41 protein-coding genes and 2 pseudogenes (1 of these 43 running past the window's edge) are annotated in these 41,860 nt (G+C 45.8%); 27 read left to right on the top strand and 16 right to left on the bottom strand.

The genetic code is table 11. The features are described 5' to 3' along the window. A protein-coding gene (gene abc-f / locus BTR1S_RS16040) for a ribosomal protection-like ABC-F family protein (protein ID WP_006636594.1) crosses the window boundary here: on the top strand, window positions 1-402 show its final stretch. It extends 1,236 nt beyond the left edge of the window; the window shows 402 of its 1,638 coding nt (coding positions 1,237-1,638); its start codon lies beyond the left edge, outside the window; it ends in the stop codon at window positions 400-402. Window positions 403-459: 57 nt separating this feature from the next. Here the strand turns inward: abc-f and BTR1S_RS16045 are convergent. Further along, window positions 460-1,004: pseudogene (locus BTR1S_RS16045) on the bottom strand (GNAT family N-acetyltransferase). A 140-nt stretch (window positions 1,005-1,144) separates the two neighbouring features. Here BTR1S_RS16045 and BTR1S_RS16050 point away from each other — a divergent pair. Next, a complete protein-coding gene (locus BTR1S_RS16050) occupies window positions 1,145-2,056 on the top strand; it encodes an AEC family transporter (RefSeq protein ID WP_029419075.1) in 912 nt (303 codons plus the stop codon). A 120-nt stretch (window positions 2,057-2,176) separates the two neighbouring features. Further along, window positions 2,177-3,529 (top strand): aspartate aminotransferase family protein, encoded by a 1,353-nt coding sequence (locus BTR1S_RS16055; protein ID WP_411802887.1) that lies wholly within the window; start codon window positions 2,177-2,179, stop codon window positions 3,527-3,529. A 42-nt stretch (window positions 3,530-3,571) separates the two neighbouring features. Here the strand turns inward: BTR1S_RS16055 and BTR1S_RS16060 are convergent, their stop codons facing one another. Beyond that, on the bottom strand, window positions 3,572-4,564 hold the full coding sequence (locus BTR1S_RS16060) for a quinone oxidoreductase family protein (protein WP_006636597.1): 993 nt from the start codon (window positions 4,562-4,564) through the stop codon (window positions 3,572-3,574). A gap of 185 nt (window positions 4,565-4,749) precedes the next feature. Here BTR1S_RS16060 and BTR1S_RS16065 point away from each other — a divergent pair, with 185 nt between their 5' ends. From BTR1S_RS16065 to BTR1S_RS16115, 11 genes are all read left to right on the top strand, one after another. Beyond that, complete coding sequence (locus BTR1S_RS16065; RefSeq protein WP_006636598.1) at window positions 4,750-5,307, top strand: glycerol-3-phosphate responsive antiterminator; 558 nt, start codon at window positions 4,750-4,752, stop codon at window positions 5,305-5,307. Between the two features lie 202 nt (window positions 5,308-5,509). Beyond that, the gene (locus BTR1S_RS16070) at window positions 5,510-6,325 is read left to right on the top strand and encodes an MIP/aquaporin family protein (RefSeq protein WP_006636599.1); all 816 of its coding nucleotides are present in this window, start codon (window positions 5,510-5,512) and stop codon (window positions 6,323-6,325) included. Between the two features lie 39 nt (window positions 6,326-6,364). Next, the gene (glpK, locus tag BTR1S_RS16075) at window positions 6,365-7,855 is read left to right on the top strand and encodes a glycerol kinase GlpK (protein WP_006636600.1); all 1,491 of its coding nucleotides are present in this window, start codon (window positions 6,365-6,367) and stop codon (window positions 7,853-7,855) included. Window positions 7,856-7,999: 144 nt separating this feature from the next. Beyond that, window positions 8,000-9,667: a glycerol-3-phosphate dehydrogenase gene (gene glpD, locus BTR1S_RS16080; RefSeq protein ID WP_006636601.1), complete on the top strand. Its 1,668-nt coding sequence runs from the start codon at window positions 8,000-8,002 to the stop codon at window positions 9,665-9,667. 190 nt (window positions 9,668-9,857) lie between these two features. Next, a complete protein-coding gene (locus BTR1S_RS16085; RefSeq protein WP_029419073.1) occupies window positions 9,858-11,600 on the top strand; it encodes a phospho-sugar mutase in 1,743 nt (580 codons plus the stop codon). Between the two features lie 137 nt (window positions 11,601-11,737). Beyond that, the gene (locus BTR1S_RS16090; protein ID WP_006636603.1) at window positions 11,738-12,196 is read left to right on the top strand and encodes a DUF6773 family protein; all 459 of its coding nucleotides are present in this window, start codon (window positions 11,738-11,740) and stop codon (window positions 12,194-12,196) included. A gap of 45 nt (window positions 12,197-12,241) precedes the next feature. After that, window positions 12,242-12,442 (top strand): helix-turn-helix transcriptional regulator, encoded by a 201-nt coding sequence (locus tag BTR1S_RS16095; protein WP_006636604.1) that lies wholly within the window; start codon window positions 12,242-12,244, stop codon window positions 12,440-12,442. After that, on the top strand, window positions 12,439-12,900 hold the full coding sequence (locus tag BTR1S_RS16100) for a DUF6773 family protein (RefSeq protein ID WP_061781682.1): 462 nt from the start codon (window positions 12,439-12,441) through the stop codon (window positions 12,898-12,900). Before BTR1S_RS16095 ends, BTR1S_RS16100 begins: the two co-directional genes overlap by 4 nt. A gap of 144 nt (window positions 12,901-13,044) precedes the next feature. Continuing rightward, on the top strand, window positions 13,045-14,193 hold the full coding sequence (locus BTR1S_RS16105) for a GAF domain-containing sensor histidine kinase (protein ID WP_029419071.1): 1,149 nt from the start codon (window positions 13,045-13,047) through the stop codon (window positions 14,191-14,193). Beyond that, window positions 14,181-14,831, top strand: coding sequence for a response regulator (locus BTR1S_RS16110; protein ID WP_006636607.1), 651 nt, complete (start codon window positions 14,181-14,183; stop codon window positions 14,829-14,831). The genes BTR1S_RS16105 and BTR1S_RS16110 overlap by 13 nt, the downstream gene beginning before the upstream one ends. A gap of 4 nt (window positions 14,832-14,835) precedes the next feature. After that, a complete protein-coding gene (locus BTR1S_RS16115) occupies window positions 14,836-15,354 on the top strand; it encodes an NADPH-dependent FMN reductase (protein ID WP_006636608.1) in 519 nt (172 codons plus the stop codon). 24 nt (window positions 15,355-15,378) lie between these two features. On the opposite strand, the gene BTR1S_RS16120 is transcribed toward BTR1S_RS16115, so the two are convergent. After that, entirely contained in the window at window positions 15,379-15,627 is a 249-nt protein-coding gene (locus tag BTR1S_RS16120; RefSeq protein ID WP_006636609.1) for a YhdB family protein, read from the bottom strand. 206 nt (window positions 15,628-15,833) lie between these two features. Here BTR1S_RS16120 and BTR1S_RS16125 point away from each other — a divergent pair, with 206 nt between their 5' ends. After that, window positions 15,834-16,154 carry a YqzG/YhdC family protein gene (locus BTR1S_RS16125; protein ID WP_029419069.1) on the top strand — a complete coding sequence of 107 codons (321 nt, stop codon included), beginning with the start codon at window positions 15,834-15,836 and terminating at the stop codon, window positions 16,152-16,154. A gap of 34 nt (window positions 16,155-16,188) precedes the next feature. Here the strand turns inward: BTR1S_RS16125 and nsrR are convergent, their stop codons facing one another. Continuing rightward, window positions 16,189-16,620 carry a nitric oxide-sensing transcriptional repressor NsrR gene (gene nsrR, locus BTR1S_RS16130; RefSeq protein ID WP_006636611.1) on the bottom strand — a complete coding sequence of 144 codons (432 nt, stop codon included), beginning with the start codon at window positions 16,618-16,620 and terminating at the stop codon, window positions 16,189-16,191. Window positions 16,621-16,884: 264 nt separating this feature from the next. Between nsrR and hmpA the strand changes: the two genes are divergently transcribed. Beyond that, a complete protein-coding gene (hmpA, locus tag BTR1S_RS16135; RefSeq protein ID WP_006636612.1) occupies window positions 16,885-18,096 on the top strand; it encodes an NO-inducible flavohemoprotein in 1,212 nt (403 codons plus the stop codon). 115 nt (window positions 18,097-18,211) lie between these two features. After that, the gene (locus BTR1S_RS16140; protein ID WP_029419068.1) at window positions 18,212-19,621 is read left to right on the top strand and encodes a SpoVR family protein; all 1,410 of its coding nucleotides are present in this window, start codon (window positions 18,212-18,214) and stop codon (window positions 19,619-19,621) included. 29 nt (window positions 19,622-19,650) lie between these two features. Here BTR1S_RS16140 and BTR1S_RS16145 read toward each other — a convergent pair. After that, window positions 19,651-19,802 (bottom strand): annotated as a pseudogene (locus tag BTR1S_RS16145) (alkaline phosphatase); the annotation flags it as partial. 137 nt (window positions 19,803-19,939) lie between these two features. On the opposite strand from BTR1S_RS16145, the gene BTR1S_RS16150 reads away from it, so the two are divergent. After that, a complete protein-coding gene (locus tag BTR1S_RS16150; protein WP_029419067.1) occupies window positions 19,940-20,509 on the top strand; it encodes a serine O-acetyltransferase in 570 nt (189 codons plus the stop codon). Between the two features lie 465 nt (window positions 20,510-20,974). Further along, window positions 20,975-21,799, top strand: coding sequence for a C40 family peptidase (locus tag BTR1S_RS16155; RefSeq protein WP_029419066.1), 825 nt, complete (start codon window positions 20,975-20,977; stop codon window positions 21,797-21,799). A 50-nt stretch (window positions 21,800-21,849) separates the two neighbouring features. Here the strand turns inward: BTR1S_RS16155 and BTR1S_RS16160 are convergent, their stop codons facing one another. Beyond that, complete coding sequence (locus BTR1S_RS16160) at window positions 21,850-22,728, bottom strand: LysR family transcriptional regulator (protein WP_006636617.1); 879 nt, start codon at window positions 22,726-22,728, stop codon at window positions 21,850-21,852. Window positions 22,729-22,837: 109 nt separating this feature from the next. Between BTR1S_RS16160 and BTR1S_RS16165 the strand changes: the two genes are divergently transcribed. Then, a complete protein-coding gene (locus tag BTR1S_RS16165) occupies window positions 22,838-23,938 on the top strand; it encodes a citrate synthase/methylcitrate synthase (protein WP_006636618.1) in 1,101 nt (366 codons plus the stop codon). Window positions 23,939-24,313: 375 nt separating this feature from the next. Here the strand turns inward: BTR1S_RS16165 and BTR1S_RS16175 are convergent, their stop codons facing one another. Then, complete coding sequence (locus BTR1S_RS16175; protein WP_051397532.1) at window positions 24,314-24,772, bottom strand: MarR family winged helix-turn-helix transcriptional regulator; 459 nt, start codon at window positions 24,770-24,772, stop codon at window positions 24,314-24,316. A gap of 468 nt (window positions 24,773-25,240) precedes the next feature. On the opposite strand from BTR1S_RS16175, the gene bcaP reads away from it, so the two are divergent. The 3 genes from bcaP to BTR1S_RS16190 all read left to right on the top strand — a co-directional run bounded on the left by bcaP (window position 25,241) and on the right by BTR1S_RS16190 (window position 29,798). Continuing rightward, the gene (gene bcaP / locus BTR1S_RS16180) at window positions 25,241-26,653 is read left to right on the top strand and encodes a branched-chain amino acid transporter BcaP (RefSeq protein WP_029419064.1); all 1,413 of its coding nucleotides are present in this window, start codon (window positions 25,241-25,243) and stop codon (window positions 26,651-26,653) included. Between the two features lie 136 nt (window positions 26,654-26,789). Further along, entirely contained in the window at window positions 26,790-28,148 is a 1,359-nt protein-coding gene (locus tag BTR1S_RS16185; protein ID WP_006636622.1) for a sodium-dependent transporter, read from the top strand. Between the two features lie 24 nt (window positions 28,149-28,172). Continuing rightward, on the top strand, window positions 28,173-29,798 hold the full coding sequence (locus BTR1S_RS16190) for a pyridoxal phosphate-dependent decarboxylase family protein (protein ID WP_034326224.1): 1,626 nt from the start codon (window positions 28,173-28,175) through the stop codon (window positions 29,796-29,798). An 87-nt stretch (window positions 29,799-29,885) separates the two neighbouring features. Here BTR1S_RS16190 and BTR1S_RS16195 read toward each other — a convergent pair whose 3' ends face one another. Further along, complete coding sequence (locus tag BTR1S_RS16195) at window positions 29,886-30,761, bottom strand: AraC family transcriptional regulator (protein ID WP_006636624.1); 876 nt, start codon at window positions 30,759-30,761, stop codon at window positions 29,886-29,888. Between the two features lie 81 nt (window positions 30,762-30,842). Next, entirely contained in the window at window positions 30,843-32,234 is a 1,392-nt protein-coding gene (pdxR, locus tag BTR1S_RS16200; protein WP_006636625.1) for a MocR-like pyridoxine biosynthesis transcription factor PdxR, read from the bottom strand. Window positions 32,235-32,350: 116 nt separating this feature from the next. On the opposite strand from pdxR, the gene BTR1S_RS16205 reads away from it, so the two are divergent. Beyond that, window positions 32,351-32,782 carry a GNAT family N-acetyltransferase gene (locus tag BTR1S_RS16205; RefSeq protein ID WP_006636626.1) on the top strand — a complete coding sequence of 144 codons (432 nt, stop codon included), beginning with the start codon at window positions 32,351-32,353 and terminating at the stop codon, window positions 32,780-32,782. A 32-nt stretch (window positions 32,783-32,814) separates the two neighbouring features. Here BTR1S_RS16205 and BTR1S_RS16210 read toward each other — a convergent pair whose 3' ends face one another. The 3 genes from BTR1S_RS16210 to sigM are packed head-to-tail and all read right to left on the bottom strand — an operon-like array spanning window position 32,815 to window position 34,647. Further along, window positions 32,815-33,105 carry a hypothetical protein gene (locus BTR1S_RS16210; protein ID WP_006636627.1) on the bottom strand — a complete coding sequence of 97 codons (291 nt, stop codon included), beginning with the start codon at window positions 33,103-33,105 and terminating at the stop codon, window positions 32,815-32,817. Then, entirely contained in the window at window positions 33,093-34,163 is a 1,071-nt protein-coding gene (locus BTR1S_RS16215) for an anti-sigma factor (protein WP_006636628.1), read from the bottom strand. Before BTR1S_RS16215 ends, BTR1S_RS16210 begins: the two co-directional genes overlap by 13 nt. Continuing rightward, window positions 34,156-34,647 (bottom strand): RNA polymerase sigma factor SigM, encoded by a 492-nt coding sequence (gene sigM / locus BTR1S_RS16220; RefSeq protein WP_006636629.1) that lies wholly within the window; start codon window positions 34,645-34,647, stop codon window positions 34,156-34,158. The genes BTR1S_RS16215 and sigM overlap by 8 nt, the downstream gene beginning before the upstream one ends. 496 nt (window positions 34,648-35,143) lie before the next feature. Here sigM and BTR1S_RS16225 point away from each other — a divergent pair, with 496 nt between their 5' ends. Beyond that, entirely contained in the window at window positions 35,144-35,746 is a 603-nt protein-coding gene (locus BTR1S_RS16225) for a lysophospholipid acyltransferase family protein (protein WP_006636630.1), read from the top strand. Window positions 35,747-35,794: 48 nt separating this feature from the next. Here BTR1S_RS16225 and BTR1S_RS16230 read toward each other — a convergent pair whose 3' ends face one another. The 4 genes from BTR1S_RS16230 to cueR all read right to left on the bottom strand — a co-directional run bounded on the left by BTR1S_RS16230 (window position 35,795) and on the right by cueR (window position 39,590). Further along, entirely contained in the window at window positions 35,795-37,063 is a 1,269-nt protein-coding gene (locus tag BTR1S_RS16230; RefSeq protein WP_029419062.1) for an acyl-CoA thioester hydrolase/BAAT C-terminal domain-containing protein, read from the bottom strand. After that, a complete protein-coding gene (locus tag BTR1S_RS16235) occupies window positions 37,060-37,650 on the bottom strand; it encodes a TetR/AcrR family transcriptional regulator (RefSeq protein WP_029419061.1) in 591 nt (196 codons plus the stop codon). The genes BTR1S_RS16230 and BTR1S_RS16235 overlap by 4 nt, the downstream gene beginning before the upstream one ends. A gap of 137 nt (window positions 37,651-37,787) precedes the next feature. Then, a complete protein-coding gene (locus BTR1S_RS16240) occupies window positions 37,788-39,104 on the bottom strand; it encodes a hemolysin family protein (RefSeq protein ID WP_029419060.1) in 1,317 nt (438 codons plus the stop codon). A 60-nt stretch (window positions 39,105-39,164) separates the two neighbouring features. Continuing rightward, window positions 39,165-39,590, bottom strand: a complete 426-nt coding sequence (gene cueR / locus BTR1S_RS16245; protein WP_006636634.1) for a Cu(I)-responsive transcriptional regulator — start codon at window positions 39,588-39,590, stop codon at window positions 39,165-39,167. A gap of 314 nt (window positions 39,591-39,904) precedes the next feature. Between cueR and BTR1S_RS16250 the strand changes: the two genes are divergently transcribed. Together BTR1S_RS16250 and BTR1S_RS16255 are read left to right on the top strand one after the other, a co-directional pair. Beyond that, entirely contained in the window at window positions 39,905-41,278 is a 1,374-nt protein-coding gene (locus tag BTR1S_RS16250; protein ID WP_006636635.1) for a hemolysin family protein, read from the top strand. 121 nt (window positions 41,279-41,399) lie between these two features. Further along, the gene (locus tag BTR1S_RS16255) at window positions 41,400-41,798 is read left to right on the top strand and encodes a hypothetical protein (RefSeq protein WP_006636636.1); all 399 of its coding nucleotides are present in this window, start codon (window positions 41,400-41,402) and stop codon (window positions 41,796-41,798) included. Window positions 41,799-41,860 lie beyond the last annotated feature (62 nt).

The raw sequence follows: 41,860 nt of genomic DNA on the forward strand, positions 1-41,860 counted from the left end.
CGGTCCGTCTTGGCCGAATTTCGCGATAAAGTCACCGCGACTGAAGGCGAGGCCCGGATGATGCTTGCCAGATTCATGTTTTACGGACCATCCGTTTTTAAAAAAGTGAAGGACTTAAGCGGAGGCGAGCGTATGCGGCTTCGTCTGGCTCAGCTCGTTCATCAGCATCATAATGTGCTGATTCTCGATGAACCGACAAACCATTTGGACATCGAGTCAAAAGAAGTGCTTGAAGAGGCGCTCGGCCAATTTCAGGGGACGATTATCGCGGTGTCCCACGACAGATATTTTCTCGATAAAATTTTTAATGTCACGTATTGGCTTGCAGACGGACGGTTGACGCGATATGAAGGCAATTATACGTTTGCGAGGGAGAAACGGCGGGAGGAAGGCGGCAGGTAAAATAAAAATCTGCGGAGTCTCAAAGCGGCTCCGCTTTTTTGATGGGTTCGCCCGCGGTCATTCATGAAACCTTCCCATCACAATTGTATTGTAGAATTTGCCGTCAGAAAGGATTTTGTCTTTTTTTAATATGCCTTCTATCTCAAAGCCGTGTTTTTGATAGAGATTGATGGCTTTCTCATTTGTTTCCAAAACAAGGAGAGTCATTTTTTTGATGCCGCTGCTGTCAGCCCAAAAAATAGATTCCTTTAGTAGATTTGTCCCGATTCCGTACCCCCAGAAGTCTTTTAAGACGCATACTCCGAATTCTGTTCTGTGAGAAAATCTGTTCAAATCTGTGCCTTCGCACCTTGAAAAGCCGATGATCCGCTCCTCTGCTTCAGCTACTAAAAATAAATTCCTGCTTTTTTCCGCATCCGCTTGTATGATTTGTTCAAAACGCGCAGCATCTATGAATGCTTCTCCTTTTTCCCTGTCTAAATATTCCGTTTCTCCGTCAATCTGTACTCTTAACTCTGATAATTGCGGTGCATCATTTTTGACGGCTGACCTATCGTATAGCGCACTCCTTTTACGTCAAAATCCCGTTTATTGATGATCATGACAGACTCCAATCAATTATTTTTGCTTCATCCAGCTTATTCTATCATATTCGACTTGCAAGGATTGAAAGTAGAGTGAATTTTCTTTATCATTTAACATGACGGCTGAAAGCGTTTTATACATAAAAAGAAGGTGCATCATGGAATTTCTACTCGTTTTGCTCCCTGTTTTCGGAGTATTTGCCATCGGATTTGTCGGGCAGAAGCTGCTTGGCTTTGATATCCAAAACTTATCTACCATGTCTCTTTATTTAATGTCTCCATTTTTGGCGTTTGACACGTTTTATGAAAACAAGCTGACCATGGATTATTTGTATATGTCCGTTTTTGCACTTGGTCTTTGCACAGCTTTGATTCTATTGGTCTATCTCATTTCCCGCATTCACGGGTATTCCAATCAGGAACGCTGCGCACTGATTTTGTCTTCGGCTTTCATGAATAACGGGAATTACGGGACGCCTGTCGTTTTGCTTGTCTACGGAACGGCGGGTCTGGATACTGCCGTGGTGCTGATGGTGATCCAACAGCTCGTCATGAGCACGATCGGTATCTATTATGCGGCAAAAGGAAGCCCTGAAGCAGACGGCTTTAAAACGGTGATGAGCAGGGTGACGCGAATGCCCGTTGCTTACGGGGCGCTGCTCGGGATCGCATTTCAATTAAGTCATATTTCGATTCCCGAACAGTTCATGACGGCAATTAAATTGGTAGGGGATGCTGCGATTCCGACGATCATGATTATTCTCGGTATGCAGCTTGCCGCGATTTCATTTAAACATTTTGAATATCGAAAAATCTCTTATTCGCTCTTGCTCAAGCTGTTTATATCCCCCCTGATTGCATTGGGATTTGCGCTTATTCTGCCTGTTGACAATTTGGTCAAGCAGATCATGATTTTGTCGGCGGCGATGCCGACCGCCGCAAATACGACGCTGATGGCTGTTCAGTTTGAAACAAAGCCTGAAATCGTATCAAGCGCCACCTTTATCAGCACAATGCTCAGCATGGCGACACTGCCGGTTGTGCTGTGGCTGCTTTCAATATGGGGCTGACCTGAATGTGTCACCAGGCGGCCTTTTTCCTTTGGAAAAACAAAAGAAGGAGCTGCATTTCCTCAGAAGAAGTGCAATAAATATAAATGGAGATGGTGCATGTTCAGATCATGAAATGAGGTGGATAGATTGCAGGCAGAGGAACACCGATTGAACGTGAAAACAAAAGATCAGAAATACCTTTGGCACGCCATGAGCGGCATGGCGCGGGACCCGTCCCGTCTTGTTGTGGAGAAAGCCGAGGGTGCATGGATTACAGATGTTGACGGCCGCCGTTTTTTGGACGGGATGGCCGGGCTTTGGTGCGTGAATGTCGGCTACGGCAGAAAAGAACTTGCAGATGCGGCGTACGAACAATTAAGAGAGATGCCCTATGCCCCGCTTACACATGCGCATATACCGGCCATCAGGCTCGCAGAAAAGCTGAATGAGTGGCTTGGCGGAGATTATGTGATTTTCTTTGCAAACAGCGGCTCAGAGGCAAATGAGACGGCCTTTAAAATCGCCCGCCAATATCATCAGCAAAAAGGAGACCATACGCGATATAAATTCATTTCCCGTTATAGAGCCTATCACGGGAACACGATGGGAGCGCTCGGCGCAACCGGCCAGGCCCAGAGAAAGTATAAATATGAGCCTCTCGGCCACGGATTTGTCCATGTGCAGCCGCCTGATCTGTATCGCAATCCCGCTGATCAAGATACCCTTGAAAGCGCTGAGAACATTGACAAGGTCATAATGTGGGAGCTCCCGGACACGGTCGCCGCCATGATCATGGAGCCGATCATAACAGGCGGCGGCATTCTCATGCCTCCTGACGGATATATGGCGAAAGTCAAAGACATATGCGAAAAGCACGGGGCGCTATTAATCTGCGATGAAGTCATTTGCGGTTTTGGCCGTACGGGTGAGCGGTTCGGCTTTATGAACTATGGTGTAAAACCGGATATCATTACGATGGCCAAGGGCATTACGAGCGGATATCTGCCATTAGCGGCAACCGCCGTCAAACGGGAGATTTATGAAGCATATGCAGGCGACGATCCGTATGACCGTTTCCGTCATGTCAATACATTTGGAGGAAACCCGGCCGCTTGTGCGCTCGCAATCAAAAACCTCGGCATCATGGAAGATGAGCGATTGATCGACCGGTCCCGCATGCTTGGGAACAAACTGCTCGATGAATTAAAGGAGGCTGAAGAGCATTCGAAAGTCGGGAACATCCGGGGGAAGGGGCTTCTGATAGGGATCGAACTGGTGAAAGACAAACAAACGAAACAACCAGCCGATATGGCGGACGTCAACAAAGTGATTCTGGCGTGCAGACAGAAAGGCTTGATTGTCAGTAAAAATGCGGACACTGCGGCAGGGTATAACAACGTCATCCAGCTTGCGCCGCCTCTCAGTCTGACAGAAGAAGACCTTTCATTCATCATAAAAGCGCTGAAAGAAAGCCTCTGCTGTTTGCAGTAAAGGAAGCGGATGCGGCGGCTCGGCCGCCGGCATCTCAACCATTTAAACGTCGATCAACAACGCGATTTTTCCGAACTGTTCTCCATTCATCATGCGGTGAAAGGCTTCGGCCGCATCTGCTAAAGGGAATACCTTGTCAACGATCGGCTGAAGCGAGTGGCGTTCCATAAACTGAATCATATCCTTGAACTCCTCAAGGCTGCCCATTGATGTGCCGATGATGCTGATTTGCGGGAAAAATAGCGCGCGGAGCGGAAGTTCGATGCTGTCTCCTGAGCTTGCTCCAAAATTGACGATTCGTCCGTTCGGCTCCAAAATATCAAAGTACTTTGGGAATGTTGCCGGTCCGATGCTGTCCAGGACGAAATCGACTTTTTCCCCTTTGAGGATTTCGTTCCAATCGCCGCTGCTGTCAATCGCGCGATCGGCGCCAAGGCGAAGCGCTTCAGCTCTTTTTTCTTCGCTTCGCGATGAAACGGTGACCTCTGCGCCCGCCGCCTTTGCCATGAGCAGGGCAAATGTTGCCACACCGCTGCCGATGCCTGGTATGAATATGTGCTCACCTTTTTTCAGCCTGCCTTTTGTAAACAGGGCCCTGAAGGCGGTCAGCGCTGATAAAGGCAGGACTCCTGCTTGTTCCCACGTAAGGTAGGCCGGTTTTGGAAGGGCGTTTTTCGCAGAGACCACCACATATTCTGCAAAGGTTCCGTCACTAGGCCCGCCAAGAATTTCGGGTACTTTGGGGACGGAATCCGTGTGTTCCCAGTCAGTGCTTGGATTAATGATGACCTCTGTACCGGCGGCGAGATCTGTGACTCCCTCGCCGATTTCTTCGACAATGCCCGCCCCGTCAGATCCGGGAATAAATGGCGTGTCGCCTTCTTTTCGCGAGCGGAAAAGAAACAGGTCGCGGTGATTTAATCCCGCCGCTTTCAGTTTTATTTTGACTTCCCCGTATCCGGGCGTTTTATCGGCTGCATCTTTCATCTTTAGTCCTGCAAGGCCGTTCGTTCCGTCATGAATGATGGCTTTCACGATCATTCCCCTTTCGTGTGGTTTACGCAAAATTATGACTTGGCAAAGAATGAATGTAAAATGATGTGCTTTGGGAACGATGAAAAAAAACAGACATACGAACAAGGGATTGCAATACGGCGAAAATTCCTTTAGTGTAATACAGGATGCTGTCATAGCAGGAAGTTAAACGAAGGAGATGGAACATGAGTTTTCACGATCAAAAAATTTTACCAGCCATTCGAAATATGAAGCAATTCGATATGTTTCTGGACAGTCCTTTTTTATACGGCGTCCTTCTCGACATTCATCTCGGACGGCTGGGAGGCGTAATCAGTGCGGCAAGGGCCCGCGGCAAAAAAATGTTTGTTCATGTTGATTTGATTCAAGGAATTAAGCATGACGAATACGGCGCGGAATTTATATGCCAGGACATGAAGCCGGCCGGGATTTTGTCCACGAGATCAAGTGTGATCGCCAAAGCGAAGCAAAAGAAAGTATACGCCATTCAGCGCATGTTTTTAATTGATACGAGCGCCATGGAAAAAAGCATTGAGCTTGTAAAAAAACACAGACCTGATTTTATTGAAGTGCTTCCTGGTGTAGTGCCGGATTTGATCAGGGAAGTGAAAGAAAAAACAGGCATTCCTATATTTGCAGGGGGATTCATCCGTTCTGAGAAGGATGTCGAAGGTGCTTTAGAGGCGGGCGCCTCCGCAGTGACAACCTCTGATACCGAGCTGTGGAAAAAGTATTGGGAATAAAAATAAATTGTGAAAAAATATTGACAACGCTTACACAATACGATACGATCGTACCAAGTTGATACATTGTGACGGAGACCCGGAGACCACAGCAGTTCTTTACAATTCTGATGTAAAGAAGATTTGCTGTGTTTTTTTATGGTTCTTTTGACACAGTGAACATCTCTAACATTCATATAAACAGATTTTAGGAGGGATAGCCTTGACAGCATTTTGGGGGGAAGTTATCGGCACAATGCTGCTTATCGTATTTGGCGCAGGAGTTTGCGCAGGGGTAAATTTGAAAAAATCGCTTTCCCATCAATCAGGGTGGATCGTTATCGCATTTGGCTGGGGGCTTGGCGTAGCCATGGCCGTATATGCCGTCGGCAATATCAGCGGAGCTCATTTAAATCCCGCTGTCACATTGGGACTGGCGTTTGTCGGCGATTTCCCTTGGGAGCAAGTGCCTTCTTATATTTTCGGACAAATGCTCGGCGCATTTTTGGGAGCCGCTCTCATTTTTCTTCATTATTTGCCGCACTGGAAGGAAACAGAAGACCAAGGAGCAAAGCTTGGTGTGTTTTCGACCGGGCCGGCCATTCCAAATACTTTTGCCAACCTGTTCAGTGAAACTTTGGGAACGTTCATTCTTGTGCTCGGCCTTTTGGCGATCGGCGCAAACAAATTCACAGATGGCTTGAATCCGCTTGTCGTCGGTTTTCTGATCGTGGCAATCGGTCTGTCGCTAGGAGGAACGACCGGTTATGCGATTAACCCGGCGCGTGATTTAGGCCCGAGAATCGCCCACTTTGTTCTTCCGATTGCGGGAAAAGGAAGTTCTAACTGGGGGTATGCGTGGATTCCCGTCTTGGGTCCGGCTCTCGGGGGATCATTTGCCGGCGTTTTTTACAATGCCGCATTTAAAGGGCACATCACAAACGCCTTTTGGATTGTAAGCGCTACAGTAGCTGTGGTATTGTTAGGTTTCTATATTCATATGAAAAAGCAGACGGTGGAAAAATCAGTAAACTTGTAACCCGATCCATCGTGGGGAGACAATAAAGGGGGAGCTAAAATGGAAAAATATATTTTATCTCTTGATCAAGGAACGACAAGTACAAGAGCCATTATTTTCAATAATGAAGGAAAAATTGTGCATACCGCACAAAAAGAATTTCATCAATATTTCCCGAACCCGGGCTGGGTTGAACACAATGCGAATGAAATCTGGGGGTCTGTTTTGGCCGTCATTGCTTCGGCACTTTCTGAATCAGGCATTCAAGCCGGGCAAATCGCCGGCATCGGCATCACCAACCAGCGGGAAACAACGGTTGTCTGGGATAAGCATACAGGCAAGCCCGTTTACAATGCGATCGTCTGGCAGTCCCGCCAGTCGGCCGGAATATGCGAAGAATTGCGGCAAAAAGGATATGAAGATAAAATCAGGGAAAAAACCGGACTTTTGATTGATCCTTATTTTTCAGGCACAAAGGTCAAATGGATATTGGATCATGTCGATGGCGCAAGGGAAAAAGCGGAAAATGGCGATCTGCTATTTGGAACGATTGATTCATGGCTGATCTGGAAAATGTCCGGCGGCAAAGCTCATGTGACAGACTACTCAAACGCCTCTAGAACATTGATGTTTAATATTTATGATTTGAAGTGGGATGAAGAGCTGCTCGACATTCTGGGCGTTCCGAAATCAATGCTTCCGGAAGTCAAACCGTCTTCCCACGTGTACGGCGAAACGGTCGACTACCATTTCTTCGGAAAGAATATTCCGATTGCCGGAGCCGCGGGCGATCAGCAATCCGCATTGTTCGGCCAGGCCTGTTTTGAAGAAGGCATGGTCAAAAACACGTATGGCACCGGCTGCTTTATGCTGATGAACACCGGAGAAAAAGCGATTAAATCGGAGCACGGTCTGTTGACGACGATCGCCTGGGGAATTGACGGCAAGGTTGAATACGCGCTTGAAGGAAGCGTGTTTGTCGCAGGTTCCGCCATCCAGTGGCTTCGCGATGGGCTGAGAATGTTTAAAGATGCAAAAGAAAGTGAAACATATGCTGTAAAAGCAGAATCTGCTGATGGTGTATATGTGGTTCCGGCATTTGTCGGCTTAGGAACGCCATATTGGGACAGCGATGTCCGCGGCGCGGTCTTCGGTTTGACACGGGGTACGACAAAAGAACACTTTATCAGAGCGACGCTCGAGTCTCTTGCATATCAGACGAAAGACGTGCTCGACGCCATGATGGAAGACTCCGGTATCTCGGTCAAAACGCTGCGTGTCGACGGCGGCGCGGTCAAGAACAACTTTTTGATGAAATTTCAGGGAGATATTCTTGATGTCCCGGTTGAGCGGCCGGAAATCAATGAAACGACCGCTCTTGGTGCAGCCTACTTAGCCGGTCTTGCCGTCGGCTTCTGGAATGACCGGTCAGAGATTAAAGACCAGTGGAAGCTGGAAAAACGCTTTGAACCGGAAATGGAAGAAAAAGTACGCGAAGACCTTTACAGCGGATGGCAAAAAGCGGTAAAAGCAGCTAGAGCTTTCAAATAATCCGCAAGTATGTTATAATGTGATCAAGTTAATAGTAACGGTTGGAGAAGAGGAGAGACCACAGGCACCAAAGCAGTTGTATTGCTTTGGTTGTTTGTGGTCTCTTTTTCTATTATTTGCCGTGACAACAAGGGAGGACTTTTAATGGATACAGTATTTTCAAGCCGCAAGCGAGATGAGATCCTAAAGAATATGACAAAAGAGAAGTATGATGTGTTTATTATCGGCGGAGGGATTACGGGAGCCGGCACGGCGCTTGACGCCGCTTCACGCGGAATGAAAACCGCCCTTTGCGAAATGCAGGATTTTGCGGCAGGAACGTCAAGCCGCTCCACAAAGCTCGTTCACGGAGGGCTTCGCTATTTAAAACAGTTTGAAGTGAAAATGGTTGCTGAGGTCGGAAAGGAACGGGCGATTGTTTATGAAAATGGTCCGCACGTGACAACGCCTGAATGGATGCTTCTGCCGATGCACAAAGGAGGAACCTTCGGCAAATTCACGACGTCAATCGGCCTCAGGGTATACGACTTTTTGGCGGGCGTCAAAAAGGCCGAGCGGAGAACCATGCTGAATGCAAGAGAAACGCTTGAAAAAGAGCCGCTCGTGAAAAAGGACGGCCTGAAAGGCGGAGGCTATTATGTCGAATATCGGACAGACGATGCCAGATTGACAATCGAAGTGCTGAAAGAAGCGGTTAAATTAGGTGCTGAAGCGGTCAACTATGCAAAAGTGAACGATTTTATTTATGAAAACGGAAAGGTTGCAGGCGTCGTGATTGAAGACGTCTTTACGAAAAAAACGTACCGTGTCTATGCGAAAAAAATCGTCAATGCGACAGGGCCGTGGGTCGACCGTCTGAGAGAAAAAGACCACTCAAAAGAAGGCAAACACCTTCAGCATACAAAAGGCGTCCATCTTGTATTTGACCAGTCGGTCTTCCCGCTAAAACAGGCGGTATATTTCGATACGCCGGACGGCCGCATGGTGTTTGCCATTCCGCGTGACGGCAAAGCCTATGTCGGGACAACGGACACCGTCTACAACAAAGCCCTTGAACATCCGAGAATGACAACCGAAGACAGGGATTACGTCATCAATGCGATCAACTATATGTTCCCTGATCTGAACATTACCGCCAATGACGTGGAATCAAGCTGGGCGGGGCTCAGACCTCTGATCCACGAAGAAGGAAAAGATCCGTCAGAGATTTCCCGAAAGGATGAAATCTGGACATCTGATTCCGGCTTGATCACGATTGCCGGCGGCAAACTGACAGGCTACAGAAAAATGGCTGAACATATCGTCGACCTTGTCAGAGACCGTTTAAAAGAAGAAGGTGACAGGGATTTCGGACCTTGCAAAACAAAAACAATGCCGATATCCGGAGGGCACATCGGCGGTTCTCAAAACCTCGAGTCCTTTATCGAAGAAAAGGCGTCAGAAGGAGCGGCGGCGGGCTTAGCCGGACAAACGGCCAGACAGCTTGCAGCCAGATACGGCTCTAATACAGACCGGCTGTTTGAACGGGTTCAAAAGCTGAAGGATGAAGCTGTAAAACGCCGCATTCCTGCTCATGTATTAGCGGAAATGGACTACAGCATCGACGAAGAGATGGCAGCCGTTCCGGCAGACTTCTTCGTTCGGAGAACAGGCTCATTATTCTTTGACATCAATTGGGCCCGCACGTATAAAGAAGGACTTACAGACTATATGAGCGAAAAGCTGAACTGGGACGCGGAAACAAAGGAAAAGCACGTGAAAACATTGGATCAGCTCCTCCATGACGCGGTCGTTCCGCTGGAAAGCAAATAACATGCCAAGTACAAATGGCGTGCCGGAATATTCGGCAAACATCGATCAACATATCTAAAATGGCGCTGCCTTCACAAGAGGCAGCCTCATTTTTTAAGAAGCGCCAACTAATTTTGGACAAAGCAGACGTTTATCGATAATATAAAAAAAGAACGGCTGCTACATAAGCTAGAATATTGGGAGGTCTGACATGAGCTGGAAAACAAGCTATGAACGCTGGAAGAACACTGAAAATTTAGATCCTGAATTAAAATCCCTCCTCCTCAAGGCGGAAGGAAACGAAAAAGAATTAGAGGATTGCTTTTATAAAAAACTTGAATTTGGAACAGCGGGAATGCGCGGGGAAATCGGGCCCGGTCCAAACCGAATGAACGTCTACACGGTACGCAAAGCATCAGCCGGCCTTGCAGCATATATCGCCGCAAACGGTGAAGAAGCCAAGAAACGGGGAGTTGTCATTGCCTATGATTCCCGCCACAAATCGCCCGAATTTGCGATGGAAGCGGCTAAAACGCTTGCGGCAAACGGGGTTCAAACATATTTGTTTGATGAGCTTCGCCCGACTCCGGAGCTTTCATTTGCGGTAAGACATCTTCATGCATATGCGGGCATCGTGATCACGGCAAGCCACAATCCTCCTGAATACAACGGCTATAAAGTCTACGGAGATGATGGAGCACAGCTGCCTCCTGCGGCTGCGGACAAGCTTATTGACCAAGTCAATGCGATTGAAAATGAATTGGAGATTCCGGCCGGGGATGAGAACGCTTTAAAAGAAAAAGGGCTCATCAACATCATTGGCGAGGATATCGATCAGGTGTATCTTGACAAGCTGACATCGATTTCCGTCAATCCTGGTCTTGCTAAGGAAACGGATGTAAAGGTCATTTTTACGCCGCTTCACGGAACGGCCAACAAATCGGTCAGACGGGGACTAAAAGCCCTCGGCTATGAACATGTGACCGTCGTTCCCGAACAGGAGCTGCCGGATCCCGACTTCTCAACGGTCACTTCCCCGAATCCGGAGGAGCACGCCGCTTTTGAATATGCGATCAAATTGGGAGAAAAAGAGGAAGCAGATATTTTGATCGGAACAGATCCTGATGCAGACCGGCTCGGTGTCGCCGTCAAAGACCATGAGGGCCGCTATGTTGTCCTGACAGGAAACCAGACGGGAGCGCTCCTGCTTCATTATTTGCTTTCTCAAAAACAGCAAAAAGGAATCCTGCCTGAGAACGGAGTCGTTTTAAAAACGATTGTGACAAGCGAAATGGGCCGCGACATCGCCGCTTCATTCGGACTTGATACAGTTGACACGCTGACAGGATTTAAATTCATCGGGGAAAAAATTAAACAATACGAAGCATCCGGCGAATATTCCTTCCAATTCGGCTATGAAGAAAGCTACGGCTATTTAATCGGCGATTTTGCGCGGGATAAGGATGCCGTTCAGGCCGCCCTTCTTGCCGTTGAAGTATGCGCTTTTTATAAAAAAGAGGGCAAATCCCTTTACGATGGATTGCTGGAGCTGTTTGAAACATTCGGCTATTACCGCGAAGGGTTGAAATCTCTTACCTTAAAAGGCAAGGAGGGAGCCGAACAAATCGCAGCGATTCTGAGCACATTCAGACAACAGCCGCCGCTTGCAATCGCCGGCAAAGGCGTCGTGTCCGCCGAAGATTACCTTGTCGGCAAACGGATACTGCTCAAGGAAAACAGAGAAGAAACGATCGACCTGCCAAAATCGAACGTGCTCAAATATTTCCTAGAAGACGGCTCATGGTTCTGCCTTCGCCCATCCGGTACAGAGCCTAAAGTGAAGTTTTACTTTGCAGTCAAGGGAGAAACTCGCGAAGAAAGCGAAACGCGCCTGAACAGCCTGACAGATGAAGTAATGAAAAAGATCGATTCGATCGTTAAAGCAAATTCATAAAATCGGAAAGACCGCCGCCTCGAGCAGGCGGCTTTTTTTTACCTTTTAGTTGATTCATGAACACATATGATGTAATATATATATAACATTAAGCAATATATAAATTGCATTTCGGACTTGGAAAGGAGTCTGCCGTCATGAAGCTGTTTAAAAGCGGAGATGAATATGTCGACAAAAAGAGGAATCAATTCTGTTATGAAGCAGGCATAATAACCGCCGCTTTATTGTTCCTCGATGTTCTCATCAGAGGCGTCATATTGGACAGAGAACCGTCAGAATACGCGGTTAGCGGGGGCGTTTTTGCATTGTATGTGTGCTTGATCCTGTTCCGCTATCTGATGTCGGGGCTGGAATATCCGGACGTCTTCACCAAACAGACCTACTCAAAAAAAAGAAGAGAAATCTTCGCAAGAAGCATGGCTTCAGGTGCCATTTTTCTTGTTTTAGCGGCGGTGTTTACAGGTATTCCGCGCGAAGCGGAGGGATGGCTCGATCTTGTCGTCATGTGTTTTTTGTTTGTTTTATTCTACTTTCTGATGAATGCTGCCTCTTTATACATGTCTTTTAAGAAAAACAAAGATCTTTTAGATAAATGACTGATCCAAAGTCAAAAGCGTTATAAACAAAAGCAGGTGGAGTAAATGGTTAACCGAGTCAAACTGGCCCGAATCGAAAAGTCATTGACACAAGCCCAGCTTGCCGAGCGGGTTGATGTGACGAGGCAGACAATCGGGCTGATTGAAAAAGGCAAATATAATCCGACATTACAGCTATGCGTCGCCATCGCAAAAGCGCTGGATAAAACATTGGATGATTTATTTTGGGAGGATGATCAAGCATGATGAAATGGTTTGCATCAGCAGATGAATACATTGAAAAAAGAATGACTCAATTTTTCAGTGAAGCCGGCATATTAATCGCAGTTTTGCTTTTGATGGACGTCGTCATCAGAGGCGCCGTTTTGCGCAGGGATTTATCAGAGTATATCGTCAGCGCAGCCGTATTGGGGATTTATATCGTCTATGTTCTTTTCCGCTATCTCTTGTCAGGCATGGAGTACACAGACATCGATAATGACGGAACATACCGCAAAAAAAGAAAACAGGTGTTGTATGGCAGTATCGTCTGGGCCGCGGTCGTTCTGTTTGCCGGCATCATTTTCACCGGCCTTCCGAGCGGCGCACGGGAATGGGGAAGCCTGATTCTGTTTGGTTTGCTCGTCGTGTTATTCTGCTATTTGATCAGTTTGGTCTCTTTAAACAAGTCCTTCAAGAGAAATAAAGACCTTTTAGACGATTGATCTACGGCCAAAGGATTAGAAAAATTCAGCCGCATGCAGTCTATGGTTCCCCTTCTTATGGGAGAGCCGCTTTTCACAAAACGTGTGTATAATGAAGAAAAGTGAAATGGGCTGCGCAAATTGGCATGAAAGGCGGATGGATCTTTGAGGGAAGATACCCGTTTTGAAAAATTGAAAACACTGAAAGAAATCGCGGAAACATTGAATGAAGGAAATGATCTAAAAGGAACGCTTGATGCCGTTTTGAAAAAGCTGCTCCATTTAACAGGCCTTAAAACGGCATGGATTTTTCTGATCGATGAAAAGGGCGGATTTGAGATGACGGCCTCTGCGTCATTGCCTGAAGCCCTTCTTTATGACCGGAAGAGGTTAATGTGCGAGGGCGACTGCTACTGCCTTTATCAATACAGGGACGGGAGATTGGACAGAGCGGCAAATATGATTCACTGCAAGCGGATTGATACGGCCATTGAAATGAAGACGGGGGATCCCGAAGGCATCACCCAGCATGCAACAGTGCCGCTCAGGGACCAAAACAAGCGGTTTGGTTTGCTGAATGTGGCCGCTCCCGGCAAGCTCGATTTTGATAAAGAAGAGCTCGCTCTTCTGGAAGCCGTTGCCCTTCAGATCGGCACGGCGATCAAACGGATGAGGCTCGCTGAAAATGAGCAAAGAAACGCGCTTCTCACAGAAAGAAACAGGCTCGCCCAGGACCTTCATGATTCTGTCAATCAGATGCTGTTTTCCGTCAGCCTCACCGCAAAAGCGGCCGGCGAGATGACGGCTGATTCAGAGGTTCGCGAAATGCTGGAATTTATCCAAAACCTCTCACATGAAGCGCTTCATGAGATGAGAGCGTTAATCTGGCAGCTCAGGCCGCAGGGCCTTGAAGAAGGAGTGGCGGCCGCTATTGAAAAATACGCCGATGTCATCGGACTCAATATCAAGCTGACGCTTAGCGGCGTGCTGCGCCTTTCGCAGGCAGAGGAAGAATTAATGTGGCGCTTGAGCCAGGAAGCCCTCGCCAATTGCAAAAAGCATGCCGAAGCCGAGCTGACGCATGTGAGAATCAGCCTGTCTTCTTCAGCGATCATGCTGGAAATCGAGGATGATGGAAAAGGATTTAAATATGATCCCGCTTCAAATATCCCGACGCTCGGATTAAAGGGAATGAAAGAGCGGACAGAGCAGGCGGGCGGTTCTTTTGAGATCCGGTCGGAAATTGGCAAAGGAACGACAGTAAGGATTGTTCTGCCCTACAATGGGAAGGGGGAAGCAGAATGGAAAAAGTGAAAATCATCATTGCCGATGATCATCATATTGTCAGAAAAGGGCTGCTGTTCTTTTTTAAAACAAAAAGCGATCTGGCTGTCATCGGGGAAGCATCGACGGGAAAAGAGGTGCTCGACCTCTTAAGAGACAAGCCGGCTGACATCGTTTTAATGGATCTTTCCATGCCTGAGATGGACGGCATTGAAGCTACAAAACAAATCAAAAAATGGTATCCTTCTGTCAAAGTGGTTGCCTTGACGAGCTATGCCGATCAATCTCATGTCATTCCCGCCATCCAGGCCGGTGCTGAAGCATATCAGCTGAAAGATACCGAGCCGGATGAGCTCGTTGAGACGATCCGGGCCGTTCACGCCGGCCGCCACACATTGGACCCGAAGATCATGTCCCACGTGTTTCAGCATATGGCCCAGGCCAATGAAAAAGAGAAAATACATCAATTGACAAATAGAGAAAAAGATGTTTTATTTGAAATTGCAAAAGGAAAAAGCAATAAAGAAATTGGCGCAGCATTGTTTATTACCGAAAAAACGGTTAAAACGCACGTATCCAATCTGCTGTCAAAGCTCGGCCTGTCAGATCGGACACAGGCTGCACTTTTTGTCGTAAAACATAACATAGACCCAAATCAAGGGGGATGAGGACATGAACATCACCGTGATCAGCGGAACAGCAAGAAAACAAGGAAGAACGAGAGTGGCCGCATCGTATATCGCCAATACATATCACGCCGGCCTGATCGATTTAAGCGAATTCAGCCTGCCGATCTTCAACGGGGAGGAAGAGCAGTTTTCACTGGAGAATGTCCAAACGTTAAGGACATCTGTCAAAGAAGCCGACGCTGTCGTTTTATTATCTCCTGAATATCACAGCGGCATGAGCGGAGCTTTGAAAAATGCCATTGATTTTTTAAGCAGTGAGCAATTCGCAAACAAGCCGGTGGCGCTTTTTGCCTGCGCGGGAGGCGGAAAAGGCGGAATGAACGCTTTAGCCAATATGCGCATTGTCGCACGTGGAGTGTATGCGAACGTGATTGCCAAGCAGCTTGTGCTTGACCCGATTCACATCGATGACGAAAACCATACGGTCACCGAAGGGGCAAAAGCGAAAATCAAAGATGTAATGGAAGACCTGCTGACTTATGCGGAATATCAAAAAGCCTGACGCTTATCATGCGTCAGGCTTTTTTTAGGTGAAAACGAGCACGCCGTTTTCTTGGCCATGTGCGGAAAATGAGGCGTGATCAATATACTGAAGCAGGTCGTAAAGCCTTTTTTCAACAATCAAATCGTCTTTTTCAAAATTATAGGCATGCAAGAAGTGTTCAATCCGCTTTGACAAAAGATCATCTTCTGTGCGCACCATGAGAATGAGCAGGTTATCCCATTGTGACCGGTGTGTATAATACAATGCTTTATCATAATCAGCGTAATTCAATTCGCCACTCTCCCTTCTTTCTTTAGGAGTCTTGATTATTTTATGTGCGAGGCTGTTTTTTTCTCTGGGCAAAAGTTGGTCTGCCTGATAACACCGCCTAGAAATATGAGGATTGCATAACGAAAAAAACGGAACATCATCCGCATGATGCTCCGTTTTCTGGTCATGATAAACATATGTACAATGACAATTTGGAGAGAAAAACAATGAAGAAATGTTCTTATCCGCTTTTTTTCAGCCTCATCGTGCTCACTTCGTTAATGGGACACAGCCACCCTGCAGAAGGGGGGCGCCATTCTGTCGACAGATGGGAAAGGATCGCCTGGAGCGCGCTGGAGGAGAAGTATCAGGATGCCCAGCTAAAGGATTATGAATATATAGGGCGTACCCGAGTCAATGATGAACAAATAAAAGACGTATTCAGAGTCACCGTCAATCAGGATGGCAAAACGTTCCCGGTTCATGCGGAAGTTTATTTCCATCCCGTTACCAATATAATTATCAGCGTTCATATTTTTCCTTTATAAGAACATAAAAAAAACGAAGGAATGTTTTCCTTCGTTAACTCAATAATTTTCGTATATTGTCCTGATTAAAGATTACATCCTGAAGAGTATATTGGTCCAACACGGATAAATATGCGGACAGTGCTTTATTTAATACATGTTTTAAGCCGCAGTTGGGGGATAGAATGCAGTTGTTTTTTTCTTTGTTAAAGCACTCAACAAGGTTAAAATCATCTTCTGTTTTTCTGATGACTTCACCGATATTGATCTGTTCAGGCGCTTTTCCGAGACGGATTCCGCCGTTGCGTCCCCGGATTGTTTCAACATAGCCAAGCTTGCCAAGCTCATAGATCACCTTCATCAGGTGGTTTTTGGAAATGGAATACGTGTCGGCGATGTCTTTTATATTGACAAGCTCGTTTGAGTTTTTGGTTGCTAGAAAAATCAGTACTCGCAATGAGTAATCCGTATAATTTGTTAATTTCATCGCACTAACCTCAAATCAAACAAGTTTCCATTATCTTATCACATTTGCCTCGGTTTATGATGGGATTTAGTCAATTTGTTACAAAATTATAAAACATTCATCTTTAATATTGCTTTCATCCTAATTGATGTCTAAGATAAAGATGTATTCAAAATACATCTTTAATTAAGAATAACATTGATATTGCTTAAAAATGAATGCTTTGCGCCTTTAAAGATGTATTTAAAATACATTTTTAAAGTGATCTGGAGAGGAGCAAACACTATGCTATCTGAAAAAACGATGCAAATTGTGAAATCAACCGCGCCTGTATTAAAGGAAAGAGGAACTGAGATCACCAGTTGTTTTTATGAGCGGATGTTTAAGGCACATCCAGAATTAAAGAACATATTTAACATGTCCCGCCAGCAAACGGGAGGACAGCCAAAAGCGCTGGCATATACGGTTTTGCAGGCTGCCGAAAATATTGACCGGCTTGAGGCTCTGCTTCCTGTCGTCAAACAAATCGGACATAAGCATAAAAGCCTGCAAGTCAAACCGGAGCATTATCCAATTGTCGGCAAACATTTATTAGAAGCAATCGAAGCCGTGCTTGGGGAAGCGGCGACACCGGATATTCTACAAGCTTGGGCAGAGGCTTATGAAGAGATTGCACGGGTCTTTATTGACATTGAAAAACAAATGTATGAAGAAGCTAAAAAAGAAGGAGCCTGGGAAGACTTTAAACCGTTTGTCGTTCTGGAGAAGCGCCGGGAATCGGAAACGATCACTTCGTTTTATCTAAAACCGGCCGACGGATCGGATTTGCCTGAATTCACTCCTGGCCAGTATGTATCCGTCCGCATCAAAATTCCGGGAGAGCAGTACTTTTTAACCCGCCAGTACAGCCTGTCAGATGCGTGGAACAAGGATTATTACCGGATTTCCGTCAAGCTTGAAGCCGAAGAAGGACAGCCGAAAGGAAAAGTATCAAGCTATCTGCACGAAGAAATCGAAGCGGGCAGCTCTCTTGAAGTAAGCGCACCCGCCGGAGACTTCTCCCTTTCCGGACAGACAGACAAGCCGGTTTATTTCATCAGCGCCGGATCAGGGATCACCCCGGTCATGAGCATGGCAAAAACATTGGCCGCACAGGAAAGCGGCCGCGAGATCACATTTGTTCATGCCGCAAAATCTGAAAAACACCAAGCGTTCAAAGAAGAAGCCGAAAAACTTGTCAGCGGAAATCCAAACAACAGACTGCTGTTTATCTACAGCCAGGCTTCTGAAGCGCCGGCAGAACATGCCGTAAAAGGCCGTTTGAATGAGGACCTTCTCAAAACGATTGTGAAAGATCAAGACGGCGAATTTTATGTGTGCGGACCGCTTTCATTCATGAAAAGCGTCATCGAAGGATTGCAAAAGCTTGGCGTTCCAACGGAAAACATCCGTTATGAAAGCTTTGCTTCATCTCTTGAAATGCAAATTGCAAATTAAAACAAAAGGCAGCTGTCAAATTGACGGCTGCCTTAAAACATATTCCGCACATTTCATCTTTTGAAGACCCGGCTCATACAATAAGAATGAAGTCCAATCAGGGGGGATTCAGACATTGAGCGTGCGGGAGCAAAAAGAACTGGAGCGGGCGATTGAGGAAATTACGGAAATCGCGAAAGGATTCGGCCTTGATTTTTATCCGATGAGATACGAAATTTGCCCGGCTGAAATCATCTATACATTCGGTGCGTACGGCATGCCGACCAGATACAGTCATTGGAGCTTCGGCAAGCAATTTCACAAAATGAAGCTTCACTATGATTTTGGGTTAAGCAAAATATACGAGCTTGTGATTAATTCAGATCCCTGCTACGCTTTTTTGCTTGACAGCAATTCGCTGGTTCAAAATAAACTGATTGTCGCTCATGTACTTGCCCACTGCGATTTTTTCAAAAACAACTGCAGGTTTCAAAATACAAAACGGGATATGGTCGAAAGCATGGCGGCGACGGCTGAGCGGATTAAACATTACGAAACCATCCACGGCGCGCGGGAAGTCGAAGCTTTTCTCGATGCGGTTCTGGCGATTGAAGAGCACATCGATCCTTCTTTGGTGAGGCCGAAGCTGTCCTGGAGCATTGATGATGAAGAGGAAGAAGAGGAAGACAATCGTTCCACGCCGTACGATGATTTATGGGAATTGGATCAGAAGGAGCCGAAGCAGACGAAGAGAAAAGGGAAAAAGAAATTTCCGCCGAAATCTGAAAAAGACATTTTGCTGTTTATTGAAGAGCATTCACGCGAGCTTGAGCCGTGGCAGCGGGATATTTTGACAATGATGAGAGAAGAAATGCTGTATTTCTGGCCGCAGCTCGAAACAAAAATCATGAATGAAGGATGGGCGTCCTACTGGCATCAGCGGATCATGAGGGAGCTTGATTTAACATCCAGCGAGGCGGTCGAGTTCGCAAAGCTCAATGCCGGTGTTGTTCAGCCTTCCAAAACCGGCATCAACCCATATTATCTCGGACTAAAAATATTTGAAGACATTGAAGAGCGCTATAACAATCCGACGGACGAAATGAAGAGAATGGGGGTTCAGCCAAACTCGGGGAGAGAGAAAATATTTGAAGTCAGGGAAATCGAATCAGATATTTCCTTTATACGCAATTACTTGACAAAGGATCTCGTCATGCGGGAAGATCTCTATCTGTTTCAAAAACAGGGAAGGGATTATAAAATCGTCGACAAAGAATGGAAAGCGGTGCGCGATCAGCTCGTCAGCATGAGGGTAAACGGAGGCTTTCCTTATCTCACTGTTGAGGACGGGGACTACTTGAAAAATTACGAACTGTATATCAAGCATTGGTACGAAGGGATTGAGCTCGATTTAAAATACCTTGAAAAAGTCCTCCCTTATCTCCATCAGCTGTGGGGAAGGAGCGTTCACGTCGAAACCGTCCTCGAGGATAAACCCGTCATGTTTTCTTATGATGGTAAGGCCGTGCACCGCCGGTATTTATAGAGTTAATAAAAGAGGGGAGACCCCCTCTTTTATTTGTTATTCCACAAAATCTTGAAGATATTTTTCGCCTGATCCGTACTATCCAATATGCCGGTGAATGGCCCTTTTCCAGGGCCGAACGCATAGACAGGCACTTCCTCGTCTGTAAGTCGCCTGTAGTCCACCCCGTGTTTGACCGGCTTCAAAATCGTTTTTACCGCTTTTTCTACTGTACCCGCCTCATATTGTAAATTCAAGGAATAGATCGATTTTCCCTTATGGAAAATGGTTGAAGATAGGTGTTTTTATGGTGATATAATGAAAAAAGCAGGTGGTATTGTGATTTTGACAAAAGAATTGCGGTATTATCTGGAACAGGATAAAAAGGCTTTAGGGGTTTCCAGGCGAAAGCGGCCCAAATATTTTGGCGACTACGTATGGAAATATCAAATATGCCTGAGGAAGCATGAGTACTACGCGAATACCAATGCAAGGATGTTGAAGCACATCTACCGGTATCTTCATAAGAAAAAAGGGTTAAAACTCGGCTTTGACATCCCTATTAATGTTTTCGGCCCCGGTTTAAGAATCAACCATTTTGGGCTACTAGTCGTCAACAGCAATGCAAAAATAGGTGCGAATTGCGACATCCATCAAGGGGTCAATATTGGACAGAACCATGATCAGTTTGATGTGCCGACAATAGGCGATCATGTATGGATCGGCCCGGGGGCGAAACTGTTTGGAAACATTAAAATCGCAAATGGGATAACGATCGGAGCTAACGCCGTAGTCAACAGATCCTTTACCGAAGAAAATATTACAATAGCCGGTGTGCCGGCTCAAAAGGTGAAAGAGGCACTACACAAAACCTTCGGCGGTTCAGAACCGCAGCATACCGCACAGTAGCAGATTCGAAAAGCGGCGCGCCCCAGATCACGTGAACAACAAGCAGGAACTCCCGCATTCTTCCATTTTACCCTTCCAAACATGAAAAAATATTCCCGCATCAAACTTCTATTTAATAGGAGAAAAGAATTCCCGCTGAATTGAATCAATCGGATCGGCATTCAAATGGGCAGGATGCATCACAAGCATCAAATCAGTGAGTCCGCATTATGCACAATGTCATGTGCTGGGAGTTGTAGTAATAAAGTTATGTTTGAAATATAAATGAAATATTTAATACCCTTAAAAACTTTTTTTGAAAACGAATAATTAAGCAATTTGATGCGGGAAGTCAAGACTATTTCTAATGGAATATCCTCCTTATAATAGAATCAGAGGAAAGCTGAACGGAAGCTATTCCAATAATTTTTGAGAGATCTATTATTTTAAAATAATTCGCAAAAAATCTGCTTATGGGAGGACAACATGAAAAAACAAGTTTTAACTGCAACAACGGCGATTGTTTTGGGGACTTCATTATTTGCGGGAGCGGCATCCGCACAAACGGTGAAGGTGAAAAAAGGCGATACATTATGGGGATTTTCTAAAAAGTACGGGACAACAATCAACAAGATTAAAAAAGAGAACAAACTGACATCCGACACCATTTACATAGGCCAAACGCTATCCATCAATGGAAGCAGCAAGCAGTCAAAAGCATCAAAATCTGCTGCTTCTTCGTCTTCAACACATAAGGTCGTCAGAGGAGACAGCCTTTGGAAAATTTCAAAGACTTATAATATGACTGTTAATGAACTAAAAAAGCTGAACGGTTTAAAAACAGATTTAATTCGGATCGGACAAGTTCTGAAAGTAAAAGGGACAAGCAGTGTAAAAGCGGCATCTACAACCAAACCAAGCTCGACAAGCAAGAAAACGACGCAATCTTCTACAAAGCTTAATACATCAAAGCTTGTCTCAGATGCGCGCGCTCTGATCGGAACTCCTTATAAATGGGGCGGCACGACTCCATCAGGCTTTGATTGCAGCGGATTTATCTGGTACCTGTTGAACAAGCAGACAAATGTGGCGAGAACGAGCACAGCCGGATACTGGAGCTCTATGACGAAAGTGTCAAGCCCTGCTGTCGGCGACTTTGTCTTCTTTACGACTTACAAGGCAGGACCGTCACATATGGGTGTATACATTGGAAACAATAAATTCATTCATGCCAGCTCAGACGGCGTCATGACGAGCGATATGACATCAAGCTACTGGAAGCCCCGCTATCTTGGCGCAAAACGCTTCTAATCGTAAATAAGAGAAAAACCCGTTCATCAGCATGAACGGGTTTTTTGCATTTAAAAACGAAACTGTGATAAGAACGTTAAAAAGCTCTGCACTTTCTCATTATCATGTAAACTGACCGCATATCCCCCTGCAACCGGAAGCTGCATGAAGTCGCAGGGAACCTCTATTAATCTTCCTTCCATCAGTTCGCGCCGCACCGTTGACAGCGGCAAAAATGAAATGCCGAGCCCTTCCGAAATTAATCGTTTTGTAATATGCGTCTGGGAAACAAGCATCGTTCTGACAAACGGAAACCTGAGCCTCAGCTGGCGGACCAAATCATCCCAGTATTCGGGATGGTTATGGGTAAGCAGCAAGTACTGTTCTAGCAGTTCTTTCACATCAAGCGGAGGCGCGCTCTCCGAGTCGCGGCCGTCATGGGGGGCCACCAGGATAACGGGATCGCTGTACATCGAATAGCAGGTCAGGCTTGAAGATTGCACTTTTAAGCAGCTCAGCCCGACATCCGCTTCACCCGCCGATATCAATGGGGCGATTTCCGCCGATTCGGCGATTTTGACTTTAATTTCCGCGTCCGGGTGTAATGACGTATATTTTTTTAGTATAAAAGGCAGGATTGTATCGGCAATGAGCGGTGAAACAGCCAGGTTCAAAGTTTGCAAATATCCCTGTCTGATTCTATGAAGCTCGGCCATGCTTGATTCATATCCTTCCAAAAGCTTCAGGGCAAAAGGAAGATATGCCCTTCCTTCTTTTGTTAAATGAATGCTTCTTCCTTTCCGGGTGAATAGTTGACAGCCGAGCTCTTCTTCCAGCAGTTTGATTTGAACGGTGACCGTCGGCTGGGAAATGAATAAAGTTTCCGCCGTCTTTCTGAAATTTTCGTATTTTGCCGCTGTAACAAAGGTGTGAAGCCATTTAAAATCCATATTGTTCCTCCTGATTAATTTTATTAATCAAAAACATCAATATAATTCACTATTTTTTAAATATTATATCAACTATAATGAGATTTACAAAGGCAAAGGAGGAATGATGATGGTTTATCATGGATTAAAAGGGATTGCTTGTGTTGAAACCTCAATCAGTCATATCGACGGTGAAAAAGGAAAACTCATCTACAGAGGGTACAATGCTGACCAGCTTGCTCTCACCTCAACATTTGAAGAAGTCGCATATTTGATCCTTCACGGAAATTTCCCACAAGACAAACATCTCAGACAATTTAAAGACATGCTTGCTTCTTTCCGCGTACTGCCTGAATCGGCAGAACAATTGATTCGCAGCCTTCCAAATCAATTAGACGATATGGCGGTTCTTCGTACGGTTATCTCTTCATTAGGGGAAAAAACGTATACATTCCGTCCGACAATGGAAGAAGCCATTCGGCTGATCGCCGCCGCACCTACAATCATTGCTTTCAGAAAACGTTTGCTGGATGGATTGAAGCCTGTTCAGCCGCATCCTGAACTCGGCTTTGTAGAAAACTATTTTTATATGCTGAAAGAAAAGCGTCCGACAGAGGCGCAAAAGAAAGCGCTTGAAACATACATGATTCTCGCAATGGAACATGGCATGAACGCTTCAACCTTTTCGGCAAGAGTGACGGTGTCGACAGAATCCGATCTCGTCTCCGCCGTTACATCTGCGATTGGCACGATGAAGGGGCCTCTTCATGGCGGAGCGCCGTCAGCCGTGACGGAAATGCTGGAAGACATCAAAGAAAAAGAAAATGCCGAAAGCTATTTAAGAGAAAAACTTGAAAAAGGCGAGAGGCTGATGGGATTCGGGCATCGCGTTTATAAAACGCATGATCCGAGGGCAAAAGCTTTGCGGGTGAAAGCTGAAGAAATTGCCGGAGGCGATCGGGATATCGAACTGGCCCTTCATGTTGAAAACACAGCCATCCGCCTGCTGGAAGAATATAAACCGGGCCGGAAGCTATATACGAACGTAGAGTTTTATGCGGCAGCCGTCATGAAAGCGATCGATTTTGACGCATCATTGTTCACGCCTACATTTTCGGCAGCGAGAATGGTCGGATGGTGTGCGCACGTGTTGGAGCAGTCTGAAAATAACACGATTTTCCGGCCGTCCGCTAAATATATCGGAGAAATGGCCGTCCCGTTAACACAATGAAAACGAAACAAGCTGACGCCGATATTCAAGCGGCGTCAGCCGGTTTCGTTTTTTTGCCCTTTTGTTTTACACCAAGAAGCCTCATGACGCGACAAGCCTCTTCAGCTACGCTTGAATCCACGGCTGTTCCCTCATACTGTTCATATGAACCTATACACCAGTCTTTTTGCCTTCTGCAGCATGCGAATCACGCCCAGCAGCGATCACCGTCAAGCGATTCTGAAACTGACGGATGCCGGACATGCAAATATAAAGAATGAGACAATAGGAGTCATCGTCGGTTTTAGAGCCGGATCAGGAGCGTATGAAAGACAATGGGAAGTTCCTTCCGTGAACATTTCGGCTTGCAAACTGCTGCTGTTTTCAACGTACTGATCAAGAGTCCAGTTTAGAAGCTTCCTCGGCGATTCGCTCGAACGATTGGATAAACGGCTTGATTTCCGCTTCGTCAAGGACGAGGAGCAGCCTCGTGAGCGCGTCGCGGAACTGTCTGCTTGCTTTCTCAAGCGCCGCTGCTCCTTTCTCGGTAAGCTTCAGAATCGTGACGCGCCTGTCGCGCGGATCGTTCAATCGTTCAACGAACCCGTTTTGCACAAGCCGGTCAATGATGACCGTGATGGCGCTTGGCTTTACTTCCATTCGTTCAGCCAGAAGAGAGGACGTCATTCTCTCCTCATCGTCGATTTGTTTTAGAATGAAACATTGCTGCCCCGTCAAACCGTCTTCCAGCTTCGCTGTAAACCAGGTAAACAGCTTTTTGTTCGTCGCCGACAACGCCTTATGAAATCGTTCGGTATAGTCGCTCCATTCCTTCGATATATGGGAGATTGTCATTGTTGATTCACCTTCTCGTTTTATTCCTCTTGTTAAAATTATTGTTTATTAATATTTAAATAATTTAAATAAATGATAAACGAGAACGTTGGACGCTGTCACGGACAGCCCGTTTTATATGCAGTCTTCGCCGCGAGATGGGTGAATGTTTTGTGAAGATTAGCAAATGTATCCATATATAGGATTTGAACCTGTGAAACACTATTTCAAAAATTTAGATTGGTAGATTATTTTACATATTTTATCCTATAATACCAACCATGTGATAGAGTATAAAAAATATTTTAAAAATTTCGTTTTCTTTTTTCGTTTTTCCTATATAATAAGAACAGGTAGTGCGTAGTATTTTCGAATAATATTAACTGAAAATTCAAAATAAATTGATTTTTAGGGGGTGGTGCTTTAGCAAGTGATGAACTAAAACCGCAAACTCAGGTAAATTCATTATTCCATGGGAGTGAAGTCATAATGAAAGGCGGACTATTCAGAAAAAAGGGGATTGACAGCTTAATTGCTGCGACAAAAGGGGAAAAATCTCTAAGGAGGGATCTCGGCTCCTTTGACTTAACGATGCTTGGAATCGGGGCGATTATCGGTACGGGCATTTTCGTATTGACGGGTACAGGCGCTTTGACGGCGGGACCGGGGCTTGTGCTTTCATTCGTTATCGCGGCGTTCGCGTGTTTATTTGCCGCTTTGGCGTATGCCGAATTCGCTTCAACCGTGCCGGTTTCAGGCTCAGTTTATACGTACACGTATGCGACGCTTGGCGAATTGATGGCGTTTATCATCGGCTGGGATTTAATCCTGGAGTATTCATTGGCCGTTAGTACGGTATCTGCCGGATGGTCCGGTTATTTTCAATCGTTTTTGAACGGGCTCGGCATTCAGCTTCCCGTCGAATTGACAGCCGCTCCGGGCGCAATAAAAGGCACTGTCACGTATTTTAACCTGCCTGCATTTTTAATTGTTATCTTAATTACTTTTTTGCTGTATCTTGGAATCCGCGAATCAAAGCAGGTAAACAATATTATGGTCGTCATAAAAATCCTCGTCGTATTCGTATTTATCGCGGCTGCTGTCATGTATGTAAAACCGGCCAACTGGCAGCCGTTTATGCCGTTCGGCTTTACGGGCGTATTCAACGCTGCGGCGCTGGTTTTCTTTTCCTTCATCGGATTTGATGCCGTGGCTTCCGCCGCTGAAGAAACGAAAAATCCGTCGCGGAATCTGCCGCGAGGCATCGTGTATTCATTGCTCGTTTGTACGGTTTTATATGTCGTCGTATCGGCAATCATGACAGGCGTCGTTCCATTTATGCAGTTTAAAGGCATCGACCATCCGGTTTCGCTTGTCCTGCAAGTCACAGGCCAGAACTGGGCAGCCGGTATTATTGACGTAGGGGCCATCCTCGGAATGACAACCGTCATGCTGGTCATGCTTTATGGACAAACCCGCGTCATGTTTGCGATGTCCCGCGACGGTTTGGTTCCCCAAGCGCTGTCCAAAGTCCATCCGAAGCATAAGACGCCGTATATCAATACATGGTTTTTCGGTATTCTTTCCGCTTTAATGGGAGGATTCGTTCCTTTGGATGAGCTTGCAAAACTAGTCAATATCGGAACGCTGTCGGCGTTCATCCTGATTTCCATTGCGGTCATCGTAATGAGAAAAACACAGCCTGATCTGCCGAGGGCATTCAGATGTCCGGCGGTACCGCTTGTTCCGATTTTAGCCGTGCTGTTCTGCGGTTTTCTCATTCTGAACCTTGGCGGAGAAACGATCATGCGCTTTCTGATCTGGCTGGTGATCGGCCTTGCCGTCTACTTCCTGTATTCGAGAAAGCATTCAAAACTCGGGCAAACGGAAAGAGAGTCTTAAAAAAGATATGAAAAGAAGCAGCTGACAGCGGGCTGCTTCTTTTTGTCTATTCGGAAAAATGAAAATACGGCAGAAAGCTTTAAAAAAAGCCGCAAAATAAGAGATAATAGAATCGAAACAGAAAGGAAGTGAATGAATGAGCGACCGCATAGTTTCAGTAAAATGGGCCTCCAAAATAGGATTTGTGCTCGCGGCTGGAGGATCTGCCATCGGCCTTGGCGCTATTTGGAAATTCCCTTATGTCGCCGGAACGAACGGGGGAGGCGCGTTTTTTCTCGTGTTTGTTCTATTTACGGTCCTATTGGGATACCCCCTTCTATTAGGGGAATTTATATTAGGACGGAAGAGCCGTTCTGATGCCCTCGGTACATACAAAAAAATAGCGCCGGGGACGCCTTGGATCATAACGGGTTGGGTCGGGATCACAGCATGCTTTCTCGTGCTGACCTTTTACAGCGTCATCGGCGGCTGGATTTTGCTTTATATCATTAAAGCCGTGAGCGGTTCTTTATCAGGGCTTACACAGCCTGAGTACGGGGCGCTGTTTGGTTCGATTATAAAAGACCCCATTCAGACATTGGCGGCGCAGCTCGCGTTTATCGTCATGACGATCATTGTTGTGGCCAAAGGGGTGCAAAAAGGAATCGAACGGGTCAGTTCGATCATGATGCCGCTCTTATTCGTTTTATTTATTACGCTTGTCTTGCGGGCGCTGACTCTTGATGGTGCGATGAACGGCGTTCGCTTTTTACTCGTTCCCGATTTTGCGAGCCTGACGCCTCAAGCGGTTCTTTTTGCGCTGGGACAAGCATTTTTTACGCTGACCTTGGGTGTGTCGGTGATGGTGACTTACAGTTCATATTTATCCAAAACGCAAAATTTGCCGAAATCGGCATTGTCGATTGTGATCATGAACCTTGCCGTGACGCTTCTTGCCGGTCTGGCGATTTTCCCGGCCGTTTTTTCGTTCGGGCTTAAAGCTGATGAAGGTCCGACATTATTATTTGCGGTGCTGCCGGCTGTTTTTGATCAATTGCCGTTTGGCATGCTGTTTTTTATCGGCTTTTTGATCGCGTTTTTGTTTGCGGCGCTGACGTCTGCATTTTCGATGATTGAAATCATCGTCGCAGCCATCACGAAAGGCGATGACACAGGAAGGCGCAAATGGACATGGGCTATCGGCCTGCTGATTTTCATTGTCGGCATTCCGGCCTGCCTCTCTTACGGCGTGCTCGACAAGCCGGCGATCTTCGGCAAAACGTTTTTCGATGCGGCGGATTACGTTGTCAGCAATATCCTTCTGCCTTTGGGAGCGCTCTTAATGTCGCTTTTCATTCCTTTAAAATTGTCGAAAAAAGATTTATACGATGAAATGAAGAGCGGTTCGAGAGCGGGAAAAGGATTTTTTCTTGTATGGTTTTATCTTCTCCGCTTTCTTGTTCCGCTTGCCATTGTGCTTGTCTTTTTAAATTTAATTGGAGTGTTTACATTTTAATTGACATAGAGATGAGGGGATATGATGAAGCATATTCAAAGCATGTTTCCAAGCGAAGACGGCAGCAGAGAAGCCCGGTATGAACTGCTTGATCTGTTTGAAACCGTGCTGGCCGGGATGGATAAGCGCAAAAATCCGCATCGGCTGATACTTGGAAAAGAGGAACATGTGACGGCCGACTATTATCAGCGTATCATCGATCAGGCGGAGCTGCCTGAAAAAGGATTCGGCGTAAAAAAAAGCGTCGAAGAGCTGGTAAAGCTGCTTGACGGCCATCGTTTCTTAAACCGTCAATATGTGGCGAATGCGACGCCGCTTCCAAATAACGCCAGCCTTGCAGGAAGCCTGTTCATGACGCTTTTGAACGGAAACAATTTGTGGGATGTCGACGGAACGGCAGCAGCGAAAACGGAAGTTCAGATTTCGGCCATGCTGTCGGACATCGTCGGCTATGACAGGCAAAAAAGCACGGGATTTACCACCTGGGGAGGGCAGGGTGCCGTTTTTCAATCGCTTAGGCTGGCGATCGCAAATGCCTGTCCTGATGCAAATCAAAAGGGGACCCCGCATCATTTGTACGCGTTTTGTTCAGAGCTGTCACATTTCAGCCTCTTTAAATCGATGCAGGCTTCCGGAATCGGGACAGATCATTTAATCCGGATCAAAACAAACGATGACCATTCGATGGACCTTGCCGATTTACGGGAAAAAATGAAGGCAGTCATTGAAGACGGCGGTCTTCCGGTTTATGTGCTGGCCACACTCGGAACAACGGATACATTCGGAATTGACGATCTGGAAGGCATAAGGAATCTGACGGAAGAATTGGAGTCCGAATACGGACTGCCGCATATTTACATACATGCCGATACAGCGATGGGCGGAATGTACAGCTTTTTTAACGTATATGATGTTGAAGATAATCCGCTCCGCTTTGAAGATGAAGTGCTTGCGGTGCTGGCCGGCTACAAATCCCATTTTCAGCATCTCGGCCTTGCGGACAGCCTTGTTTTTGATTTTCATAAACTCGGCCAAACTCCGTATGCGACCAGCCTTTTTTTGGTGAGGGACCGCACGGCTTTACAGGCGGTTGATCTTGATCCGGATGAGACGCCATACGTCGGAAACAGAGGCTTTGGCAGCTACCATACAAGCTATACGCTTGAATGCTCACGAATGGGCAGCAGCATACCGATTTACGCGTCTCTGCTTGCCTTTGGCATCAAGGGTTATCAAGAGCTGTTAGCAAATTACATCAGGGTGAACACGGCGTTTCGCAGAAAGCTGACAGACGCATTTCCGAATGCAGCTGTCACAAATGAGATTTCGCCGGTTACGACATTCAGATTTTACCCCCGGGAAGTCCGCTATCATGATGAAATAAACGGAAGCATCACGGAAAAAGAGGTTCTTGAAATCAATCAATATAATGAAAAAATTGCGGAAACATTGGGGAGATTTCGCAGCCAAACTTATTTTGGCAGCACGAAAAAACAGCGGTACGTTTATCCGGCCGACACCCGGTCTCCGATTCCGCTCTATGTTCAAAAATTTTACAGCGTGTCTCCCTATACGACGGTCGAAGCAGTAGATGAGTATATTGACTTTTTAAAAGCCCGCATAGAGCCGTGTCATATCATCACAACATAAAAAACGGGGATTTTTATGAAGGGAAAAGAGCTATGGAGAAGGGGAGTTCCCCCTCATTCCATAGCTCTTCTTGCATCTGCCAAAGGGTTAGCGTTTTTGTAAAACCGGCACCCATATTTGACTTTTGAAAGATGGGGAGTCTAAATCTTTGCTTTCATTCCAAAGGATTTCCGGACCTTCCGTTTGTTCATAGTTTGAAGAAGGGAACCATTCGGAGTAAATACGGCCCCATACATCCTGCAGTGTCTCAGGGAATGGACCGGCTGCTTCGAATACGGCCCAAGTCGAGGCAGGGACTTCAAGCTGTACGAAATGATCCGGACATTGTTGAGTCGTTGCCACACCGATATAATGATCAAGCTCTCCTTTCTCTTCCATTCGACTTTCCGAAAAGTTCACAGACGCTTGAAGCAGGCCTTGGGGTTCCATGTTAGATAGCGTTTTAAGCTGGGTGATCATCTCATTGTTCAGCGTTTTCCACATAGCGGCGATTTCCGGATTGATCCCGTGGAAGACGATAGGGACTCTTTTTTTTATGCCAACTATGCGAAATGGAGCTTTATTTTCGATCCGATAGTTCATTTCATTTCCTCCTTTAATCGTCAGCTGGAAGGTCATTTCAGGGTATGCCTTAAGCGTCTGAGCGCCGCTTCTCGCTTCCGTCGGTGTCATCCCGTGCAACTTTTGAAACGCCCTGGTAAAAGCGTCAGGAGAGTGATAGCCGTATTTCACGGCAATATCGATCACCTTTGCCTGGCTGCCTTTTAGTTCAAAGGCTGCGAGGGTCAGCCGCCTGCGGCGGATATATTCAGACAGTGAAATGCCCGCGAGGAAGGAAAACATCCTCTTAAAATGATATTCTGAACAGAAAGCCCGTTTTGCTGCTTCTTTATAGTCAATGTCGTTTGCCAAGTTGTTTTCAATATACTTCATCGCTTCATTCATGTGCTTAAGCATATCCATTAAATGACCTCCTCTACTGCAGAATAGCAGAACCCCAATGAACCCATCCGACTTTTCGTGCACGATGATGCAGGCGGTGCCCTAAAGTCTCCACGCTGTTTTGAGCTTTTTGATTCCGGTCTTGATCTCTTCTTCAGAGAGTCCGCCAAATCCGAGAAGTACTGCCGCGGTTTTGGGCGGATGATCATATGAAGCAGATACAGGGTAAACCTTTACTCCTTCATCAAGGGCCTTTGATATAAGCCATTCTTCGCTTGCTGCACCGCTCGGTTCAAGAATGACATGGAGGCCTGCATTTTCTCCTTTGACGGCAACGGTGCCTCCTAATTCTTGACGGACAGTCTCAAGCAGCGCTTTTCGTTTTTTTCGATAAAGCGTCCGCATTCGATTTATATGCCTCTGCCAGTCGCCGTTTTGCATAACATGAGCGATGGCCCACTGCACGTGGCGGGAGACGGTTTGTTTGTATAATGAAGCGAGCTTTTGTCCCTCTTTGACAAGTGGAACAGGGAGAACCATATAGCCGACTCTCAGGGACGGAATCAGCGATTTGGAAAAGGTGCCCATGTAAATGACGCGGCTGTTTTGATCAAGTCCCTGGAGAGACGGAATCGGCTGTCCTGCATAGCGGAATTCTCCGTCATAATCGTCTTCAATGATATAAGCATCTTCGGAAGCCGCCCAGTCGAGCAGCTGCAGTCTTCTGCCGATCGGCATGACCATTCCAAGCGGAAACTGATGTGAAGGAGTGACATATGCCAGCTTCAGCTCGTGCTGGCGAAGCTCATCCACGGCTATCCCGCTGTTATCAACGGAAATCGGGATGACTTGGAAGCCGCCGGTTTTAAAGACTGTTTTGGAACGGTGAAATCCGGGATTTTCAAATCCGATCGCTGTCCCTTTCTCAAACATCCTGCATAAAAGCTCCAGCAAAATCGGTGTGCCGGCGCCTATAATGACCTGTTCAGGCGTGCACATCACGCCCCGCGATTCCCTGAGATAGGCAGCAATCATCATTCTCAATGAAAGGTCCCCGGCCGGCGGTCCGCTTTGAAAAAGCTCAATTTGCTCAGCTGCTTTGGCCATCGTTTTTTTCCATAGCGAAAAAGGGAACCCCCGAAGATCGACATGACCGTGATGAAAATCAATGATATGCCGCGAAGGAGGCGTTTCATCCGCTGCTGTCGGTCCGGGAAGGGGAGGGGAAAGCGTTTCATTCAAGCTTCCTTCTGCTTCAGCGGCATACCAGCCCTTTCTCGGCCTGCTGATCAGATAGCCTTCTGCTGTAAGCTGTTCGTATGCATGTTCAACCGTTGTTTGGCTGACATTTAAATGTTTGGAAAGCGCGCGTTTGGAAGGCAGCTTTGTACCTGCGCTGATCCGCCCCATATGAATTTCATTTTTAATAAACAAATAGAGCTGCTGATAAAGCGGTTTCCGCTTTTCAGGCTGCAAATACGGCGTTATCTCCATATTTTCACCCTTTCTCTCGTTAACTGGCATTCATAATTTTATCAAAACTGACTATTTTAATCATGCCACATTTAGGGATAAAGTAGATGCAGAACGATCAGAAAGGAGTTTTGACAATGCTTTATCATAAGGAAATACAATCTGAAAAAGAGCTTCTTGAGGTTTATCCGATTATGAAACAGCTTCGGCCTCATCTGGATGAAGCCGCGTTTTTAACGCTTACCGACAAAGCGCGAAAATCTGAACACTACAAGCTTTTCGCATTGTACAACGATGACGTCCCCGTGGCTTTGGCAGGCTTTCTGCCAAGAGTGTCTTTGAGTCAGGGCATTCATGTATGGGTGGCGGATCTGGTCACGTGCGAAAAGCACCGTTCAAAAGGCTATGGAAAACGGCTGTTAACGGCTGTTGAAGAATGGTCAAGAGAACACGGCTGCGGATCTGTCGCTCTTTCCTCCGGAACGGGGAGGCGCGATGCGCATCGGTTTTATGAAGAAAAAATGAATTATAAGAAAGCAAGCTATCTATACCGCAAGCCGCTGGCATAAAAAAATCCCCGATAAAAATCGGGGATCTGCCGTTAAAAACCTAGCTGCAGATTTGTATCAATCGAGACGATGGTCCATACGCATATGAGTATGAAAATATTGAGGATAACGCCGAGCAGCCCTAAACCTGTCCGGCCTTTTTTGATGATCAGCTCAATGATTCCAAGCGGTATGGCTGCCATTGCAAAAGGAAGCATCTTATAGGAATATGCGATCGTATCGCTTATGATGGCCAAGTTCAATATGAAAAGGGAAAGAATCGCCGTCCCGATCGATACCCATCCAAATACATTATGTTCCTTGAAGATTCTTACCAGTTCCATAATTCCACCTCACCTACTTTAGCTGCTTTCACAGGCCCTTTTTCGATCAGCCGCTCGATTTCTTTTGACGGGCCGGTCACGACAGCTCCATATACGTTGATGCCGTTTTTATCCACATAGTCAAGACGTTTTGTAATCTTTAAATCTTTTCTTCCTGACAGGGTTTCGGCCCATTTGCGATGTTTGGAGATATACGTAAGCGCTGCTTTAAATTGTTCATCTTCGTTTAGATCCGGATGCTGAAATTTAAAGATCCGGCTTGAATCCTTGCCGGGAAACCCGATCGGCTCCGCGTACGGATGGTCTCTCAGGTTGTCTTCCGTTTCGATCGCATTCCAAAGCACGCGAATGTCATATCCTTTTAATTTGTCATACAGTTCATTGGTCGGATAGGATCTTTCGAATGAAAGGAAAGCTTCAGTGACAGTCCCGGAGGGCAATTGTTTTAATATCGACTTCGCTTTGGATACGGATTTTTCTTTTATGCCGGCTGGATAGATAAAATACCGTTCTTCATTTGCAAGCTCCTGATTGTATTGCCGGACTTCCGGAGGCTTCAGCTGGTCAAAAAACATATTCACTTCTTCATTTCCGACGATTTTCGTGACATTTCCTATTTGTTTTTTTAATGGGAACTGGGTATTGATCCCGAACAATTTTACTTTATTGCTGAGAGCATCTGTATCCACCTGAATGTTCGGCTGGGTGACGGCAATGGTCATGGAAGCGGTCTGCACAAGCTCATTCCCTTTACTGTCATGTCCTCCCAACCCGTAGTACAAATAGCTGCCGAGCGTACAAAGCGGCAGGATAATCAGCGTTGAAAGAACGGCAAGGGTCGAGATTCGCAAATATGATTTGTTTTTCCCGTATCTTAAAATCGCTTTTTGTTTTTCAGGGCTGAGCGCAAGATCCCAGTTTTCATCTTTCATTTCCTGATCAAGCATTTCCTGATAGGCTTCAAGCTTTTCCAGTTCTTCTTCAACCTGTATCATTTCCGCTTCGGAAAGCTCGCCGTTTTTATACTGTTCCCAACGTTTTTTGAAATCTTCATTCATCGTTAACACCTCTGTTGTAAAGTGCTTTCAGCCTCTGTCTGGCACGAAATAAAACACTCTTAAAATTAGCCTCCGAGATATTCATCAAGCTTGACGCTTCCTTGTAGTTCAGCTCTTTTAAATAATACAGCGTCAGCGCTTCCCTGTAGTTGTCGGGCAGCTGGTTCATATATAACGTCAACACTTCCTTAATTTCGACCTGGTGTGCCGGACTTTGGACCGCGGTTTGAAAAAGGCTTCCGATCAGATCGTCAGAAATCGTCACTTCTTTTTTATGTTTTCTGACATAGTCGATAAAAGCATTGCGAGCCACCTGAAAAAGCCATGGCTTCACTTTGCTGTGGTCGTAAGAGTGGATGTGTATGTAGGCCCGCATAAAGGTTTCCTGTAGCAAGTCCTCTGCCAGATGTTTATCTTTCGTCATGGAGAGCAGAAACCTGTAAACATCATTCATATACATTTGGTAAATTTCGTCGATAGTCACTGCCTTTTCTCCCCTCTATGTTATAAACGCATAAGAAAGGTTTGAGGTTGCACTTATTATGTCCACGGCTATTTTTTCCTCCAATTTCTTACCCTTAAAAAATCACCTTATCCTATATAGTAACCAAAAATGATAGTGAATGATAGAGTGAAGCATTTTTCTTAAAGAAGCAAATGGTCTGAAAAGGAGGGGGCACAAATAGAACATGCCAAAATCTCGAGGGACATCTACCAAAACATCGCCGGGATCGGACTCGGCACATGGGCGATCGGCGGCTTTATGCGGGAAGGCTCCATGAAAAAGAGGAAAATCAACGCCGCGCGCTCTGAGCAAGGAGTCAATGTAATCCGGCTGCGCGCCTCCATATGGTTTCATACAGCCGGAAGTGCCCCGGTTTTTTTCGGGAAAAATTAATTTTTAGTACCAGGTAATAAAAAATATTGTTATAATAAACGAAGGAAAGCCTCAATCGACTACTACATAAAGGAAGTGCCATATGTATAAATTTATCGGTTATGCTGCAAAAGCGATTCTTTCTTTACGCGGCGGAATTAAAGTATACAATAAGGAGAATCTTCCTAAAGATACGGGTTTCGTGCTAGCCTGCACACATTCCGGATGGGTGGATGTCGTCGCATTAGGTGTCGGCATTTTGCCTCATGAAATTCACTACATGGCGAAAAAAGAACTTTTTGAAAATAAATTAAGCGGTTCTTTCCTTTCCAGCATCAATGCTTTTCCGGTCGACCGGGAAAATCCGGGGCCAAGCAGTATCAAAACCCCGACCAAGCTGCTGAAGGAAGAAAAGATTGTCGGCATTTTCCCAAGCGGGACGAGAACATCGGAAGACGTCCCTTTAAAAAGGGGAGCAGTCACGATCGCCCAGATGGGAAAAGCGCCGCTCGTCCCGGCCGCATACAGCGGTCCTTCCAACGGAAAAGAGCTTTTCAAAAAAGGCAAAATGAAGCTGATCATCGGTGAACCTCTCAACCAGGAAGATTTCGCTCAATATTCATCAAAAGAAAAACTGGCGAAAATGACAGAGGCGTTAAATAACAGCATTAAGTCGCTTGAGAAAGAGCTTAAGCAGTTATCATGAACAAACAAAAAAACAGCTTGTAAGAGGCTGTTTTTTTGTTTGTTTTCACTATTCCACAACATCTTTCAAAAACTGAAGCAGTTCCCGCCAAAATGCCTCTGATGCCAATGCATCCGCCTCAGTTCCGCCGCCATATACGATGTTTGTGCTGTTCCTTGCTGTAGTTGGAAAATACGGCGGTCTGATGTGATGGCCTGCCTGTTTCAAGCAGACATGCTTGAAAAAATGAGGAAAACGATGCTTTTTCAAACGTTCAATAACCATCTCGCTCATGTGAGCCGACGGCCAAACCATATCATCTGTACTTGATGTTAAGAGGACAGGCCCTTGTATACGTTCTGCTTTTATGATTGAAGGATGCTCTTCAGTGACATGGCGGAGCGCATGTTGATAAGCGTCCAGATAACATTGCGGCTGCCGTTTTATTTTTTGTTTGAGCCATTTTCCCAGCAGCGAAAAGCTGAAAAATGGGAGGGGGGCATAGGGCAACGGAGAGCCTCCGACACTCCACGAAGATGTCTGTCTCAGGCGTTTCAGCCCCACTCCCTGAAAGACGATTCCCCCGCCTACGTGTGAGATGACAAAACGAATGCCGGGAAAATGAGAGCCGATCAATAGGGCGAGCTCACCGCCTTTAGATCGCCCGAATATTCCGATCCGTTCATGGTTTAGCCCGTCTTGCTCAAGAAGCCAGGCAAGGGCTTTCTGAAAATATTCGAGCGGGATTTCAATCAATTTTTTAGGAAGATCGCCGTACTGAAAATAAGGGAGGGCCAATGCAGCATATCCGGAATTGGACAGCATCCCTGCTGTCGTTTCATCAAGGCCCCCGTCCGATCCGCCCAAAACAATCACAACAGGAGGGTGTTCGACAGAACGGGGACGGAAAAAGGTCCCGGCGACTCCGTGTGCATTCACTTCTTCTCTAATGATCGTTTCCGAGATGATCAGTCGTTTGATTTTCTTTCTTAAAAGGATGTTTCCGTTTTGCTTGACTTCAATGTTAAAAACAGAGGGACGAGCCGATTTTTTTTGAAATGCGCAGGTCGGGTCCGCCGCTTTCATTGACCAAAAAAGCCCCATTTGATCTTTGACACGGTATGTACCTTCCAAAGGCATTGTCATTGCGGGATCGACTTCTCCAGCATCATCGGCTTGAAAGACTGCCCTGGACCTCCAGTTGACATCGGCTTCATCATTAACCTCAGCAGCGATTTCAACCGATTCTCCTGGAGCAAAACCGCTCAATTTTATATTTATTTTTTCATCCCATTGCGAGATCGCAGGGATATGGATTGCAGGCTGGCGGTTAATCAAGACGGCTCCTCCTTTTCAAGCTTTGACCGGAATAAATCGACACACTCATGAATAAAATCATCAGCGCTTTCATCATTTGCTTCATCAGGTAATGATTGAAACAGAATATATTGGTTCAACAAGCCGAAAAACATCCTGCTGAGCATTTGAAAGTTGCCGTTCGAAATTTTGCCCTGATCGTAAAGCTTCAAAAAATAAGCAGCTAAAAAGCCGTGTAATCGGCGGGGGATTTCTGCGATTAATTCAGATACCTCCGGATCTTGTTTCGCTTCAGTGAAATACAGCCAAAACATACTGTCCTTTTCCAAGTTTTCTTCAAGGTACGATTTGGCGATCAATCTCAAATCATCTTCTAGACGGCAGGTGAGTTTTCCGGCAAGACCGCTAAAAAAATCACCTGACGTTACATGCTGAATCACACTTTCGCGAAATAGATTTCTTTTACTCCCGAAATGCCTGAAAAGGGTCAAATGATTGACGCCTGCCTTTTCAGCTATATCCCTTGTGGACGCCGCTGTATATCCTTTTTCTTTGAAGAGTGTAAGGGCAGCCTGAATTAACCGTTCTCTTGTTAACTGTTTTGTCATTTGTCTCTCCTTAATGTAACCATTTGATTACATTTTAACCGAAAATAAAAATGTAATCAAATGATTGCATTTTTGAAAGCCGAAAAAAAGAGGATGCAGTGTGACCGCATCCTCTTTCTGTAAATATTCGATTGTCATCACGCTTCTTCAAGGAGTTCTTCAGCGGCTCTTTTAACCTCGACATATGAGACGTGGTGGCCGTCGATTTCATTAATCGTAAATTCAAACCCTTGATCGGTGATGGTATCGCCTTTTTGAACCTCATATTTCTGTGTGAGGAACCATCCGCCGATCGTGTCAACTTCTTCATTGTCCAGCTGAATGCCGAGCAGATCGTTGACCTGGTTGACCAGCACTTTCCCGTCAAGAATGAAGTGGTCTTCGCCAATTTTACGAATTTCATTGATTTCGTCTATATCGAATTCGTCGCGGATTTCCCCGACGATTTCTTCAATGATGTCCTCGACCGTGACAAGTCCAGCCGTACCGCCGTATTCATCCGAAAGAATCGCCATGTGGACGCGTTCTTTCTGCATTTTGAGAAGAAGATCGTGAATCGGCACAGTTTCGATCACATGAATGATCGGATTGATAAATTGTTCAATCGTGTCTTCTTTTGAGCATTCTCCGCTGATGCAGGCCGTCAGAATTTCTTTGACATTGACGACGCCGATAATGTTGTCCTTGTCGCCGTCTTCCACAGGATAGCGCGTGTAGCCTTCGGCTTTTGTCACATCGATCATATCTTTGATCTTCATGTCATGCGGAAAGCTGACGACTTCTGTTCGCGGAATCATGATCTCTTTGGCAAGACGGTCATCAAATTCAAAAATTTTGTTCACATATTTGAATTCAGATTGATTAATTTCGCCGCTTTTATAGCTTTCCGACAGGATGATCCGCAGCTCTTCTTCAGAGTGGGCCATTTCGTTCTCAGAGACCGCTTCGAGTCCAAACGCTTTAGTCAAAAGTCTCGCCGATCCGTTCAGCGCCCAAATGAATGGAAACATGATCCGGTAAAACCAAATGAGAGGCTTTGCGAAAAGAAAGGAGACGGCTTCCGCCTTTTGAATCGCAAGCGTCTTTGGAGCGAGCTCCCCGACGACAACGTGGAGAAACGTAATGAAGCTGAATGCGATCACAACCGCAACAATGTGCGAAGCCGAGCTTGGAATGTTCCACTTCATAAAGAGCGGTTCAAGCAGCCGGGCGACAGTCGGTTCCCCGAGCCATCCGAGTCCGAGAGCCGTCAGAGTGATACCGAGCTGGCAGGCCGATAAATATTCATCCAAATGTGTGACGACTTTTTTGACCGAAATCGCTGTTTTGTTCCCTTCGGCTATCAGCTGGTCGACCCTCGACGTTCTGATTCTGATAATCGCAAACTCGGATGCTACGAAAAATGCTGTCAACGCAATTAAAACAGCAACAAAAATCAAATTAACTATATCCAATTAGGACCTCCACTCTAACGTGAGAATGAAGGTAACACCTCCTGTTTAGTAAAAGATTAACTAAAGCAGCAGCATAAAAGATTGGATGACTTCAAGCTTTTCGGGTGAAAGCCGGCTTTTCAACGCGGCCCGCTCATCGGGATTCAGCCGCTTCATCCGGTTGATGATCACGGAGATTGTATCGTTTACATGATCAATTTCCGACGTAAGACTTCCAATTTCATCATCATTTGCAGGTGAAGAGGGAAACTGGTTTTCCAGCCGCAGTTTGATGTCGGACAGAGCCAATCTTTGCCGCTTGCAGTCCGTAATAAATTTCAGCCGTTTGAGAGCGGCTTCATCATAATAACGGTAGTTCGAACATGATCTGTCAGGCGTTAAAAGCCCAAGATTTGTGTAATAATCCACAGTGCGCTTTGTCACGCCTGCCGCAGCTGCTAATTCGCCGATGCGATATTTCTCTGCCCCATCTGCATCCCTCCTCAACCATCACGTTATAGTTATAAAACATTTTAATATATTAGAAGCAGTTTATACAAGTTAATTGATAAAAAAAGGGCGTGGAATTCATGAAGCAGCCTTTATTTTTTCTAAATATTCGCGAAAATATTGTCGGATTTAAAGTTTAGACATTTGACTGACTGTTTTTTAATAAAGTAAGATAATAGTATATATTGACTTGGAGGTGGTATGATGGGGCCCTCTGCATAGTCATTCATACAGAACAAACATCAGCCTTATTACGGGAATTTGAATTCAGCAGGAGGTGACTCCTTATCCTCCGAGAAGGATAAGGTTAAATGGACGATATCGTTAGTCTGATGATCATCGGCGTTCTGATTGCTTTAACTGCTTTTTTCGTTGCATCAGAGTTTGCAATTGTTAGAGTAAGAAGCTCGCGTATTGATCAGCTTATAACGGAAGGAAACAAAAAGGCAGTTCGCGCAAAGCAAGTGATATCGGATTTAGATGAATATCTGTCAGCTTGCCAGCTTGGAATTACAATCACAGCTTTAGGTTTGGGCTGGATGGGGGAGCCGACGCTCAGAAAGGTGCTGCATCCGCTCTTTGAAAGCCTTGATGTCCCAGTTTCTATTTCACAGGCGCTGTCAGTTGTCATTGCTTTTTGTGTGATTACATTCCTGAACGTTGTGGTTGGAGAACTGGCCCCTAAAACCATCGCGATCCAAAAAGCGGAGCAGATGACGCTTTGGCTGTCGGGACCGCTGTATTTTTTCCATATGGCCATGTTTCCGTTCATCTGGATATTAAACGCTTCAGCCAGAGTGCTCACCGGATTATTCGGTTTGAGGCCTGCTTCGGAAAAGGATGAATCGCATTCAGAAGAAGAATTGCGCATTTTGTTATCAGAAAGCTATAAAAGCGGAGAAATTAATCCGTCTGAATATAAATACGTCAATAAAATTTTTGAATTTGACAACCGGATTGCCAAGGAAATCATGGTGCCCCGCACCGAAATTGCCTCCCTCTCGGCGGATATGCCGATCGATGAGGCCTTGGCGGTTATGCTGAAAGAAAAATACACGCGCTGGCCCGTCTATCAAGGCGATAAGGACCACGTCATCGGCATGATCAACACGAAGCAGCTGTTTACAGATATGCTGTTCATGTCAGAGGCGGAAAAAAAACGTCTTTCGCTTAAAGCGTATGTCCGGCCCGTCATTGAAGTCATCGAAACCGTGCCCGTCCAAAAGCTTCTCATCAAAATGCAGCGGGACCGGATCCACATGGCGATTTTGACGGATGAATACGGAGGGACGTCAGGGCTTGTCACGACAGAGGATATTCTCGAGCAAATCGTCGGAGACATCAGGGATGAATTTGACGAAGACGAACTACCGCTCATTCAGAAGGTTTCCGACCATGAATATGTCATGGACGGAAAAGTGAGAATCGATCAGGTCAATGAGCTGTTCGAGGATGTCATAGAAGAAGATGAGGTCGACACTGTCGGCGGACTCGTGTTGAAAGAAAACATTGATATCAGAGAAGGCCAGGCGGTTCATGTCGGCTCTTATACGATTACGGTCCTTGAGATGGAGGGCCGGCTGATTAAGCACGTAGAGATCAAACAAGAACAAACGACAGAACATGTCGAACTGGCGCCCGCAGATCCGGTCATGATCAATGAAGTCACCTTGAGCGAAAAATAAGCTCAAGGTTTTTTTGTGTTTTAAGAAAAAAGACCCGGACGGAATAGAAACAATGTCATTTGAACAAGAACGTTTGTTCGTATATAATAAGAACAAACGTTCAGTTTGGAGGGGGATGCTCTTGCTGTGGTATGAAACCATTTCTGAAGATGAAAAGAAAACATACATCAAGAGAATTGAATTTCACCTGCGAAACTGGAAAAATTACAAAGCCGCCGTTTTAAATTTGGAAAGGAGGATGGAAAAGGATGAGAAGGGAGGCCATGTAAAGGAGACGGAAGCATATTATCAAATAGGTGCTGAAAAAAAGCTCTATCAATTTTTGCTGGACTCCATGGAAACGGCATTGGCCGAATTGGACGAGACGGAGCGGGCGCTTGTTGAATACCGCTATATTCACAATTGGAGCATGGGAAAGTGTGCAATGGAGATCGGATACAGTGAAAAAACATTGTTTTTATTAAAAAAGGCGTTATTGGACAAGCTTCTCGTCAGTTTGGCAGCGATAACCAATATTTAATGAGGCGGTTGAGGACTTGTTTTCCAAAAGAAAACAAGTCTTCAGCGTGTCGACAAACCCCC

Origin of the sequence: Bacillus sonorensis NBRC 101234 = KCTC 13918 (assembly GCF_001592005.1) — a bacterium.
In the GTDB taxonomy this organism is placed as follows: Bacteria; Bacillota; Bacilli; order Bacillales; family Bacillaceae; genus Bacillus; species Bacillus sonorensis.

What these genes read in the sequence shown, in the direction of transcription:
- BTR1S_RS16050 (WP_029419075.1), top strand. Translation starts at nt 1,145, where the DNA reads ATGGAATTTCTACTCGTTTTGCTCCCTGTTTTCGGAGTATTTGCCATC.
- BTR1S_RS16065 (WP_006636598.1), top strand. Translation starts at nt 4,750, where the DNA reads ATGAGTTTTCACGATCAAAAAATTTTACCAGCCATTCGAAATATGAAG.
- glpK (WP_006636600.1), top strand. Translation starts at nt 6,365, where the DNA reads ATGGAAAAATATATTTTATCTCTTGATCAAGGAACGACAAGTACAAGA.
- glpD (WP_006636601.1), top strand. Translation starts at nt 8,000, where the DNA reads ATGGATACAGTATTTTCAAGCCGCAAGCGAGATGAGATCCTAAAGAAT.
- BTR1S_RS16085 (WP_029419073.1), top strand. Translation starts at nt 9,858, where the DNA reads ATGAGCTGGAAAACAAGCTATGAACGCTGGAAGAACACTGAAAATTTA.
- BTR1S_RS16090 (WP_006636603.1), top strand. Translation starts at nt 11,738, where the DNA reads ATGAAGCTGTTTAAAAGCGGAGATGAATATGTCGACAAAAAGAGGAAT.
- BTR1S_RS16095 (WP_006636604.1), top strand. Translation starts at nt 12,242, where the DNA reads ATGGTTAACCGAGTCAAACTGGCCCGAATCGAAAAGTCATTGACACAA.
- BTR1S_RS16100 (WP_061781682.1), top strand. Translation starts at nt 12,439, where the DNA reads ATGATGAAATGGTTTGCATCAGCAGATGAATACATTGAAAAAAGAATG.
- BTR1S_RS16110 (WP_006636607.1), top strand. Translation starts at nt 14,181, where the DNA reads ATGGAAAAAGTGAAAATCATCATTGCCGATGATCATCATATTGTCAGA.
- BTR1S_RS16115 (WP_006636608.1), top strand. Translation starts at nt 14,836, where the DNA reads ATGAACATCACCGTGATCAGCGGAACAGCAAGAAAACAAGGAAGAACG.
- BTR1S_RS16125 (WP_029419069.1), top strand. Translation starts at nt 15,834, where the DNA reads ATGAAGAAATGTTCTTATCCGCTTTTTTTCAGCCTCATCGTGCTCACT.
- nsrR (WP_006636611.1), bottom strand. Translation starts at nt 16,620, where the DNA reads ATGAAATTAACAAATTATACGGATTACTCATTGCGAGTACTGATTTTT.
- hmpA (WP_006636612.1), top strand. Translation starts at nt 16,885, where the DNA reads ATGCTATCTGAAAAAACGATGCAAATTGTGAAATCAACCGCGCCTGTA.
- BTR1S_RS16155 (WP_029419066.1), top strand. Translation starts at nt 20,975, where the DNA reads ATGAAAAAACAAGTTTTAACTGCAACAACGGCGATTGTTTTGGGGACT.
- BTR1S_RS16160 (WP_006636617.1), bottom strand. Translation starts at nt 22,728, where the DNA reads ATGGATTTTAAATGGCTTCACACCTTTGTTACAGCGGCAAAATACGAA.
- BTR1S_RS16165 (WP_006636618.1), top strand. Translation starts at nt 22,838, where the DNA reads ATGGTTTATCATGGATTAAAAGGGATTGCTTGTGTTGAAACCTCAATC.
- BTR1S_RS16175 (WP_051397532.1), bottom strand. Translation starts at nt 24,772, where the DNA reads ATGACAATCTCCCATATATCGAAGGAATGGAGCGACTATACCGAACGA.
- bcaP (WP_029419064.1), top strand. Translation starts at nt 25,241, where the DNA reads ATGAAAGGCGGACTATTCAGAAAAAAGGGGATTGACAGCTTAATTGCT.
- BTR1S_RS16185 (WP_006636622.1), top strand. Translation starts at nt 26,790, where the DNA reads ATGAGCGACCGCATAGTTTCAGTAAAATGGGCCTCCAAAATAGGATTT.
- BTR1S_RS16190 (WP_034326224.1), top strand. Translation starts at nt 28,173, where the DNA reads ATGAAGCATATTCAAAGCATGTTTCCAAGCGAAGACGGCAGCAGAGAA.
- BTR1S_RS16195 (WP_006636624.1), bottom strand. Translation starts at nt 30,761, where the DNA reads ATGGATATGCTTAAGCACATGAATGAAGCGATGAAGTATATTGAAAAC.
- pdxR (WP_006636625.1), bottom strand. Translation starts at nt 32,234, where the DNA reads ATGGAGATAACGCCGTATTTGCAGCCTGAAAAGCGGAAACCGCTTTAT.
- BTR1S_RS16205 (WP_006636626.1), top strand. Translation starts at nt 32,351, where the DNA reads ATGCTTTATCATAAGGAAATACAATCTGAAAAAGAGCTTCTTGAGGTT.
- BTR1S_RS16210 (WP_006636627.1), bottom strand. Translation starts at nt 33,105, where the DNA reads ATGGAACTGGTAAGAATCTTCAAGGAACATAATGTATTTGGATGGGTA.
- BTR1S_RS16215 (WP_006636628.1), bottom strand. Translation starts at nt 34,163, where the DNA reads ATGAATGAAGATTTCAAAAAACGTTGGGAACAGTATAAAAACGGCGAG.
- BTR1S_RS16225 (WP_006636630.1), top strand. Translation starts at nt 35,144, where the DNA reads ATGTATAAATTTATCGGTTATGCTGCAAAAGCGATTCTTTCTTTACGC.
- BTR1S_RS16235 (WP_029419061.1), bottom strand. Translation starts at nt 37,650, where the DNA reads ATGACAAAACAGTTAACAAGAGAACGGTTAATTCAGGCTGCCCTTACA.
- BTR1S_RS16250 (WP_006636635.1), top strand. Translation starts at nt 39,905, where the DNA reads ATGGACGATATCGTTAGTCTGATGATCATCGGCGTTCTGATTGCTTTA.